Origin of the sequence: Kitasatospora sp. NPDC058063, from assembly GCF_042885395.1 — a bacterium.
Classification (GTDB): domain Bacteria; phylum Actinomycetota; class Actinomycetes; order Streptomycetales; family Streptomycetaceae; genus Kitasatospora; species Kitasatospora lactacystinica.
Genome location: NZ_JBHVSD010000043.1, coordinates 1 through 52821 on the forward strand (window position 1 = coordinate 1; position 52821 = coordinate 52821).

Sequence of the window (52821 nt, forward strand, 5' to 3'; positions counted from 1 at the left end):
GCCCGGAGGGGTGGCGCGCGGCGTTGCCGATCAGGGTGGTGCCGACCGCGGCGCCCACCAGCGGCGCCCCGGCCGGGCGCTCGCGGGGCTCGCGCACGGGCGCGGTGAAGGTGGTACCGGCCTCGGCGGCGAGGTCGGTGAGCGTACGGCGAACGGCCAGGCGTATCGCGGCGACAGCGGGGTGAGGGCCCACGGCGGAAGACTCCTCGTCGGAGGGGACAGGACTCGCGGCGGACGCGGCGGGGACCGCGCACCGCATGAGCGCCCTGTTACCGGGCGCTCACAGATGGTGGCAGAAAGGAGCGACCCGCTACGCCACCCGCGCCACCGGTACGACCACCGTCCCACGTACGGGTGAATGAAGAAACGCTTCTTCACCCGTCGTCTGGCCGATTGGACCACTCGTACGAGCGGGTTTGACCGACGCGCGCCGCTTGCCGCCCGGCTCACGGCGCGCCCGCGTCAGGAGCGCCCGCTCAGCGGGCCACCCGGGCCACCCAGGCGGCCGGATCGTGGATCTCGTCCTTGGTCGGCAGGGTGTTCGGGGAGGTCCACACCCGGTTGAACCCCTCCATGCCGACCTGCTCCACCACGCCGCGCACGAACACCGCGCCGTCCTGGTACTGGCGCAGCTTCGCGTCCATGCCGAGCAGCCGGCGCAGCAGCAGGTCGAGCCGGTTGGCGCCGCGGTCCCGGCGCTGCTGGAACTTCTCCCGGATCTCGGCGACCGTCGGCACCACGGCCGGGCCGACGCCGTCCATCACCACGTCCGCGTGGCCCTCCAGCAGCGACATCACGGCCGTCAGCCGGCCGAGGATCTCGCGCTGCGCGGGCGACTGGACGATCTCCAGCAGGTTCCCGGAGGAGGCGCTCTCCCGGTTGCCGCCGCCCGGCAGGCCGCCGAACGAACCGGCCGCGTCCCGCAGCCGCTCCAGCAGGGCGCCCGGGTCGACGTCCGTCTCGGAGAGGAAGGACTGCACCTCGGACTGGATGTGGTCGCGCAGCCACGGCACCGCGGTGAACTGCGTCCGGTGCGTCTCCTCGTGCAGACAGACCCAGAGCCGGAAGTCGGACGGGTCGACGTCCAGCTCCCGCTCGACGTGCACGATGTTCGGCGCCACCAGCAGCAGCCGGCCCGGCCCGGGGCCGTCCGGCCCCAACCGCGGCTTGTCGAACAGCGCCGCCGGGCTGTCCGGCGCCTCCAGCGGAGGCTCCGCCGGGGCGAAGGTCTCGTACTGGCCCAGCACCTTGGTGGACAGGAACGCCAGCAGCGCCCCGACCTCGATCCCGGTGGCCTTCTCGCCCACCGCGCCGAACACTCCGGCCGTCGCGCTGTTCGCCCGACGCGCCTGGAGCTTCTCCACCAGCGGCTGGACGACCGTGCGGAAACCCGCCACGTTGGCCCGGATCCAGCCGGGTCGGTCCACCACCAGCACCGGCGTCGCCGCGGCCCGGGACAGGCTGGACGAACGCATGCCGGTGAACGCCCGCACGTGCTCCTCCGCCTCCAGGGCGTGCCGGCGGAGCTCGGCGACCACCGCCGCCGCTTCCTCCCGGCTCACTTCCGGCCCCGGCCGCACCAACCTGGTCGCGGTTGCGACCGCGAGGTTCCAGTCGACCATGTCAGCACCGCCACTCGCGCTCGTCATGCCCTCACCGTACGTGCTCCCCACCATCGGCGGCAGCCACCCGCGGCCAAGACCTCTTCCCCGACGGCCGATCGGCACGGCCGGCGCGACGGGACGGGCGGGGCCGGGTCAGTGGCAGCCGCAGCCGCCGAGGCGGCCGGCGACCCGGTCCATGGCGGCGCGGGCGGTGTCGGCGGGGGCGGTGGTACGGGTCATGACGGCGAAGGCGAGGAGGCGGCCGTCGGCGTCGACGACGGTGCCCGCGAGGGTGTTGACGCCGTTGAGGGTGCCGGTCTTGGCGCGGATCAGGCCGGCCGCGTCGGCGGCGCCGGACCCGGAGCCGTAGCGCTTGTTGAGGGTGCCGGTGAAGCCGGCGACCGGGAGGCCGGTAAGCACCGGGCGCAGGGTGGGGTGCTGCTCGGAGGCGGCCAGCGCGAGGAGCCGGGTCAGGACCGCGGGCGGGATCGCGTTGCCCGGGTGCAGGCCGCTGCCGTCGTTGAGCACCACGCCGCCCATCGGCACCCCGAGCCGGGTGAGCTCCTGGGTGACGGCCGCCGCGGCGCCCTCGAAGCTCGCCGGCTGGTGGGCGGCGACGGCGACCTGACGGGCCATCGCCTCGGCGAGTTGGTTGTCCGAGGTGGTCAGCAGGCGCTCCACCAGCCGGGCGACCGTCGGCGAGAAGACGTCGCCGAGCGGGGCCTGACCGGAGGCGGTCGGGGCGGGGGCGGGCGCCGCGGCGGGGGCGGCCTTGCCCGTCACCGTGATGCCGCGGGCCCTGAGCAGGGCGGCGAAGGTCTCGGCGGCCGCGGCCGCCGGGTCGGCGACCCGGTCCGGCGCGTCCTCCCGGCTCTTCGGGTCCACCCTGCCCTCGTCCACCATCAACGGGACCACCAGGGCGATGTTCTGCCCGTCGTGGTTCCGGTGCTGCGGGCTGCCCGCGTACAGCGACAGGTCGTAGTCCAGCCGGACCGTCGTGGTGCCGAGGCTCTTGAGGGTGTCGGCGGTCTGCCGGGCGAGGAGGTCCAGCGAGGCGGGGGCGGTGTCGGCGTCGGCCGGCTGCCCGCCGATCTGCACCTGGTCGGCGGGCAGTGCGGTGAGCGTCGGATCGCCGCCGCCGACCAGGGTGATCGTGCCCGGGTCCGCGCCCCGGACCACCCGGGTGTGCAGCCGGGTGTCCGCCGGGATGAGGGACAGGGCCGCGATCGCGGTGGCCAGCTTGGTGGTGGAGGCGGGGGTGGCCGGGGTGTTCTCCCCGGAGCCGTACAGGAGTTGGCCGGTGCCGGCGTCCGCGACGGCGAAGGTGACCTCGCCGAGGCTCTTGTCTGCGAGGGCGGCGACGAGCGCCTGCTGGAGGCCCTGCGCGGTGGGGACGGCGGCGCCCGTGGCGCCGTCCACGGCGGCCAGGACGGCGCCCGGCGCGGGCGCCGGGCGCGCGCCGGGCGCGTCGCTGCCGCCGGCGGTGGGGGCGGCGGGCCCGGAGGCCACGGGCGGCACGGCCCGACGGGTGGGCTCGGCACCCGGACCGTCGTTCGACCGCGGTCCGGCGCCGCCCTTCCCGTGGTCGCCCTTCCCGCGGTCGCGGCCGCCCTGCCCGTCGTGGTCCTCGTCCTCGCCGTGCCCGGCACTGTGCCCACCCGGCGGCGGGGACGGCTGCGCGTACGCACCACCCGAGGTCAGGACCGTACCGACGACCAGCAGCGCCGCTCCGACCAGCCCCGCGGCCGTCCCCCCGCGACGGCGCGCCGCCCCTCCCCCTGCTCCCACCGACCGGCCCCTTTCCCGAGCACTCGCTCCCGTAGGAGACACTTGGATTCTGTCAGTCCCTACCTTGGAGGAACCGTTGGAGTTCGACGTCCTTATCGAAATCCCGAAGGGCTCTCGTAACAAGTACGAGGTCGACCACGAGACCGGCCGTCTGCGGCTCGACCGGATGCTCTTCACCTCGACCCGCTACCCGGCCGACTACGGCTACGTCGAGGGCACGCTCGGCGAGGACGGCGACCCGCTGGACGCCCTGGTCATCCTGGATGAGCCGACCTTCCCGGGCTGCCTGATCAAGTGCCGCGCCATCGGCATGTTCCACATGACCGACGAGGCCGGCGGCGACGACAAGCTGCTCTGCGTCCCGGCGACCGACCCGCGCTGGGAGCACCTGCGCGACATCCACCACGTGTCGGAGTTCGACCGCCTGGAGATCCAGCACTTCTTCGAGGTCTACAAGGACCTGGAGCCCGGCAAGTCCGTCGAGGGCGCCGACTGGGTCGGCCGCGCCGAGGCCGAGGCCGAGGTCACCGCTTCGATCAAGCGTCTGGCGGAGCAGGGCGGCCACTGAGCCGTCGTTCCGATCTCATTCGATCGAGAGCGGTTCGAGGCAGGTCGGGACAGCCCGGGGCCGGGGTTCGCGGATTTCTTCCGCGGGCCCCGGCCTCTGTCGTTCCCGGGGACGGGACGGTTTGCCGACACCCTGTCGGCATGATGCGAAGTTAGGTTAGGCTAACCAAAACATTCGGTCCGACTCCGAACGGCCGACCCCGAACGGCCAACTCCGAACGGCCGACCCCGAACCCTGGAGGCCGCATGCCCACGCCCGCGCCCGCCCCGTTCTCCACCGTGCTCCGCACCGCCAGCAGCGAGGAGCACGAGGCCGCCGAGCAGTCCACGTTCATGAGCCGGCTGCTGGGAGGCCGACTCGGGATCGAGGCGTACGCCGACCTCACCGGCCAGCTCTGGTTCGTCTACCGGGCCCTGGAGGAACGGGCGGAGCAGCTCGCGCGGCACCCGCTGGCGGGCCCCTTCATCGACCGGGCCCTGCTGCGCACCGCCGCCGTCGAGCGCGACCTGGCGCACCTGCGCGGGCCCGACTGGCGGGACGGCCTGGCACCGCTGCCGGCCACCGCCGCCTACGTCGCCCGGGTGGAGGAGCTGGCCGCCGCGTGGCCGGCCGGGTACCTCGCGCACCACTACACCCGCTACCTGGGCGACCTGTCGGGCGGCCAGATCATCCGGGGCGTGGCCGAGAAGACCTGGGGCTTCGAGCGCAAGGGCGACGGCGTGCGGTTCTACGTCTTCGAGGAGGTCGACAACCCGGCGGCCTTCAAGCGCGAGTACCGGGCCAAGCTGGACGCGGCCGGGGAGGCCATGGACGAGGTCGAGCGGCGCCGGGTGGTCGAGGAGTGCAAGCGGGCCTTCGTTCTCAACGGGGCGGTCTTCCGCGACCTGGATGCGCGTTACCCGCTGAGTGCATAAACGTTTCCCCCTGGTTTTCGAGGGACGGCCCCGACGAGCGGTTGCTCGCCGGGGCCGTCGCCGTCTCCGCCCGCCCGTCAGGCCCGGGCGGCACCGCGGCGGTTGCGCACCAGCGCGGTGGCGCCGCCGCCGAACAGCAGCAGCCCGGCCGCGGTGGCCAGCAGCGGGACCACCGGGGTGTCCGCACCGGTGGCGGCCAGCGAGCCGCCGCCCGTACCGGTCAGGCCGCTCGTGGTCAGCGAGGCGCCACCGGACGTACCGCTGCCGGCGCCCTGGCCGCCGCCGGCCACCGAGCCGCCGCCGGTGGAACCGGCGGGCGGGGCGGTCGGCAGCTCGGCGTCCTTGTCGAAGGCGAGCGTGGCGCTGACCGGGTCCAGGGCCGTACCGGCCGGGTAGTTGGAGAACGCCGGCACGCCCTCGGCCGTGAGGGCGGCCGGGACGTTCGCCAGCGTGACCACGCCGCCGACCGGCTTCAGGGCGGAGGCCGGAACGTCGAGCCTGGCGATCCTGGCACCGCGCAGCGAGGTCGACGCGCCGTTCGGGGACCTGCCGTTGACGTCGGCGGTCAGGAACGCCCCGTCCCGGCCGATCGTCAGGCCCAGCTTGGACAGCGTGGTGTCCAGCGCCCAGCCGTCCTTGCCGGGGTGGCCGAGGAAGCGGACCGAGCCGTCGAAGGCGGCGGTCAGCGAGTGGTCGGCGGTGTTGTACGCGCCGGTGGCGCCGCCGAAGCGGTAGTCGGCCGCGCCGCCGCCGAACTCGACCTTCCCGGCGGCCATCGGGGACGCCAGGTAGGCGCGGAAGCTCTCCTTGACCTTCCAGTCCAGCGCCCCCTTCAGCACCGGCAGGCCGGACGGGGCCGTGCCGGGGCTGCCGCCCGCGGACGGGGTGGCGCTCGGCGACCGGCCGGCCGAGGGCGAGGAGGTGGCCGAGGGCGTGCCGGACGGGGTCGGGGTCGGCACGGCGGTGGGCGTGGCGGTGGGGCTCGCGCTCGGGCCGCCGGTCGGGCTTCCGGTCGGGCTCGGGCTCGCGCTCGGGCTCGCGCTCGCGCTCGGTGAGGAGGTGGCGGACGGCGCCGTGGTGGCCGTCGCGGTCGGCGAGGGCGTGGCCGGGCCCTGCTTCAGCAGCAGCGACAGCGGGTCCATGTCCGCCCCCGCCGGGTAGAAGCCGGCGAAGGCCCGGGCACCCTGCTCGGTCAGCCTGGCCGCGGCGGGCACCCCGTTGGTGGTGTCCCGCGCGACGGTGAACGTCACCAGCGGCACATCGTCCCGGCGGGTGACCTCGGTGGCGCCCGTCGACTCCTTGGAGGCGGTGTCGGCGGTCAGCGTGCCGGTGGTGCCGGAGGTGGTGATCCGCAGATCGCTGAGCGCGACGTCCAGGGCGCCGTGGTGGGCGGTGAAGTGCACGCCGCCGGCGAAGGAGGAGCTGAGCGCGTGCGTGGTGAGGTCGTACGCCGCGTTCGCCAGGCCGAAGTGGAAGGTGCCGTCGGCGTTGCGGGTCGCACCGCCGGTCAGCTCGATCGCGCCTCCCTGGGAGGCCGGGCCCTCGATGTAGGAGCGGAAGCTCGCCTTCACGCCCCAGTCCAGCGCGCCGGTGTCGTACGTGACGCTGCTCGGGCCGCCCGCGCCGAAGGCCAGTGCGGGGGCACCGAGGGCGGTCAGGCCGAGACCGGCGGTGACGGCCGCGAGGGCGGCCGGCCGGGTGCGGTTGCGGGACATGCTGGGTACTCCGTTCGGATGGGGGAGGGAGCGGGGGGACGCTCCCGGGGGGGTCAGGCCGCTTCGTCGGCGTCGGGCCCGGCGGCCGGGGCCCCGGCTGCGGCGGCCGCCCGGCGGCGGCGGACGAGCAGGCCGCCGGTGGTGGCGAGGGCCGCCACCAGCACCGCGCCACCGGCCACGGCGGCCACCGGGGCGCCGTCCGAGGAGGCGGCGGCGACGGGCGCGGCGGCCGGGGGCACGGCGGGGCTCGCGGCGGCGCTCGGCGGGGTGGCCGGAGCGCTGCCGAGGTCGGGCAGCGGGGGAAGCGCGGCGGCCGGGTCGAGGGCGACGGCGAAGCTCAGCGGGTCCATCCCGGTGCCCGCCGGGTACAGCCCGCCGAAGGCCTCGGCGCCGCCCTCGGTGAGTTCCAGCGGCAGTTCGACGGCCCGCAGCAGGCCGCCCTCGACCGTGAGGCCGGCCGGGTCGAAGGTCGCCAGCTCGACACCGGGGAGCTGGCGGGTGCCGCCGTCCGGGGTCCGGCCGGAGACGTCGGCGAGCAGTCGGCCCCGGCCGCCGGAGACGGTGACGCCGGGGTTGGCGAGGGTGAGGTCCAGGCCGTAGCCGTCGCCGGCGCGCATTCCGGTGAAGCGGACGGTGCCGGTGAAGGCCGCGGTCAGCTCGCCGGTGGCCGGGTCGTACCCGCCCTTGGCCGGGGTCCAGCGGAAGAACGCGCCACCGTCCGCCGCCCCGCCGCCGAGCTCCCAACGGCCTTGGGCGACAGCGCCGGTGACGTAGTCCCGGAAGGTGCGGCGGACCCCCCAGTCGAGGGCGCCGTCGGCGAACCCGGTGCGGGCCGGGGCCTGGGCGGTCGGCTCGCCCGTCGGCCCGGACGCCGGCGCGGCGGTCGGACCCGGCGTCGGCGTGGTCGCGGGAGCGGCGGTGGGCGCGGGGGTGGCGGCCGGCGCGGGCGCCGCGGGCTTCTCCTGGGCGGCGGGCAGGTTGACCGACAGCGTGAGCGGGTCGAGGGCCGTACCGGCCTGGTAGAAGCCTCCGAAGGCCTTCGCCCCGGCGTCGGTGAGGGTCGCCGGGACGCCGCTCAGCGTCAGGGTGCCGGCCGCGCCGCGCAGGTCGACGCCGGCCAGCGAGAGGTCGGCCAGCCTGGCCTGGCTCGCGCTGCTCACCTGGCCGGTCTCCCTGGACTTGCTGCTGACGTCCGCGTACAGCCCGGCCGCGCCGCCCTGGACGGCCTTGAAGGTGAGCCGGCCGACGCTCAGGTCGAGCGCGTCGGCGCCATTCTCCCGGTGCCCGGTGAACCGGACGCCGCCGGAGAAGGCGGCGGTCAGCGCACCCGCCGCCGGGTCGTAGGTGCCGTTCGCGGAGTGGAACCGGAAGGTGCTGCCGCCGACCGTCGCCGCGCCGCCGGTCAGCGACCAACTCCCCTGGGCGATGGGCCCGGTGACGTAGGTCAGGAAGGACTGCTTGATCCCCCAGTCCAGTCGCCCGCCGGAGACCCTGCCCTCGGCGGCCGACGCCGGTCCCGGTGACAGGCCCACCGCCAGCAGGGCGGCGAGGGCGGCCACCAGGGTGGCGGCCAGACGGCGGAGCCGGCTGGACAGGGGCACGGCGGATCACTCCTCGGGGGGCGCGGGGGGATGGCGCAGGGGGGCAGGCGACTGCCACCCCCTTGCGGAACTGAGGTAAGGCTAACCTAATATATGAGTCAAGAGCCCCCGCCGCCCCGCTCCCCCACCCCGGGCAGCGCGGCGCCAACTCCCCGCGAAGGGAACCAGGTTGAGCAGCAGTACGATCCGATCCAGGGCGGCCCGCGGGCCCGCCCTCCTGCTGCTCGCCCTCGGCCTGCTGCTCGCCCTCACCGCCTGCGGCACCGCCGGCGGAACGGTCACGGCAACCGCCTCCCGGGCACCCGACACGGTCGAGCCGCCCGCCACCGAACCCGTCCCGCGCCTTCCGGCCACCACCGCCTCCGCCGACGGCCGCCAGGTCACCGTCACCAGCGCCGAACGGATCATCCCGCTCAACGGCAGCCTCGCCGAGCTGGTGTTCAGCCTCGGCCTCGGCCCCAAGGTGGTCGCCCGGGACGTCTCCACCACCTTCCAGCAGGCCGCCGCGCTCCCGGTGATCACCCAGGCCCACGACGTCTCCGCCGAGGGCGTGCTCTCGCTGCACCCCACCGTCGTCCTCGCCGACCGCTCCACCGGCCCGGCCGAGGCGATCGCGCAGATCCGGGCGGCCGGCGTCCCCCTGATCGTCCTGGACGACGCCAAGCGGCTGGCCGACGTCGGCCCGCGCATCGACACCGTCGCCGCCGCCCTCGGAGTCCCCGACGCCGGACAGCAGTTGAAGGAACGCACCGCACAGCGGATCGACGAGGCCGCGGCCGCCGTCCCGGCCGCCGGCCGCCACCCCAGGGTCGCCTTCCTCTACCTGCGCGGCAGCGCCTCCGTCTACCTGCTCGGCGGCCCCGCCTCCGGCGCCGGCTCGCTGATCGAGGCGGTCGGCGGCGAGGACGCCGGCACCGCCGCCGGCCTCACCGGCGACTTCACCCCGCTCACCAGCGAGGCCCTGGTCAAGGCCGCGCCCGACGCGATCCTGGTGATGAGCAAGGGGCTGGACTCCGTCGGCGGCGTGGACGGCCTGCTCAAGCTGCCCGGCGTCGCCCAGACCCCGGCCGGGCTCGACCGCCGGATCGTCTCGATCGAGGACGGCCGGCTGCTCAGCTACGGCCCGCGCACCCCGCAGGTGCTGCGGGACATCGCCGCCCAGCTCTACCCGGCGGACGCCAAGTGACCCTCGCCGCGAGCCGGAAGGCCCTCCCGACCGCCCGCCGCACCACCCTGCTCACCGCCGGGCTCGCCGCCGCCCTGCTCCTCTGCGCCCTGCTCGCGGCCGGGGTCGGCGCCTACCGCATCCCGCTCGGCGACATCCTCGCCTCCACCGCCCACCGCCTCGGCCTCGGCGGCCACGCCCTGGACCGGGTACCGGAGTCGGTGCTGTGGAACGTCCGGCTGCCGCGGGTGGTGCTCGCCCTGCTGGTCGGCGGTTCGCTGGGCTGCGCCGGCGCGCTGATGCAGGGCGTGTTCGGAAACCCGCTCGCCGAGCCCGCCGTGATCGGCGTCTCCTCGGGCGGCGCGGTCGGCGCGGTGGCCTGCATCGTGCTCGGCCTGGACGCCCTGGGCAGCTGGACGGTCACCGCCTTCGCGTTCGCGAGCGGCCTGCTGACGGTCTTCGCGGTGTACGCCATGGCCCGCTCCGGCGGGCGCACCGAGGTGGTCACGCTGATCCTCACCGGCGTCGCCGTGAACGCCTTCTGCGGCGCCCTGATCGGCATCCTGCTGTTCACCGCCGACTCCGCCGCGATCAGCCAGGTCACCTTCTGGCAGCTCGGCTCGCTCGCCCAGGCCACCTGGGGCAAGGTGCTGGCCGTCCTGCCGTTCGCGCTGGCCGGTCTCGCCGTCGCCCCGCTGTACGCCCGCAAGCTGGACCTGCTGGCCCTCGGCGAGCGCCCGGCCCACCACCTCGGGGTGGACGTCGAGCGGATGCGGCTGGTGCTGATCACCGTCGTCGCGCTGCTCACCGCCGCGGCCGTCGCGGTCAGCGGGATCATCGGCTTCGTCGGCCTGGTCGTCCCGCACCTGCTGCGGATGCTCGCCGGCCCCGGCCACCGCTTCCTGCTGCCCGCCTCCGCGCTCGGCGGCGCGCTGGTGCTGGTCGTCGCCGACCTCGCCGCCCGCACCCTCGCCGAGCCGGCCGAACTGCCGCTCGGGGTGCTCACCGCACTGATCGGCAGCCCGTTCTTCTTCTGGCTGCTGCGCCGGACCAGGACCAGGCAGGGAGGCTGGGCGTGAAGCTGCGCCGCCACCGGGAGATCCCCGAACGACCCGTACCCGGAACCGAGTTGCTCGCCGCCGAGGCCGTCCGGCTGAAGGTCGGCGGACGCCCGCTGCTGGCCGGCGCCGCCGTCCGGGTGGCGGCCGGCGAGGTGGTCGCCCTGCTCGGACCGAACGGCGCGGGCAAGTCCACCCTGCTGTCCGTACTGGCCGGCGACGTCCGGCCGGACAGCGGCGGGGTCACCCTGCGCGGCCGTCCGCCGAGCGACTACGACGCCGCCGAACTCGCCCTGCACCGAGCGCTGTTGCCGCAGTCCGCCGCACTGTCCTTCCCGTTCCCGGCCGACGAGGTGGTCCGGATGGGCCGCGCGCCGTGGGCGGGCACGGCAGCGGCCGCCGAGGACGCGGCGGCCGTGGCCGAGGCGATGGCCGCCACCGAGTCCACCGCCTTCGCCGGGCGCCCGTTCACCGCCCTGTCCGGCGGCGAGCGGGCCCGGGTGGCGCTGGCCCGGGTACTGGCCCAGCGCACCCCGCTGCTGCTGCTGGACGAACCGACCGCCGCCCTCGACCTGCGCCACCAGGAGCTGGTGCTGCGGGTCGCCCGGAACCGGGCCGCGGCCGGGGACGGGGTGGTCGTGGTGCTGCACGACCTGTCCCTGGCGGCGGCCTACGCGGACCGGGTGGTCCTGCTGACGGACGGGGCGACGGTCGCGGACGGTCCGGTCGCCGAGGTGCTGCGGGCCCCGCTGCTCAGCGAGGTGTACGGGCACCCCGTGGAGGTGCTGGCGCACCCGCGCACCGGGGTGCCGCTGGTGCTGCCGGAACGCGGCTGAACCGGGCCGGTCCTGCCGAGACCGGTCGGGCCCGGTCGGGCTTCCGGACCCGGTCAGTCCTCCAGCCGGAAGCCGACCTTGATGCACACCTGGTAGTGCTTGATCCGGCCCTCCTCCAGGTGCCCCCGGACCTGCGAGACCTCGAACCAGTCGAGGTTGCGCAGCGTCCGGGAGGCGCGCTCCACCCCGTTGCGGATCGCGGCGTCGACGCTCTCGGTCGAGGACCCGACGATCTCGGTCACCCGGTACACATGGTCGGTCATGGCGGACTCCTCAGCTGTGCGACGGCCCCCGGTCCACCGTGCACCGGCCCGGGTCCGCCCGCACCCGGACGGGCGGCCGCCGACCGCTCAAAAACGCCCTAGGGCCTGTCTTCAAACCCCCGTCGTCCGCCCGGAGGGCGGGCGGGGCGGCGTTGGGGTGCGTGCATCGCAAGGCGGAGGAGGGAGCCACTGCGGTGGGGGCACCTCCCGGCCGAAGGCTGGGGGCCATTGGCGACCGACGACAACGCGGCGAGGTGCGTGCCCCGGCGTCGCCCCGCAGGCGGGGGTTTGAAGACAGGCCCTAGAACGCCGCCCGCACCTCGCCGACCGGCACACCGCCGCCGAGCAGCGGGGCCGCGCCGATCCGCTCGACGGTCCCGTCCGCCCCCGTCACCCCGAGCCGGCGCAGCGCCGCCGCCAGCACCGGGCCGCGGGCCCGCTCGCCGCCGTCCTCGATCTTGAAGGCCAGCGCCCGCCCGTCCGGCAGCGCGACCACCTGGACGGCCTCGGCGCCCATCTTGGACAGCGCTCCCGGCACCGCCCGCATCAGCCGGGTGTCGGCCCGGCGGGTGCCGGCCACGTACTCGGGGTGGGCGCGCATCGCGTCGGCGACGCGACGCGGCTCGGTGCCTTCGGCGGCCAGCACCAGGCCGCGGTAGCCGCGGGCCAGCCCGGTCAGCGACACGGCCAGCAGCGGCGCACCGCAGCCGTCCACCCCGGCGTGGGCGGCGGTCTCGCCGGTGGCCTCCTCCAGGGCCTCGCGGGCCAGCCGCTGGATCGGGTGGGCCGGGTCGAGGTAGCTCCCGGTGTCCCAGCCGTTGGCCGTGCAGGCGGCCAGCCAGCCGGCGTGCTTGCCGGAGCAGTCCATCAGGATCGGGGCGCGGCCGCCGCCGCCGGCGAGCAGCAGCTCCGCCTCGGTCTCGTCCAGCGGCAGGTCGGCCGGGGTGCGCAGGGCCGACTCGTCGAGCCCGGCGGAGCCGAGGATGCTCCGCACACCATCGAGGTGAAACGATTCTGCGGAGTGGCTGGAGGCCGCCAGCGCCAGCAGCTCGCCCTCGATCGCCAGCCCGGCCCGCAGCGTGGCCACCGCCTGGAACGGCTTGGCGGTCGACCGCGGGAAGACCGGGGCGTCCGGGTCGCCGAGCGCGAACTCGACCGAGCCGTCGGCCGCGAGCAGCACCAGGGAGCCGCGGTGGCGGCCCTCGACGAAACCGGAGCGCACGACCTCGGCGAGAACGGGCGTGGTGGCGGGCAGGGACATGGCGGGTGAGCCTTCCGGGGCGAGGGTGGGCCGGGCGTGAGCCGGGCCCACCGCCCGCGGCGACTCACCCGGTCAGAGCGGCCCCCCTGCGAGCAGGTCGTCGACCCGTGCTTCCCCATCACGGTACCTGCGGGTGATCTCGGCATTGCAACCGTCGGCCGTGCGCAGCAGCCGCTGGCGCCGTCCGGACACCTCCCGCTCGTGCGCCCGCAGCCGCTCCAGCGCGGCCAGCAGTTCCTCGGCCGGGTGCGCGGCCAGGTCGGCGAGCTGGACGTCGCCCATCAGGGCGTCCGCCTCCAGCCCGGACTCCCGGGTGCGCGGCGGGCCGAGGGTGACGTGCCGGGCCGAGCGCCGCACGGTGGAGGGCGCGTCGGTCAGGATCGCGGGCAGCCGGTCCAGCAGGTCGCCGGGGGCCGGCTCGGGGCCGGACGGGCCGGCGGTACGGACCGGGCCCGCTCCGGGCCGCCGGTCGAGTTCGGCGCGCAGGATGTCCATCCGCCCGTGCAGCAGCCGCCGCAGGTACGACAGGTCGGCCTCCTGCTCCAGGGTCTCCCGGCGCAGCACCCGCAGCTGCTCCAGGCCCAGCCGCTCCAGGTCGGGTTCGTCCCCCGCGCCCGCCGCCGGGCCGTACGGGGCCCCGGGGGGTCGCCCCACCGGCCCGGACCGGTCCCGCGCCGCGCTGCTCGCGTCCATCACCCAACCACCTGACGTCGTCCGATCCCGCCCGCTCGCGGCACCCCGTGCCTGCCGCCGGTCCGGCCCGTCCCCCGACGGGCCGCACGTCCCGTCCACCGGCACGCCCGGGAACCCCCCGGAGGCTCCGGTCCCCGGCCGCGTCCGCCCACCGGGGCGGCACCGCCAGACGCCTGACCTACCGGCTCGACCGCCAGGCCGAACCCGGCCCGGCGCGGCGGACCTCCTGGCGCCCCGGACCCTTCGTACGGTCCACCAGCGTGCCACCCCGCCCGGCGCACGCGCACCGCCCGTGCACCCGAACGGCCCCCTGGCGAACAGGGGTGGCTGATATGACCGGTCCTTTCCGCAGGAAGAGCAGCGCCCGATTCGGCGCAGGCGCGCACCCATGGGCGCTCAGAGCCACTTCACGCGCCCCTGGTGTGCGCCCTGGGGAGGCAGCCGGGGCGCACGGGAAGGGTGCGGCGCGGGCCCGGAGGCACGACGGGGCGCGGGGCGCCAGGGCGGTGGGCGCACGGCGTCCGGCGCGGGCGGCAACGGGCGCACGGGCCGACGCGCGGGGAGGCCCCCCACGGCCGCCGGGGGCCCTCCGGGGGCCGTACGGCGCTCCGGCACAATGGCGGCATGCGAGCAGTGGTGCAGCGAGTGACCGAGGCCCGGGTGACCGTGGCCGGTGAGACCGTCGGCGCGATCGAGGGACCGGGGCTCTGCGCCCTGGTCGGCGTCACCCACGACGACACCCCCGCGAAGGCCGCCCAGCTGGCCCGCAAGCTCTGGACGCTGCGGCTGCTGCCCGCGAACGACGAGGGCGTCGAGCAGAGCTGCTCGGACCTCGGCGCCCCGCTGCTGGTGATCAGCCAGTTCACGCTCTACGGCGACGCCCGCAAGGGCCGCCGCCCCACCTGGAACGCCGCCGCCCCCGGCCCGGTCGCCGAGCCGCTGGTCGACGAAGTGGTGGCGCAGCTGCGGGCGCTGGGCGCCAAGGTGGAGACGGGCCGGTTCGGCGCCGACATGCAGGTGGCGCTGGTGAACGACGGCCCGTTCACCGTCCTCGTCGAGATCTGAGCGGCCCCTACTGCGGGACGATCACGTCCTGGGTGCCGGGCACCGTCCCGGCCAGCAGCACGGCGTCCACCGGGACGTTCCGCTTGACGATCGCCAGCGCGATCGGCCCCAGCTCGTGGTGCCGGGCCGAGGAGGTCACGAAGCCCAGCGCCCGCCCGTCCGGGTCGGTGGCCAGCCGCACCTCGGTGCCGTGCGGGGGCAGCGACTCCTCGGTGCCGTCCAGGTGCAGGAAGACCAGCCGGCGCGGCGGCCGGCCCAGGTTGTGCACCCGGGCGACGGTCTCCTGGCCGCGGTAGCAGCCCTTCTGCAGGTGGACGGCGGTGCGCAGCCAGTCCACCTCGTGTGGGATGGTCCGGTGGTCGGTCTCGAAACCCAGCCGCGGCCGGTGGCCCTCGATCCGCAGCGCCTCGTACGCCCAGACCCCGGCCGCCGGGCCGTACCCGGCGGTGAGCCGCCCCAGCTCGCCGCGCGGCACGAACAGGTCACGCCCGTACGGGAGTTCGCGGACGGCGGCGGCGCCCTCCACGGAGGCGGTGGAGCCGGCCGGCAGGTGGACCACGGCGTACTCGGCGGTCGCGTCGGCGACCTCCACCCGGTAGAAGAACCGCATGCCGTCCAGGTAGGCGACCAGCGCCTCCTGGGTGCCCGGCTCGACGTGCGCCCAGGTGGTGGTGCCGTCGTCCACCAGGTAGAGCGCGTGCTCGACGTGCCCGTTCGGGGAGAGCACCAGCGCCTCGGCGGCCTGCTGCGGCGGCAGCTCGCTGACGTGCTGGGTGAGCAGCAGGTGCAGCCAGGAGAGCCGGTCCGGGCCGGTCACGGTGACCACGCCGCGGTGCGAGAGGTCGACGAAGCCGGCGCCCTGCGACAGGTTGCGTTGCTCGCGGAAGATGTCGCCGTAGTGGGCGGCGACACCCTCGTCGGCCCCCTCGGCGGGGACGGCTCCGGGCAGGGAAAGCAGCGGGCTCTTCACACCGGTCATACCGGCCAGCTTACGGCTGCTCCCCGGCGGCCTTGGCGGTGCAGTCGGCGCAGCGGCCGAAGATGGCGAAATGCTTGAGGTCGGTGTCGAAGCCGTGCCGCTCGCGCAGGCTGTCGATCAGCGGCTGGGCGATCTCGGTACTGGTCTCGGTGACCTGCTCGCAGTCCCGGCAGACCAGGTGCAGGTGGTGGTGGCGGCCGGCCAGGTGGTAGGTCGGGGCGCCGTGGCCGAGGTGGGCGTGCGACACCAGCCCCAGCTCCTCCAGCAGCTCCAGGGTCCGGTAGACGGTGGAGATGTTGACGCCGCTGGCGGTCCGGCGGACGTGGCAGAGGATGTCGTCGGGGGTGGCGTGGTCGAGTTCGTCGACGGCCTCCAGCACGAGCTGGCGCTGCGGGGTGAGCCGGTACCCGCGTTCGCGCAGGTCGGCCTTCCAGTCGCCGGAGAGCTGCCAGTCGGTGGTGCCGGTGTCCGCCACGGTACTCGTCCCTGCCAATGGTCGGGGGTCCTGGGGCAAGTGTAGGGACCGGCCGCGGGCCGGTCCCTACCTCGTGCACGGAAGTGCCGGTCGTGCGACCGGCCTGCGCCATCGGCCTACTTGAAGAACGCGATGCCGTCGTCCGGCAGGTCGTTGATGTCCTTGATCAGCTGGGCCGGGCTGAGCACCTTCTTCAGCTGCGCGGACATGTACGGGCGCAGCGGCACGTTCGGGGCGGCCTTCTCGCCGACCCAGAGCAGCTCGCCGTTGACGAAGCCGTACAGCCGCTTGCCGCCCGAGTACTCCGGGGAGCCCTCGATCCGGGCGACCGCGTCGGTGGAGACGTCGACCTGCGGCTTGCCGTCGGCCAGCTCGCCGTACCAGATCTCGACCGTGCCGTCGTCGCGCACGGAGGAGATCTCGATCCCCCGGGCGCCACTGGTGCCGTCGTGGTTGCTGGTGATGCGCCAGAACGCGTGCTCGTTCTCCAGCGGACGGACCTTCTCGCCCTCCTCGTTCAGCACCCAGGTGCGGGAGCGGAACTCCAGGAAGGGGCGGCCGTCGTGGCGGATCACGATCTCCTGGCCGAAGTTGCACTTCTCCGCGCCCGGGCCCCCGTCACCCGGCAGAGGGGCGTAGACGCCCGCGCCCTCCCAGGTGCCGAGGAGGAAGGCGAGCGGGACGACGTCCTTGTGGAGGTCGGAAGGGATCTCGATCATGTTCCTGGTCGCTGTTCTCGTCGGTGTGGGCCTGCCTCAACCGTACGGCAGGCTCAGCGCTGGCCCTGGTACAGCTTCATCACCGAGAAGATGGCGAACCAGGTGATCAGCACGGCCATGAGGGCCAGCAGACCGTCGAAGAAGATTTCCAGACCGGACACGGGTGGCTCCCAGGCGGCGACAGTGTGGTGGATTGTGCTCGGCTCACTCTATCCGCCGGGTTCCGGCCGGTCGCGGTGAGCCCCACCACGTCGCGGTTCGCGCCGCCCCACCGCGGCTGCCCAAGCTTTGCCCAAGGGTTCCGGGGATGCCGGACGGCGGGGGCGGCCCGACCTCTATGGTGGCGCCATGCCGAAGAAACTGGTCATCAAGGTCACCGCAGGGGCGGACGCGCCGGAGCGGTGCTCGCAGGCGTTCACGGTGGCGGCGGTGGCCGTCGCCAGCGGGATCGACGTCTCGCTCTGGCTGACCGGGGAGTCCTCCTGGTTCGCGCTGCCGGACCGGGCGGCGGAGTTCGAACTGCCGCACGCGGCACCGCTGCCGGACCTGCTGGAGTCGATCCTGGCGGCCGGCTCGGTGACGCTGTGCACCCAGTGCGCGGCCCGGCGCGGGATCGAGCAGAAGGACACCGTCGAGGGTGTCCGCATCGCGGGCGCCCAGGTCTTCGTCAGCGAGATCATGGCGGACGGCGTCCAGGCGCTCGTGTACTGACGCCTCCCCGGGCCCTACGGGTGCTCCTCGTGGTCGGGGCGGTCCCGGTCGTGGCCGGGCTCGTCCCACTTCGGGTCGTCCCAGCGCGGGTCGTCCCACCAGTCGTCGTCCGGGTCCCGCTTGTTGGCGAACACCGCGGCGGCGGGCGGGATGACCATCGCGACCACGCACATGCCGATCGCCGCGCCCACCGAGAAGAACCGCACCACGCCCCAGGCCATGACGAACAGGCCCAGGCACACGCCCATCATGGCGAAGTAGTAGCGACGCCGCCGCCTTGCCTGCACCCCTCCACGGTACGACCGAGGGCCCCTGCACGGCAGGGGCCCTCGGGATGATCCGGGAACGTCGCGGCTCCGGTCAGACCGCGATCGCGACCTCGACGGCGGTGCCCTGGGAGGCCACCACCTGGCGGTCCACGGTCTGGCCCGGCACCAGCGCGCGCAGGGTCCACTTGCCCGGGCGGGCGAAGAACCGGAACTGGCCGGTCGCCGAGGTGGGCACCTCGGCCGTGAACTCACCGCCCTCGTCCAGCAGCCGGACGTAGCCGTTGACCGGCTCACCGTCGCGGGTCACCGAACCCTGGATGATCGTCTCGTTCGCCACGTCAACTCCTGCCAGGTCCGGGCCGCCGGCCTTCGCACCGCACATGTCTGCCTACCTTCTGACTTACTGGCCTTCTGACTTACGGGTCGGGCCTGGGCTCAGTTGCCGAGCTCGATCGGCACGCCGACCAGGCTGCCGTACTCGGTCCACGAGCCGTCGTAGTTCTTGACGTTCTCCTGGCCGAGCAGCTCGTGCAGCACGAACCAGGTGAGCGCGGAGCGCTCGCCGATGCGGCAGTAGGCGATGGTGTCCTTGGCCAGGTCGATGCCCTCGGCCTCGTACAGCGCCTTGAGCTCGTCGTCGCTCTTGAAGGTGCCGTCGTCGTTGGCGTTCTTGGCCCACGGGATGTTGCGGGCGCTCGGCACGTGGCCGGGGCGCTGCGACTGCTCCTGCGGGAGGTGGGCCGGGGCCAGCAGCTTGCCGGAGAACTCGTCGGGCGAGCGGACGTCGACCAGGTTCAGGGTGCCGATGGCGGCGAGCACGTCGTCGCGGAAGGCGCGGATCGAGGAGTCGACGGCCTGCGCCGTGTACTCGGTGGCGGGGCGGGCCGGCACCTCGGCGACCAGGTCGCGGGAGTCCAGCTCCCACTTCTTGCGGCCGCCGTCCAGCAGGCGGACGTCGCCGTGGCCGTACAGCTTGAAGTACCAGTAGGCGTACGAGGCGAACCAGTTGTTGTTGCCGCCGTACAGGACGACGGTGTCGTCGTTGGCGATGCCCTTGGCGCTGAGCAGCGCCTCGAAGCCGGCCTGGTCGATGAAGTCGCGGCGGACCGGGTCCTGGAGGTCCTGCTTCCAGTCGATCCGGACGGCGTTGCGGATGTGGTTCTTGTCGTACGCGGAGGTGTCCTCGTCGACCTCGACGATCACGACCTTCGGGTCGTCCAGGCGGGCCTGGACCCAGTCGGCGTCGACCAGGACGTCGCTGCGGCTCATGGTGGGGTTCTCCATCCGAGGGCGGTTGTACGGAAGGTGCTGCTCAGGAGGGTGCTGCAGGGTGCCCGAGTGGGCGCGGTCCGAAATCCTGTCCGAATACCGGGACGAGGGGGCGGACCGGCGCGGCCGGGCAGTGAACTGCGGAGTACCTCGGCGACCGCCCGCTCACAGAGCCGGACGCGGTCACCGGAAAGATCGGCGGCGGGCTTCAACTGCCCAGCCGGAGCGCCGAATCAGCGCATTCGACACAGACAGGCGGACACGCGGCACAGGTCTACCGCCCGCCGCTTCGTGAGGTCCGTCTGTCGCTTCATGCCGACGATGCTAGGGACACCGGAGGCCCGCTGTCATCAGCGTATCGAATGGTGGGATCGAAACGACCGCATGATGGGATTTAGCCCCGGACCGGCCCGCGGGAGCCCGCGCCGAAGCCGTCCGAACGCATGCGCGGGGCGGAAACGGCACCGCTCCGCGGTCCGCGCTGGACAGCGCGTCTCGCGGAGCGGAACGATTCGGCGGCCCGGGCACGGTACCGGGAACGGCCCGAGAACGGCCCGAGAACGGGACCGGGGACAGGGACTGGAACCAGGACCGGCCGGGGATCAGCCCAGCAGCTTGACGCCCTTGCCGTCGAAGGCCAGCTGGAGGCCCTCCGGCAGCGGCGTCACCCCGCTGCCGCCGTCCTTGTCGGCCAGCTTCAGCCCGGCCGGCAGCGAGTCCAGGGTGAAGCTCATCGGCTCCAGCTGCTGGTTGGTGGCACCGGCCACCAACCCCGCCAGCGAGCTCAGCCGGAAACCGTCCACCGTGACGGTGTTCCCCTTGTTGTGCACCGTGCCCTCGCCGATCGCGATCGGCCCCAGCGAGGCCTTGACCTTCCCCGGACCGGCGTAGGACAGCGTCAGCCGCGAGTTGCCGCCCACCGGCAGCTTGGCCCCGTGCAGCAGCTGGGAGGCCGGCGGCAGCAGCTGCGCGAGGTCCGGGTACGAGATCACCCCGCTGCCGGTGCCGCTGTCCACCGTGGCACTGCTCATGCTGTCGCTGACCTTGACGCCGGAGAGCTGCGCCTTGAACGAGTGCAGCGCCACCTGGTGACTGCCGTCCCCGACGGTCAGGCCGTCGGAGGAGATCCGGACGTCGTCCAGCTTCATCGACACCACCTGGGTGAGGAACGGGAAGCCCTCGATCGAGACGTCCGGGCGCTGGCTCATCCGGCCGCTCTTCACGATCCGGTCGGCGGCCTCGTCCTCGGCCACGCCCACCGCGATCCGGTCGGCCCCCAGCAGCAGGCCCGAGAGCACCGCCAGGCCGATCGTGGCCTTCAGCCATCCGCGCATCGTGTCCCCCGTCGTCGCCGCTCGCTGTGGTCGTTCGTCGCTGAAATCGTTCGCAGTCGGTCGTTCGCAGTGGGTCGCTCGTCGTTCCGCGGCGGACGCGGGACACGTCCGCCCTCGCACGACCGTACGACGTCCGGCCCCGGAACATGGTTCCGGAGCCGGAATCCGACCCTGCGAGCAGCGGACGGGAGGATCAGGCCAGCAGCTCGGTGGCGATCCAGATCAGCGGCGCGGCCACCGCCAGCGGCAGCGCCACCCCCGCCGTCATGTGCACGAAGCGGGACGGGAAGTCGTACGCCGCGACCCGGCGGCCGACCAGCGCACCCAGCCCGGCCAGCGCACCCAGCGCCACCGGCGCACCGACCAGCAGGCCCAGCACCACCGCCGCGGCCAGACCCAGCACCGGGCCCAGCTGCTTCGGTCCGGGCAGCGGCGCCGCGGCCAGCAGGGTGGCCAGCGCCACCGCGCCCACCGCGGCCGGCACCCAGTCGGCCAGCAGCAGCATGGTGCACAGCGCGGTCACCACGGTGGCCGAGCCGAGCACGGTCAGCGCGTAGAACCGCTCCTTCGGATCCGACGGACGGAACGTCTGCAGCACCAGGACGAGCAGGAAGAACCCGCCCAGGGTGCCCACCACCGCCGCCACGCCGCCGTCGGAGTCCGCCAGCAGCACCGCCACGTCCGCCGTGAAACCGGCCAGCGCGGCGAGCAGGATCCCCTGCCGGGCCGGCCACATGCCGTTCAGCCGGAACCAGCCGGCCGCCGTCAGCAGCTGGAGCAGCGCGACCACCAGGGCCAGCGCGACCTGCCCGAGCGCGGCACCGCCGGCCAGCAGCGCGGCCGCACCGGCGGTGATCAGGGCCGGCTGCAGGCCCGGATCGATGATCGGCGAGCCGGTCCGGCCGCGCGGGCCCGCGGACGGCGCGGACGGCGGCGGGACGACCGGGAACGGCGCCGCGGCGGGGACGCCCAGCGGGCCGGGGGCCCCGGCCGGACCCGGCACGCCGGGGGCGGTCGGGCGCTTGAGCGTCATGGTCGGCGGATCGAAGGCCTCCGCCGGCTGCGGCGCGGGAGCCGGCTGCGCCGCGGGGGCCGCGTGCCGGGCCCGCGGCCTCGACGGCTGCTGGAGCTGGAGCTGGATCGTCGGGTCCGGCTGGGGCTGCACCGGCTGCTCCGGCTGCCCCGACTGCCGACGCCGCTGCTGCCTCGACTGCGGCGGCTGCGGCGGCTGGGGTTGCTGCGGCTGCTGCGGCTGAGGCTGCTGGAACTGTTGGGGCTGCTGCTGGTAAGGCTGGGGCTGTTGCGGCTGGTGGAGCCGGGGCTGCGGCTGGAACTGCTGCTGGTGGGGCTGGTGCGACCGGGGCGGCGCGACCGGCACCGAACCGGACACCACCACCGGCGGAAGCAGCGCCGTCACCTCGGCGTCGTCCACGGCCCGCACCGGCGGCATCACCGTGGTCGCGGCCCCGTCGTCGAACGCGGGCACCGGCGGCATCACCGTGGTCGCCGCAGCGTCGTCCACCGGGAAACCGTACGGCGACGGGTGGCCCGGCTGCTGCTGCGGGACGTGCGACTGCTGCGGGTGCGGGTGCTGCTGCGGGTGCTGCTGCTGTGCCCGGGGTGGGTACGGCTGCTGCGGCTGGTGGGGCTGCTGCGGCCATCCGCCGTAGCCGCCGCGGTTCGGGTCGTTCGGGTCGTTCGGGTTGTTCATGTCCGTCACGCCGCTCAGCCTCCCGCGAACGGGGGGAGGACCTCCACCGTCCCGCCCTCGGACAGGGCGACGGTCGCGTGGTCGCGGCCGCCCACCTGGGCCCCGTCGACCAGGTACGAGCAGTGCCCGAGCAGCCGGACGAGCTTCGGCCGGCCGGCGTGCCGCTCCCTGGCCGCCGTCAGCGCCTCCGCCAGGGTCGCCGCCTCGTACGGCTCCTCGGCCAGCCCGGCCTCGGACTTCGCCGCCGCCCAGTAGCGGATCGTCCCGCGCGCCCGGGCGCCGCTCGCGGGCTCGGTGGTCACGCCCATCGGGCCACCCCTTCTCGTCGTCCTCGCCCGGTGCCGGTGTCCCGGTCCGGCTCGACACCTCAGCGGCCGCCCGACCACCCGAACGATGGACCCGAACAGCGCCTTCGATGTGCGTCCCATGATGGCGTGTCCACCGCCACGAGCGGCAATCGCCCTGGCCGGGCCGGCCCGGAGAAAGGCACCGGAGCGCCACCGAGGCGCGCCGGACCGGCGCTCGAAGCTGTGTCCAGCCTCACCCGGCGCACGCCCGAATTGGGCGAACCGCCGGATTCCCGCACTCCCGGTGGAGGGGGCGGTCGGCTATCCTCGACCACCAAGAGGGATCCGGGCAGAGTCGCCCCCGGGTCCTTTTGTGCTTTCAGGACGCCAGTACGGACGTTCTTGCGATTCGTCGGCCCACCCCCGGCGCGCAGCAGGAACCGCCCCACCTGACGCGGCACAACGACGTGCCCCGGCCGGCCGGGGCACCGCCACCGGCACCGGGCCGCCACCCGGCACCGGACCAGACCGGAGGGTTCGCGGTGATGAACAGGGCAGAAACGGTGCGCCAGGGGTTGCGGGACCCCCGGCCGACCCGCCGTCGCGCCCTGCTCGCCGTCCGCTCCCCCGGTCCGCCGCGGCCGACCGTCGTCCTCCCCTCCCCCTCAGCACGTGCGCCATCCGGCTGTGGCGGCAGCCGTAACGCGACCGCGACGACCCGGAAAGGGGACCACCGGGCATGAGTTCTCTCCTCCTCCTCACCAATGCGCTGCAACCCTCCGCCGAGGTGCTGCCCGCCCTCGGACTGCTGCTCCACAACGTCCGGGTGGCGCCCGCCGAGGGCGCGGCCCTGGTGGACACCCCCAGCGCGGACGTCATCCTGGTCGACGGCCGGCGTGACCTGCCGCAGATCCGCAGCCTCTGCCAGCTGCTGCGCTCCACCGGCATCGGCTGCCCGCTGATCCTGGTGGTGACCGAGGGCGGCCTGGCCGCCGTCACCGCCGAGTGGGGCATCGACGACGTCCTGCTGGACACCGCCGGCCCGGCCGAGGTCGAGGCCCGGCTGCGGCTCGCCCTCGGCCGCCTCCAGGTCGTCACCGACGACAGCCCGATGGAGATCCGCAACGGCGACCTCTCGGTCGACGAGGCCACCTACTCCGCCAAGCTCAAGGGCCGGGCGCTCGACCTCACCTTCAAGGAGTTCGAGCTGATCAAGTACCTCGCGCAGCACCCCGGCCGGGTCTTCACCCGGGCGCAGCTGCTCCAGGAGGTCTGGGGCTACGACTACTTCGGCGGCACCCGGACCGTGGACGTGCACGTCCGGCGGCTGCGCGCCAAGCTCGGCGTGGAGCACGAGCAGCTGATCGGCACCGTGCGCAACGTCGGCTACCGCTTCGTCGTCCCGGAGAAACCCGAGAAGGGCGAGCGGCCGGAGCTCGCCCAGCGCCCCGCCACCCACCTGGACGCCTGAGCCCGGGCCCGCCCGGACACCGCTCCGGAGCCGGGCGGGCCGCGGCCCGCCCGGCTTGTCCGGTTCCTCCCGGAGGGGCCCGTCGGCCTGCCGAACAGGGCCCCGGACCCCACTGCCGCCCCGGAGGCCACACGCGTAGACTCCCCCCGTGGCCAAAGTGACGCGCGACGATGTAGCCCGGCTGGCTGGTACCTCGACCGCGGTCGTCAGCTACGTCATCAACAACGGGCCGCGCCCGGTCGCGCCCGCGACCCGGGAGAAGGTCCTCGCGGCGATCGAGCAGCTCGGCTACCGGCCGAACAGCGTCGCCCAGGCGATGGCCTCCCGCCGCACCAACCTGATCGGCATGGTCGTCCCGGACGCCCGCCAGCCCTTCTTCGCCGAGATGGCGCACGCCGTGGAACGGGCCGCCTCCGACCGCGGCAAGCTCGTGCTGATCGGCAACTCCGACTACGTGGACGACCGCGAGGTGCACTACGTCCGCGCGTTCCTCGGGATGCGCGTCTCCGGCCTGATCCTGGTCAGCCAGGGCCCCTCGCAGCGCGCCGCCGAGGAGTTCGCCGCGATGGAGGGCGCCAAGGTGGTGCTGCTGCACCGCCGGCCCGAGGCGATCGACGACGTCGCGGTGGTCACCGACGACGTGGCGGGCGCCGAGGCCGTGGTGCGCCACCTGCTGGAGGTGCACGGGCACCCGTACGTGGCCTGCTTCGGCGGCCCGGTCGAGTCCCCCGCCCCCGGCGACCCGGTCATCGACCACGTCGAGGGCTGGCAGCGCGCCATGGACGCGCACGGCATCCCCACCGAGCCGCACCTGATCGACGCGCCCTTCCACCGCTACGGCGCCTACGACGTCGCGCTCGGCCTGCTCCGCTCGCCGGACCGGCCGCGGGCGATCTTCTGCTCCACCGACGACCAGGCGATCGGCGTGCTGCGGGCCGCCCGCGAGGTCGGCCTGCGGGTCCCGGAGGACCTCGCCGTGGCCGGCTTCGACGACGTGCCGGAGGCCGCGCTCGCCGACCCGCCGCTGACCACCGTCGCGTCCGACCGCGACGCGATGGCCCGGGCCGCCGTGGACCTGGTGCTGGACGACTCGCTGATGGTGCCCGGCTCGGACACCGAGCGGGTCCGCACCTTCCCGTCCCGGCTGGTCATCCGCCGCTCCTGCGGCTGCGGCGGCTCCGCCCCGGACCGATCCGTACCGGAGTAGCCGATTCCGCTCGGCAGGCCGCCTGACCAGGCTTTATGAGAATCCAACGGGCTTCTCTCCCCGTTCTGAGCCGGTTCTCATGCACTCCTCATGCAGCGGGACGAGCTTGGTCGGCATGAGCGAACAGCAGCGGTACCCCGGCGAGCAGTACGGCCCGTACGAGCCCCACGCGTCCCACCCGCGGCACAACCCGTACGGCCAGTACGGCCCGTACGGCCAGTACGAGCAGCAGGGCCCGGACCGGGCCCCGGAGCCCCGGGTGATCGAGGGCACCGTGCTCGGCGGCGGCCCGACCCCCGACGCCCACGGCACCACCGGCCCGGCCGGGTACGGCTACCGCGAGGACCACTCCGGCGGCGTCTTCGACGGCCCGCCGCCGCCCCCGCCCACCCCGCCCGAGCCGCCCACGATCCTCGGGCCGGGCTCCCCCGAGGGCCCCGGCGACCACGGCAACCGGGCCCGGCGCGGACTGCTGCGCGGACGGCTCGCCCTGGTCACCGCCGTCGCCGCGATCGCCGCCGTCCTCGGCGGGGTCACCGGCGGCCTGGTCGCCACCGACCGGCAGGGCACCGACAACCGCGTCGGCACCATCGCCAGCCCGGTCTCCGCCCGCTCCGACGGCAGCGCCGACGTGGCCGCCATCGCCGCCGCCGTCTCGCCCAGCACCGTCCAGATCACCGTCAAGAACGGCAACGGCACCGCCACCGGCACCGGCGTCGTCCTCGACACCGACGGCCGGATCCTCACCAACTACCACGTGATCGACACCGCGACCGCCGGCGGCCGGATCACCGTCACCTTCAAGGACGGCTCCACCGCCCAGGCCACCGTCACCGGCACCGACAAGGCCCTCGACGTCGCCGTGATCACCGCGACCGGCGCCAAGAACCTCACCCCCGCCGTCCTCGGCGACTCCTCCGCCGTGGCCGTCGGCGACCCGGTCGTCGCCATCGGCAACCCCGACGGACTCACCGGCACCGTCACCTCCGGCATCATCAGCGCCGAGAACCGCGACGTCACCGTCCAGCTCGACGAGGGCAGCACCAGCAACAACGGCGGCTTCGGCCTCCCCTTCCTGCCCGGCGTCCCCGGCCTGCGCGGCACCACCCCGCAGCCCACCGGCGGCAGCAGCACCACCTACAAGGCCTTCCAGACCGACGCCGCGCTCAACCCCGGAAACTCCGGCGGCCCGCTGATCAACGCCGGCGGCCAGGTCATCGCCGTCAACTCGGCGATGTACGCGCCCGGCGGCTCCGGCTCCTCCGGCGGCGGCTCGGCCGGCAGCGTCGGCCTCGGCTTCGCCATCCCGATCAACGACATCAAGCAGGTCCTGCCGAAACTCGAAGCCGGCCAGAACCTGTGAGCCACACTCGCTGAGACGGACAATTGCTCCCAGCAGGCCCTCCACCCGACGAGAAAGGGCACCCGCCCATGACCCCGTCCGCCGACGACCGCACCACCGCCGAGGCCGGCCACCCCTCCGCCCGGCTCCTCGTGGTCGACGACGAACCCGCCCTCCGGGACGCCCTGGAGAGCAGCCTCGCCTTCGAGGGGTACGAGGTCGCCACCGCCACCGACGGCTACGAGGCCCTGGAATCCGTCGAACGCGACCGGCCCGACCTCGTCCTGCTGGACATCATGATGCCCCGGATGGACGGCCTCACCGCCGTCCGCCGGATGCGCTCGCGCGGCGACACCGTCCCGGTCCTGATGCTGACCGCCCGCGACGCCGTCGGCGACCGCGTCACCGGCCTCGACGTCGGCGCCGACGACTACCTCGCCAAGCCCTTCGAGCTCGACGAACTGCTCGCCCGCGTCCGCGCCCTGCTGCGCCGCAACGCCCTCGCCGCCGAGGCCGCCGCCCGCGCCGCCGTCGAGGACGAGAGCGAGATGCTCTCCTTCGCCGACCTGCGGATGAACACCGCCACCCGCGAGGTCACCCGGGCCGGCAAGCCGATCGAGCTCACCCGCACCGAGTTCATGCTGCTGGAGATGTTCCTCGCCCACCCCCGCCAGGTCCTCACCCGCGAACAGATCCTCAAGGCGGTCTGGGGCTTCGACTTCGAGCCCTCCTCCAACTCTCTGGACGTGTACGTGATGTACCTGCGCCGCAAGACCGAGCAGGGCGGCATGCCCCGCCTGATCCAGACCGTACGCGGCGTCGGCTACGCCCTGCGCCAGGCCGCCGGCACGAGCGCGTGAACAACGTTCCGCCCCCTCCGCTGACCCCTCCGCAGGCCCGGCCCCGCACGCCCGACCGCCGACAGCGCCTCCTCCACTGGTTCCGCTCCCGCTCCCTGCGCAGCCGCCTCATCTTCCTGAGCGCCGCGGCGGTGGCGGTGGCGATCGCGCTGTCGGCACTGGCGTGCTGGTTCATCGTGGAGAAGCAGCTGTACGGGCAGGTGCGGGCCGACCTGGCCGGCGCGACGCTGCCGCCGCCGCCCCGCGGAGTGCTCAGCCTCCCGTGCTACGCGACGCCGGATCTCGCCCTGCAGAACCAGCCGAGCAGCACAGCTACGGAGAACAGCGCAGCAGTCGTCAGGGACACCCAGTACGTCGTGGCCAATCCGGCGGGTGTCTGCCTGCCCCCGTACGCGACCAAGGCGATCGTAGTCATGCCCGGTGACTCGGCGGGGTTCAGCCTCAGGAACGGCCAATCGATCATCCGTGACGGCCAATTCACCGACGGTACTCCTGCGGTCGTCCGTATTTCACTGACCCACTTCTCGTCACGCCCCGCTCTGCTGATGGTGGCCACCTCCACCCAACCCGTCGAGGACTCCCTCCAGGGCCTCGCCATCCTCCTCGCCTCGGTCTCCGTCGGCGGCATCCTGCTCGCCGCCGTCGCCGGCCGCCTGGTCGCCCGCTCCGCCCTGAAGCCCGTCGACCAGCTCACCGACGCCGTCGAGCACATCGCCCGGACCGAGGAGGTCGGCAGCACCATCCCGGTCCACGGGGACGACGAGATCGCCCGGCTCTCCACCTCCTTCAACTCGATGAGCACCGCCCTCGCCAACTCCCGCGAGCGGCAGACCCGGCTGATAGCCGACGCCGGGCACGAGCTCCGCACCCCGCTGACCTCCCTGCGCACCAACGTCGACCTGCTGATCCGCAGCAACGACACCGGCCGCCCGCTGCCCGCCGCGACCAAGACCAAGCTGCTCGGCAACATGAAGTCGCAGATGCAGGAGCTCACCCTGCTGATCGGCGACCTGCTCCAGCTCTCCCGCCCGGACACCCCGAAGAGCGGCCCGGCCCTCACCGTGGTCGCCCTGCACGAGATCGCCGGACGGGCCGTCGAGCGGGCCGAGCTGCGCGGCCCGGGCCTGGTGTTCGAGACCGACACCGAGCCCTGGTACGTGCACGGCGACGCGGCCGGGCTGGAACGCGCGGTGATCAACCTGCTGGACAACGCGGTCAAGTACAGCCCGCCCGGCGGCACCATCGAGGTCCGGCTGCACCAGGGCGTGCTGACCGTCCGCGACCACGGCCCCGGGATCCCTCCGGACGAGCTCCAGTACGTCTTCGACCGGTTCTGGCGCTCGCCCTCCTCGCGCCAGCTGCCCGGCTCCGGCCTCGGGCTGTCGATCGTCGCGCAGAGCGTCCGGGAGGCGGGCGGCGAGGTCACGCTCGGTCCGGCGGGCGACGGCGGCCCGGGCGCGCTGGCCATCGTCCGGCTGCCCGGCGGCCCCGCCCCTCCCGGGCCGGCTCACGGTCAGTCGATGTCGCTGCCCGGGCCGATGATCTTGATCCGGTCCTGCGCCGGGGCCTGGAGCGGCGAGGCCGCCGAGCTGTGGGCGCTCAGGTAGGTCGCGAAGACGTCCAGGTCCGAGGCGCCGACCAGCTTGTCGGTGCCGGCCGCGAAGGCCGGGAAGCCGTCGCCGCCGCCGGCCAGGAACTCGTTGGCCGCGACCCGGTAGGTGGCGGCCGGGTCGACCGGGGCACCGTTCAGCCGGACCGAGTCCAGGACCACCCGGTCCGCGCCGGTCTTGCGCATGTCCAGGGTGTAGTGCAGGTTCGAGGACACCTGGAGGACCTTCGGCGCGGCGGTGTTGGAGCCGCTCACCTGCTGCTGGAGCAGCTGGATCAGCTGGGCGCCGGTCAGCGTCTTGACCTGCATCATGTTGGTGAACGGCTGGACGGTGAACGCCTCGCCGTAGGTCACCACGCCGTCGCCCTCGGCGCCGGAGGCCTTGTAGACCAGGTCGGAGCGGATGCCGCCGGGGTTCATGAAGGCGACCTGCGCGCCGCCCTTGTCGGCCGGGGCGAGCCCGGCGAGCTGCGCGTCGGCGATCACGTCACCGAGCGGCTTCTCCAGGTCGCTGTTGCCGCGGCCGTTGATGTCCGAGGCGATGTAGCCGATCGGACGGTTGGCGATCGGGGCGGCCAGCTTGGAGTAGCGGTCGACCAGCGCCGTCATGTCGGGCGCCTTCTCGACCGTGCGGCGCACCACGTGGTTCTCGGCCTTGACCGTGGGACGCACGATCTCGCCGGTGGTCTTGTCCAGCTTCATGTCGATCTCGGTGAAGAGCCGGCCGAAGGAGGCGGCACTGGTCACCGAGCGCGGGACGCCGTTGGGGTCGGGGATGCTGCAGGCGTACGCGTTGTGGGTGTGGCCGGTGACGATGGCGCCGACCGCCGGGTCGATCTTCTTGGCGATGTCGACGATCGGGCCGGAGATGCCCTGGCCGGCCGCGCCGCAGTCGTAGTTGTAGACGCTGCTGGCCGGGTACCCGCCCTCGTGGATCAGCGCGACGATCGAGTTGACGCCCTTGGCCTTGAGCTCGGCGGCGTACTTGTTGATCGTGGTGACCTCGTTGGCGAACTTCAGGCCCTTGACGCCCTCGGCGGTCACGATGTTCGGCGTGCCCTCCAGGGTGACGCCGATGAAGCCGACCTTCACGCCCTGGGACTTGGTGATCCAGTACGGGGCCAGCAGCGGCTTGCCGGTCTTCTCGTCGGTGACGTTGGCCGACAGGTAGTTGAAGTTGGCGCCCTTGAAGGTGCGGCCGGGCTCGTAGCAGCCGTCGGTCGGGTGGCAGCCGCCGTCCTGCATGCGGCGCAGCTCCTGCGCGCCCTCGTCGAACTCGTGGTTGCCCACGGAGGTGACGTCCAGGCCGAGCTTGTCCATCGCCTCGATGGTCGGCTCGTCGTGGAAGAGCGCCGAGGTGAGCGGGCTGGCGCCGATGATGTCGCCGGCCGCGACGGTGATCGAGTCGTCGGCCGGGATGCGCGCCTTGCGCAGCTCGGTGGCCAGGTACTCGATGCCGCCGGCCGGGGTGGCGACCTCCTTGCCGGTGGCCGGATCGATCTCCTTGATCGTGCCGGACGAACCGGCCGGGGGCTCCAGGTTGCCGTGGAAGTCGTTGATCGCCAGCAGCTGGAGGTTGACGGTCTTGTGGCGCTTGGCGTCGGCGTCGGCGGCCTGGGCGGCCGTCGGCACGACCACCGTGCCGAACAGACCTGCGGCGGCGACGACGGCGAGCGCCGTCCGTCGGGATCTGACGGTGAGCATGAAGGGTTCCCCTGCACCTTGGAAGGAGCACCGGCTGTGGACAGCATCGGCGTTCGAACATGTGTTGCGACTGCGAAGCCTAGGGTCAACGCGCGTAGCTGTCAGGACGTCGAACGTAACGAGAGGATTACCTACTGACGAACCGTCGCCGTCCGCCGGATGCGGAGACCGCGCGGAAGCACCCCGACAACCCCGCTCAGACGCCCGGCTCGGCAGCCAACTGCCGTTCCGCACGCACCCGTTCGGCCACCGCGTCCTCGGTCATCGCGCGGTCGGTGTAGACCAGCGGGCGCTCGGCCTCGGTGATGATGTGCTTGACCACCTGGACATTGCCGTTGACGTCCCAGACCGCGATGCCCGGCGACAGGGTGGGGATGATCTCCACCGCCCAGCGCGGCAGGCCCAGCACCCGGCCGGTGGCCCGCGCCTCCTCGGCCTTCTGCATGTAGATCGTCCGGGTGGAGGCCATCTTCAGGATCGCCGAGGCCTCCTTCGCGGCCGCGCCGTCCACCACGTCGGACAGGTGGTGCACCACCGCCACGAAGGACAGGCCGAGCCGGCGGCCGAACTTCAGCAGCCGCTGGAACAGCTGGGCCACGAACGGGCTGTTGATGATGTGCCAGGCCTCCTCGACCAGGAAGATGCGCTTCTTCCGGTCCGGCCGGATCCAGGTGTGCTCCAGCCACACCCCGACGATCGCCATCAGGATCGGCATCGCGATCGAGTTGCGGTCGATGTGCGAGAGGTCGAAGACGATCAGCGGCGCGTCCAGGTCGATGCCGTCGGTGGTCGACCCGTCGAACATGCCGCGCAGGTCACCGTCGACCAGCCGGTCCAGCACCAGCGCCACGTCCAGGCCCCAGGACTGCACCTCGTCCACCGCCACGCCCAGCGACTCCACCGAGGACAGCTCGGGGCTGCGCAGGGTGTCGATGATGTCGTTCAGCACCGGCTGGCGGTCCTGCACCGAGGCCACCACATGGGCGTGCGCGGCCTTCAGCGCGAAGCCGGCCCGTTCCTCCAGCCCGCGCCCCATCGCCACCTCGACGATGGTGCGCAGCAGCGACAGCTGGCCGGTCTGGGTGATCGCCGGGTCCAGCGGGTTGAGCTTCACCCCGCCGTCCCGGGCCGCCATCGGGTCCAGCCGGACCGGCTTTATGCCCAGCGCGTTGGCGATCAGGTTCCACTCGCCCACACCGTCCTCGCCCTGCGCGTCCAGCACCACGACCTGGCGGTCACGGAACCTCAGCTGCCGCAGCACGTACGTCTTCTCCAGCGCCGACTTGCCGTTGCCGGACTCCCCGAGCACCAGCCAGTGCGGGGCGGGCAGCTGCTGCCCGTACAGCTGGAACGGGTCGTACACGTACCCCTTGCCGCTGTACACCTCGCGGCCGATGATCACACCCGAGTCCCCCAGCCCCGGGGCGGCGGTGGGCAGGTAGACGGCCTGCGCCTGGCCGGTGGAGGTGCGCACCGGCAGGCGGGTGGTCTCCACCTTGCCGAACATCAGGCTGGTGAACGCATCGGTGAGGTTGCCGAGCGCCATGGGCGGTCTCCTGACGGGTCAGCGGTGGACGGACGTGCGGGTATGCGGGTGCGCGGGTCGGCCGGTGCGCTCAGCGGCGGATGCCGGTGGCGAACGGGAGGGTGTTGACGAAGGCCCGGTGGTGCTCGCGGTCGCACCACTCCAGCTTGAGGTAGCTCTTGCCGGCCGAGGCCCGGATGGTCCGCTTGTCGCGGGCCAGCGCGTCGGGGTTGCGCGAGGAGACCGTGATGTAGCCGACCAGGTTCACCCCGGCCGCGCCGGAGGCCAGGTCGTCGCCGCGCTGGTCCACCCGGCCGGTGTGGGCCAGGTCGCGCGGGTCCACCGTGCGGTTCATCTTGGCCGCACGGCTGGCCTCGGCCTCGTCATTGGTCTTCTCGGTCAGCATCCGCTCGATCGCGACGTCGGTGGGCTCCAGGTCCATCGTCACCGCCACCGTCCGGATCACGTCCGGGGTGTGCACCAGCAGCGGCGCCAGGAAGTTGACGCCCACCGGGGTGAGCGGCCACTCCTTGACCCACGCGGTGGCGTGGCACCACGGCTCCCGGGTCGCCGACTCGCGGGTCTTCGCCTGCAGGTACTGCGGCTGCGTCGCGTCCAGCTCGGCCGGCCAGGCGTTGCGCCGGGACATCGCCTGGATGTGGTCGATCGGGTGGTCCGGGTCGTACATCGAGTGCAGCAGCGAGGACAGCCGGGCCTGGCCCAGCGGCTGGCGCACCCGGATGTCCGCCTCGGCCAGCCGGGCGCAGATGTCCGTCAGCTCGCGCGCCATCACGGCCGCCAGCCCCTCGTCGTCCCGCGCCCGCCGCCCGGTGGCCGTCCGGCCCATCGCGTGCGCCTCGGCCGCCAGGTCACGGGTGTAGTGCATGCAGGCCACCAAGTACGCCCGGTGCTGCTCCGAGGAGGTCGACACCATCGACTGGAGCTGGTCGTACGAGTCCTGCAGCCAGCGCGGCGAGGACGGGTCACCGCGCCGCTCGACGTCCTTGGCGTGCGCGTCCGGGTCCGCCGGCAGGGTCCGGGCCAGGATCTGCAACCGGGTCACGAAACCGTCCCCGTTGGCGACGTGCTTCAGCAGCGTCCCGAACCGGTCGACCAGGGCCTCCTGGTCCTCCGAGTCGCGCAGACCGACACCCGGACCCTCGATCTCGATCGCGGCCGTCACCGTACGCCGCTCCAGGTGCATCAGCACCCCGACCTCGTCCGGCCCGAACGGCGCCGCCAGCCAGCGCAGCCGCCCCACACCGGGCGGCGGGCCCACCTCCACCTCCCGGCCGTCCAGCCGGGTGCCGGCGTCCATCACGTCCGAACGCCACACCGCCCGCCCGCTGCGGACCGTCCGGCGGTAGGTGCGGTTGATCTCCACCCACTTGTAGAACGTCCGCCTGCGGTACGGCACGTACACCGCCGCGATGGCGAGCGCCGGCAGACCGACCAGACCGCCGATCCGCAGCGGCAGGACCGGCATCAGCAGGCCCCAGAGCATGCCGAGGAAGGCCCCGAAGATGATCAGCACGATCTCGCCGGACTCCCGGTTCCGGCCGATCGGCGCGTTCGGGCGGGCCTTGCCGATCAGGTAGGTGCGGCGCTGGTGCACGTACGGCTGGGCGTACTGGGCACCGTACTGGCCGAGCGGTTCACTGCTCACTTACCCGTCACCCTCCCTTCGCTGGATTGCTGTCGCGGATCGGAACCGGGGCCTGCGGCGGCCCGCCCTGCGGCGGCGGGGCCGGCGTCCGGCCCGCGTGGGCGGCGATGCCCGGCGCGACCGAACCGCCGCCGGCACCCCCGCCACCCGTGCCGGCCCCCTGCGGACCGCGGTCGCCATGGGTGGTGATGCCCTGCTTCATCAGGTTCGCGGTGCCGTTGATCATCGCCGAACCGGCCTGCACGGCGTTGGCCCGGGCCCCCCGCATGTTCAGCAGCTCGTCGCCGAAGCCCGGCACGAAGCGGTACACCGAGGCACTCGCGAAGATCGACAGGAACAGGATCGCCAACCCGGACAGCACCCGGGCGAAGTCGTCGTCGGCACCGGACCCCGTCGCCACCGCCCCCGCCAGGCCCAGGATGACCACGATGATCGGCTTCGCCAGATCCACCGCCAGCATCACGCCCGCCCAGCGCCGCACGTGCTTCCACAGCTGCCGGTCCACCAGCCCCGCGTACACCGCCGTCCCCAGCAGCGCGCCGACGTACAGCATCGCCGCCCGGATCAGCAGCTCGATCCAGAGCACCGCCGCCGCCAGCACCGCGACCAGCGACACGATCACCAGGATCAGCGGACCGCCGCCCACGTCACCCTTCTCCAGCGTGTCGGCGAACCCGCCCAGGTACGACCCGGTGTCCGTCTTCGTCCCGACCGCTATCGCCTTGGTCAGCCCGTCCGTCACGCTCACCACGGTGAACAGGATCAACGGCGTGAACGCGGACGCCACCACCGTCAGCCACAGAAAGCCGATCGCCTCCGAGAACGCCGTCGTCAACGGCGCCCCCCGCACCGCCCGCTTCGCCACCGCCAGCAGCCACAGCACCAGCGTGATCACCGTCGACACGGCGAACACCACGGCGTACTGCTGCAGGAACGACGCATTGGTGAAGTCCACCTGCGTCGTCCCGTCGATCGCCCCCGACAACTTCCGCACCACCCACGCCGCGGCCTGCGCACAGCTCTTGGCCAACGACCCGAGCGGGTCGGTCACGGCCCCGACGGTGCCGCTCCCAGGGAGGGAACTCCCCCCGGGCTTGTCCACGCAGAGAATGCCGTTCCCTGAGATCGGCAGGTCAGGGCAATTGGCGTTGGCGCTGGGCGTCGGAGTGGCCGTCGGCGAAGGCTCGGCGAACACCCGCTGGGCCGCCGACAGCGCCGCCACCTGCAAGGTGGCCAGCACACCGGCGAGGGTGCCCACACGGCGCCGTGTGCCGGAACGGCGTGAGGTCTGGTCAACGTGCAAAACGGAACCCCCCGAACTGCTGGACGGCGCCGGTGATCTCATCGGCGGTGGCGGCCTGCTGGTCTGCGGGCACCGGCGCGGGGCCCTGCCTGCTGGTGTAGTCGGTGAGCTTCCAGTCGCTGCCCGTCCAGTGCAGCGAGAGCGCGAGGGTGAACCAGTTGGTGGTCACCGGCTGGACGGAGCGTTCGCCGGCGAGGCCGGTGAGGCCGGTGCACCACACCTCGACCTTGGCGTCGCCCTCGCTGTAGCCCGTCGATTTGGTGCCGACCGGGACGGTGCGGCTGACGAAGGTGAGGCCCTTGGGCGCGTGGCCCTGGGTGTCGAGGCCGTAGCGGGTGGCGGTGTCGCCGCCGAAGCCCTGGTCCAGCCGGCTCTGGAGTCCGGCCAGGGCGCCCGGGTCGGTGATGGTGGCGACGATGCCGTGCCGGCTGTCGGTGCGGAACATGTCCGCGGAGCCGATCACCACCGCGTAGTTGGTGGCGGCGGACTGGGCGCCCGGTTCGGTGTGCGGGTAGCCGGTCGGGATGCCGTTGACGGTGGTGCCGACGGGCTGGTCGCCGCTGGGGGCGGGGCCGGCGCCGGATCCGGCGCGGTCGGCGGAGGAGCCGTCGCTGCCGGTACTGGTGCTCGGTGTGACGCGGTTGGCGACGGCGATGGCCACCACGAGCAGGGTGACGACGGCCAGGACGGCCAGCAGGGCGCGCAGCGGGCGGGTCTGACGGTGGTTCGACGGGGGGGAGGACTGTTCGCCGACCGGCAGGCGCGTACGGGTGCGCGGCTGGTCGTCGGACAACGGCACGGCGGCCCTCCTGGTGCGGGGAGCCGGGGCGGCTCCGGGGGCCCTCCGTCCGGGGGCGGGCGCGGACGGGGGGTGGGAACGGGGTGGATTCCTGGCGGGTCGGCTGTCGGAGGGGGTCCGGGCGGGGACCCGGTCCCAGGCAGGTCGGACTACTGCTGTCCGATCGTCAGATCGCCATGCCGTAGACAATGGTGAACAGGGTGCCCAGTGATCCGATGATGAACACGCCGGTCAGTCCGGCGACGATCAGTCCCTTGCCCTGTTCGGCGCCGAAGCTGTCGCGCATCGCGGTCGCACCGATCCGCTGCTTGGCCGCGCCCCAGACCGCGATGCCGAGGCAGAGGAGGATGGCGACGGCCATGATGACCTCGACCATCACCCGTGCCTCCGACCCGAGGGTCGCGAACGGCCCCCAGTCCGGGGCGATTCCGCCGATGATGGTGTCGATGTTCGGCTTCTTGGGGGGGTCCTCGGCCAGGTGGCCGACCGCATTGGTGTGCACGCTGCTCAGGTTCATTTCCATCTCACCGCCCGATCAGGCAAATTCAAGGGCCCGGACCCGGCCCGCGCGAAGGGTCGGTACCTATTCTTGGCCAGATCTGATGTCGACTTGGCTACTTCTCGCGAATCGGTCGTGAGGCATCGGACACGTACGCGAGGATGTACACCGTACGAAGGATAGCGCTCACTGTTCGTATCTCTGATGATTGCGGTGAGCAACGCCTTCCGGGACACTTCGACTGACGATTCGTCGGGATGGTGCTGATGGTACTCCGGAAGGCCGGTACGGCCGCCGCCGCTGCGGGAGTTGTTGCGTTCGGGTTCATCGGGCTGGTGACGATGGGGACTTATGCGGCAAGTGGGACGCCGCAACAGGCGGCGAATCGTTCCGCCCTCTCCCCCGGAACGGTCCCCGCGGCCTACCAGGACCCGATCCAGAAGTGGGGCGCGCTCTGCGCGGAGATCTCCCCGCCAATGCTCGCGGCGCAGCTGTACCAGGAGAGCGGTTTCGACCCCAGGGCGCGCTCCGGGGTCGGGGCGCAGGGCATGGCGCAGTTCATGCCGGGCACCTGGAGCTCGTACGCCACCGACGGCAACGGGGACGGCAGGGCGGACGTCTGGGACCCGCTGGACGCGATCGCCTCGGCGGCGACCTACGACTGCGCGATCGCCAAGCGGGTCGCGAAGGTCCCGGGCGACCCCCAGGCCAACCTGCTGGCGGCCTACAACGCCGGCGAGGGCGCGGTGGAGAAGTACAACGGGGTGCCGCCGTACAAGGAGACCCAGGGCTACGTGCGGAACATCCAGGCGATGGCCCGCAGCTTCACCGCGCCCACCTCGCCGACCGCGCCGCTGGAGGTGTCCCCGCAGTCGTCGGCCGCGATCTACTTCGCGCAGACCAAGCTTGGCACCCCGTACCTGTGGGGCGGTGAGGGCCTGCCCTCGCAGAGCGGGCGGTTCGACTGTTCGGGCCTGACCCAGGCCGCGTTCGCCAGTGTGGGCATCACCCTGCCCCGCGTGGCCAACGACCAGTGGTACGCCGGGCCGCACCCGTCGCGCGATCAGCTGCGGCCGGGCGACCTGGTGTTCTGGGCGACGGACCTGAGCGATCCGCGGAGCATCCACCACGTCGGGATCTACGTGGGCGGCGGGTACATGATCAACGCCCCGCACACCGGCGCGGTGATCCGCTACGACAAGATCGACACCCGGGAGTACATCGGCGCGACCCGGGTCACCTCGGACGGGGCCCAGGCGCTGCCGACCCGCAACAACGACGGCGCGGTCAACGCTCCGTCCCGCCCGGGCGGGACGGAGCCCACCGCCCCCGCGGGGAACCAGGGCGGCACCCAGGGCCTCCCCCAGGGCGGCGCGCCGGGAAGCGCCCCGGCGACCCCCGCCCGGTCGGCCGTCGCCGCCCCGCCCGCACCGGCCGGGCCGGCTCCCGCCGGGGCGGGTCGGTAGGTGCGGTGGGGCCGGGACGGCGGGGAGCTGTGTGCGCGCTGTGGACGCTGAGTCAAGTTTCCATAACCGCGCGTTTCCGTGGAACGCTGTGTCCCGGCGATGACGTTGGGTCCGGTGGTCCCTCGTCAGCTTTCGGCGCCGGGCGGACCCCGGCGGGAACGTACAGGTGCAGCGGACCAGAAGGAGGTGCGGCGTGTCGACGCCGCTTGCCGACACGACCAACCCCGACCTCGACCTGCTCTACGCCGTCAACGGTCTGGCCAAGCGCTCCCCGCAGTGGCTGGACCACCTGGTCTCGTGGATCGGCGAGTACGGCATCCTGATCGGCCTGGCGATGCTCGGCCTGGTGGCCTGGCTCCAGGCCAGACGCCGGCCGGACGCGCCGGTGGCGGTGGCCGGGCTGCTCTGGGTGCCGCTCTCGGTGGCCGTCGCCGAGCTGGCCAACCTGCCGATCGCCGCGATCGTGAACCGCCCGCGTCCCTTCGTCGACCATCCCGGGCTGCTGGTGCTGGTGGACGGCAAGGCCGGCACCCACTCCTTCGTCAGCGACCACTCGACCATGACCATGGGTGTCGCGGTGGCGCTGTTCCTGGTGAACCGCAGGCTGGGCTGGATCGCCGGCGGGCTGGCGCTCCTCCAGGGCTTCTGCCGGATGTTCATGGGCGTCCACTACCCGACCGACGTGATCGGCGGCTTCGCGCTCGCCGTCGCCGTGGTGCTGCTGCTGGCGCCGATCGCGATGGCGGTGCTGGTGCCGTTCTGCCACGCGCTGAGCCGCACGGTGGTCGCCCCGCTGATCCGGGCGCCCGAGCGCGGCGGTGCGGCCCGCGTCGGGGCCGGTCCGCGCGGCCGTCGCCGCGGGCGCGGGGCGGTGCGGGCCGGGGAGCAGCCGCCGGAGTCCGACCTCGCGGCCTGACGCCGTCCCCCGGGCCCGGCGCCGCGCAGGTGTCCAGGGCCCGGCGCCGACGAGGTGTCCTGGGCCCGGTGGGGTCAGTCCGGTCCGGCGCCGTTCTCGGCGAGGTGGTCGGCCCCCTCGCGGCGGACCAGATCGCGCGAGCGGCGGGCCGGGGAGTACCAGCCGCAGCTGCAGGTCGCGAAGGCGAAGGATCCGCGCTCGCCGACCACGAGGCGGTGTTCGGGCATCCGGGCGGTGCCGGGTGCCGTCGGCAGCTCACTGTGCACGTGGTTCACGGTAGCGCCCGCACCGGCCCCCGTAACCCTTGGCGCCCCAACTCGTTTGCCCGGAAAGAGCTCTGCCCGCCCGGTGGTGGCCGGCGGGGCAGTCGGGCCCGAGGGGGTTGTCGCGAGGATGAAGATGACCGACCAGCAGCGCACCGGACGGTCGGCACGCCGGCCGGGTCCGCACCTGCGCTCGGCGGCGGGGGCCGCCCTGCTCACCGCCGTCCTGGCGGCGGGGGCCGCCAGCTGCTCCGCCGGCCCCGTCGACGGCTCCTCCGACCAGCAGTCGGGCGCCCCCGACCAGCTCGCCGCGGACGCGCTGACGGCGGTGCGCAACGCCCCCGACATCACCGGCCGCACCGGCTCCGCGCACGCCGCGACCGAGCTGGTCACCGAGTCGACCGAGAAGAAGGCCTCGTTCAGCGGCACCGGCGGCTACGACTACGTCAAGCGGATCGGCCGGCTGGAGGTCCAGGTGCCGCCGGGTGCGGCGACCACCGGGAAGATCGTCGAGGTGGTCCTGCCGGGCACCGTCTACCTCCAGAACAGCGGCGCCAAGGTCCCCGCGGGCAAGTGGGTCAAGCTGGACGTACGCCAGCTGCCGGACGGCAACCTGGTAAGCAGCGGCGCCACCGACCCGGCCTCGGCGGCGGGGGCGCTGCGCGGGGCGCAGAAGGCGGAGGCGATGGGCACCGAGACCGTCGACGGGGTGGCGCTGCACCACTTCCGGGGCACCCTGGACCTGGTGAAGGCGGCCGACGCGACGGGCGGCAGGGGCGGGGACGGCCTGCGGACGGGCGCGCAGACCTTCACCGTCAAGGACGTCCCGTACGACGCCTGGCTGGACGACCAGGGCCGGCTGCGCAAGGTGGTCGAGGTGTTCACCTTCGCCGGGGTGGCCGGGTCGAAGGAGCCCAAGGACCAGGTGAAGGTGACGTCGACGACCTCGCTGTCGGACTTCGGCAAGCCGGTGGAGGCGGCCGAGCCCTCGGCCTCGGACATCTACCGGATGAAGCCCACGGAGAGCCCGAAGTAGGGCTGGTCCGACGCGCCCCGGGCCGCCGGGGCAGCGCTCCGGCGCCGGGGCGAGACGGGGTGCCGCCGGGGCGGGTGGCCGTCCGGGGAGCGGCTGCCACCCGTTTCGGCGGCGCCGAGATGGCCCGTCCGTGCCATGTGGACGGGCCCCGAAGTGCCTAGGCTGGACTCCGGGTGGCTGCCGCCCGGGCTGGCGAGGCACTGAAGGGGTGGTGCAGGTGGTGTCGTCCACGGGCGGCCGCAGCGGCGGCCACGACGACGCGGCCCTCGACGAGATCGATCTGGCCGGCGAGCTGATGATCGCCGCGACGGCCAGCTCCGGCGACCGGCTGCCGACCGAGCGGATCGACGAGGTGCTGCTGGACCGGTCCGAACCCGGGCAGTGCGACCGGGAGGCCGACGGCTAGCGGGCTCCGGGCGCGAGGCGGACTCCGGACGCGACACGGGCTCCGGGAGCGACGCGGCCCCGGTGCGACGCGGCCCCGCACGCGCCACGGGTGGGCCCGCTCCGGGAGCGACGCGCCCCCGGAGCGAAGCGGCCGGCCCGGCGGCTCAGCTGCGCAGCAGGCGGCTGATCGCGGCGGTGGCCTCCGCCACCTTGGCATCCAGTTCGGCGCCGCCCTCCTCGGCGGCCGCGGCGACGCAGTGCCGCAGGTGCTCCTCCAGCAGGGAGAGCGCGAAGGACTGCAGCGCCTTGGTGCCCGCCGAGACCTGGGTGAGCACGTCGATGCAGTAGACGTCCTCGTCGACCATGCGCTGGAGGCCGCGGATCTGGCCCTCGATCCGGCGCAGCCGCTTGAGGTGGGCGTCCTTCTGCGCGCTGTAGCCGTGCGGGCCGTGGTGCCCGGCCGGGGCCTGGCCGGCGGGCGGCTCGGTCCCCTGCGCGTGCTCCGGCTCGCTGCGCGCTTGCGTCGTGGTCATCGGCCCCGCCTTCGTCTCAGTGCCTGGTGGCTGCGTCGGCCACAAGTGTCCAACACCGGGGCCCTCCGTGGTGTTCCGACGGCCGTCCCGGCATGTGCCGCGGGGGTCCTGGAGGGGGCTCCCGGCGGTTCACCCGTCTGAGCGGCGCCCCGTTCTCCGGTGCGCACGACGGGGACAATCCGGGCGAGGTTCCGTCAGACTGGGGCTCGCGTCCACGTGTGGTGGTGCGCCTGGATCAGCCGGTGCGGCGGCCGAACGGAAGGGGAGGTTCCGGCTCCTTTCCCGACACCCCGTTTGCGTGATTGCGTTCGGTTGCACCTAGCATCGTTCAGTCCCTACCCCGCACATCGGAGATTTCCGTGCGTTTTAGCCTGACCCCGAAGGAGACGAGCTTCTACGACATGTTCGCCGCCGCGGCGGAGAACCTCGTCGTCGGATCGAAGCTCCTTTTGGAGCTGCTGGGATCAGACGTGTCGGCCCGTGCGGAGATCGTCGAGCGCATGCGCGCCGCCGAGCACGCCGGGGACGACACCACCCATGCCGTCTTCCACCAGCTGAACTCGTCCTTCATCACGCCCTTCGACCGCGAGGACATCTACAGCCTCGCCTCGTCGCTGGACGACATCATGGACTTCATGGAGGAAGCCGTCGACCTGGTCGTCCTCTACGACATCCAGACCCTGCCGAAGGGCGTCGAGCAGCAGATCGAGGTACTGGCGCGCGCCGCGGAGCTCACCGCCGAGGCGATGCCGAACCTGCGCAGCATGTCCAACCTCACCGAGTACTGGATCGAGGTCAACCGTCTGGAGAACCAGGCCGACCAGATCCACCGCAAGCTGCTCGCCCACCTGTTCTCCGGTCAGTACGACGCCATCGAGGTCCTCAAGCTCAAGCAGGTCGTGGACGTCCTTGAGGAGGCGGCGGACGCGTTCGAGCACGTCGCCAACACGGTGGAGACCATCGCCGTCAAGGAGTCCTGACCCCCGTGGACATGGCAGCACTCATCGCCGTCATCGGCGTTGCGTTCTTCTTCACGTACACCAACGGCTTCCACGACTCGGCGAACGCGATCGCCACGTCGGTCTCCACCCGGGCGCTCACCCCCCGGGCGGCGCTGGCGATGGCCGCGGTGATGAACCTGGCGGGCGCGTTCCTCGGCAGCGGCGTGGCGCACACCGTCTCCCAGGGGATCATCGAGACCCCCACCGGCAACCAGGGGATGGCGATCCTGTTCGCGGCCCTGGTCGGGGCGATCGCCTGGAACCTGGTCACGTGGTACTTCGGCCTCCCGTCCTCCTCCTCGCACGCGCTGTTCGGCGGCATGGTGGGCGCGGCGCTGGCCGGCGGCACCGAGGTGATCTGGAGCGGGGTCCTCGACAAGATCGTCATCCCGATGTTCGTCTCGCCGGTGGTCGGCCTGGTCGGCGGCTTCCTGGTGATGCTGGCGATCCTGTGGATCTTCCGCCGGGCCAACCCGCACCGGGCCAAGCGCAACTTCCGGGTCGCCCAGACCGCCTCGGCCGCCGCGATGGCCCTGGCGCACGGCCTCCAGGACGCCCAGAAGACGATGGGCATCGTGGTCATGGCACTGACCATCTCCGGCCACCAGTCCGGCAACGGCATTCCGGTCTGGGTGAAGATCTCCTGCGCGACGATGCTCTCGCTGGGCACCTACGCGGGCGGCTGGCGGATCATGCGGACGCTCGGCCGGAAGATCATCGAGCTGGACCCGCCGCAGGGCTTCGCCGCCGAGGCCACCTCCGCGACGGTCATGTACATCTCGTCGTTCGTCTTCAAGGCGCCGATCTCCACCACCCACGTGATCACCGCGGCGATCATGGGCGCGGGGGCCACCAAGCGGATCCGCGCGGTGCGCTGGGGCGTCGCGAAGAACATCGTGCTCGGCTGGTTCATCACGATGCCGGCGGCCGCCGTCGTCGCAGCGCTGATGTACTGGTTCGTCCACCTGTTCTGGGGCTGACGGCCCCGCAGGACGCACGAACGGACAGGGCCCGCCCCCACATCTCGGGGGCGGGCCCTTTTCCATGTCCCGCGGCGGCACCGCCATGCAGCACCGCGGGACAGCTCGCGGTCCGTCACGCGTCCCGGCGCCTCGGCGCCGCCCGTGACGGGCTCCGGTCTAGCCGAAGCGGCCGGAGATGTAGTCCTCGGTGGCCTGGACCTGCGGGTTGGAGAAGATCCGCTGGGTGTCGTCCAGTTCGACCAGCTTGCCCGGCTGGCCGACGCCGGCCAGGTTGAAGAAGGCGGTGCGGTCGCTGACGCGGGCCGCCTGCTGCATGTTGTGGGTCACGATGACGATGGTGAACTGCTCCTTGAGCTCGCCGATCAGGTCCTCGATGGCGAGGGTGGAGATCGGGTCGAGCGCGGAGCAGGGCTCGTCCATCAGCAGGACCTGGGGCTCGACTGCGATGGCGCGGGCGATGCACAGGCGCTGCTGCTGACCGCCGGAGAGGCCGGCCCCCGGCTTGTTCAGCCGGTTGTGGACCTCCTTCCAGAGGTTGGCGCCCTTCAGCGAACGCTCCACCACCTCGTCCAGCACGGACTTCTTCTTCACGCCGGAGAGCCGCAGACCCGCGATCACGTTGTCGTAGATCGACATGGTCGGGAAGGGGTTGGGGCGCTGGAAGACCATGCCGACCGAGCGGCGCACGGCGACCGGGTCGACGTTGGAGGCGTAGAGGTTCTCGTCGTCCAGGAGGACCTTGCCCTCGACCCGGGCGCCCGGGATCACCTCGTGCATCCGGTTCAGGGTCCGGAGGAAGGTGGACTTGCCGCAGCCGGACGGGCCGATGAAGGCGGTCACCGAGCGGGGCTCGATGCTCATCGAGATGTCCTCGATGGCCTTGGTGGTGCCGTAGTAGGCCGACAGTCCGCTGACGTCGATGCGCTTGGCCATGATCGTTGCTTCTCTCGTCTGTCTCGTACGTCAGTCGGTCGCTCAGTGCCCGCCCTTGGGCGAGCGCCAGCGTGCGATGCCCCGGGCGACGAGGTTGAGCCCCATCACGAAGGCGATCAGCACCAGCGCCGCGCCCCAGGCACGGGCGTAGCCGAAGTCGTTGTTGACCTGCGAGTACTGGGTCCAGATGTACATCGGCAGGGACTGCTGCGGTCCGTCGAACGGGTTGTTGTTGATGTAGTCGGCGCCGAACACCAGCATCATCACCGGGGCGGTCTCGCCCGTGATGCGGGCGACCGCGAGCATCACACCGGTGGTGATGCCGCCGATCGCGGTGGGGATGACGATCCGCAGGATGGTCTTCCACTTCGGCACGCCGAGCGCGTACGAGGCTTCGCGCAGCTCGTTCGGGACGAGCTTCAGCATCTCCTCGGTGGACCGGACCACGACCGGCATCATCAGGATCGCCAGCGCGAGGCTGCCCGAGAAGCCGGAGTAGCTGAAGCCCAGGGCGAGGTTCCAGAGCGAGAGGATGAACAGACCGGCGACGATCGACGGGATGCCCGTCATGACGTCGACGAAGAAGGTGACCGCCTTGGCGAGCGTGCCGCGGCCGTACTCGACCAGGTAGACGGCGGTCAGCAGCCCGATCGGGGCCGCGATCGCGGTGGCCAGGGCGACCTGCTCCAGGGTGCCGATCAGCGCGTGGTAGATGCCACCGCCGGGACCGGACTGGATCACGCCCTTCATGGAGTGGCTCAGGAAGTTCCCGTCGACCACCCCGATGCCCTGCTGGACGGTGTAGAAGGTCAGGGCGACCAGGGGGACGACGGCCAGGATGAAGGCGACCCAGACCACCGAGGTGGCGAAGCGGTCCTTGGCCTGCCGGCGGCCCTCGACCCGGGCCGAGAGGACGTAGCTGATCAGGACGAAGAGCAGGGCCGAGATCAGGCCCCACTGGAGGTGGCTGGCCAGCCCGCCGGCCACGCCGATCCCGCAGCCGAGGGCGATCGAGCCGACGGCCACGGCGGCCGGGGCCCACTTGGGCAGTCGGTTGGCGGTCAGCGGACGGCCGACCGGCCGGGCGTCCTCGATGACGGCGGTGACGGTCATGCGTTGGCCCCCGAGTACTCCTTGCGGCGGGCGATGATCAGTCGCGCGGCACCGTTCACCAGCAGGGTGATGACGAACAGGACGAGGCCGGAGGCCATCAGCGCGTTGCGGCCGTTGTCACCGGCCTCGGCGAACTTCAGCGCGATGTTCTGCGCGAAGGTGCCGCCGCCCGCGTCGAGGATGTGCAGCGACAGAACGTTGCTGGCGGAGAGCACCACCGCGACCGCGATGGTCTCGCCGAGCGCGCGGCCGAGGCCGAGCATCGAGGCCGAGATGATGCCGGGGCGGCCGAACGGCAGCACCGCGGTGCGGATCATCTCCCAGCGGGTCGCGCCGAGCGCGAGCGCCGCCTCCTCGTGCATCCGCGGCACCTGGCGGAACACCTCGCGGGAGACCGCGGTGATGATCGGCAGGACCATGATCGCCAGCAGGATGCCGACGGTGAACAGGTTGCGCGGGGTGCCGGTCCTGGTCTGGTCGAAGATGTACGTCCAGCCCAGGTACTCGTTGAGCCAGCTGGTCAGGCCGTCCATGTGCGGGACCAGGAAAAGCGCGCCCCAGAGGCCGTAGACGATGCTGGGGACGGCGGCGAGCAGGTCGACCAGGTAGGCGAACGGCTGGGCGATCCTGCGCGGCGCGTAGTGCGAGATGAACAGCGCGATCCCGATGGCCACCGGGACGGCAATCGCCATCGCGATCACGGCACTGACGATGGTGCCGAAGGCCAGGACGGCGATGCCGAAGACGGGCTTCGGGGCGTCCGGCGTCCACTCGAAGCTGGTGAGGAAGTTGCCCTCGTTGGTGGTCAGGGCCAGGACCGACCGCCAGGTCAGGAACGCGGCGATGGCGGCCATGACGACCAGCAGGAGGATGCCCGAGCCCCGGGCGAGGTTCATGAAGATCTTGTCGCCGACCCGGCTGTCGCGCGGCCGGCGTTCCCTGCCTCGCGGGGCGGCAGGGGAGGATGAAGTCATTGGTCTACTCCGGTCTGGTGGTGCCGCCCCGGAAGGGGGACGGCACCATGGCGGCGGTGCCCCGGACGTGGTGCTGGGTGTGGTCCGTTCCGGTGGGGCGGCCCCGGCCCCCCTCGCTCACGGGGCCGCTCCACCGGGGGTCCTGTCGGGTCAGGCCAGGGTGGCGATGACGCCGTTGACCTTGTCGGTCACGGCCTTCGGCAGCGGGACGTAGCCCTTCTCGCCGATGGCCTTCTGACCCGCGTCGCTGGCGGTGTAGGTCAGGAAGGACTTCAGGGTGTCGAGGGTCTCGGCCTTGTTGCCCTTGTCGCAGACGATCTCGTAGGTGACCAGGACCAGCGGGTAGGAACCCTCTTCCTTGGTCGCGTAGTCGAGCTTCAGCGCGAGGTCGCTGCCGGTGCCGGCGGCCTGCGCCTTGGCGATCGTGGAGGCGGCGTTCTCGGCGGTGGCCTCGACCGGCTTGGCGGCGCCCGTGTTGATCGCGGCGCTCTTCAGGCTGTTGGTCTGGGCGTAGGCCAGCTCGACGTAGCTGATCGAGTTCTTGACCTGCTTCACCTGGGCCGAGACACCGGCGCTGCCGTTGGCCGACTGGCCGCCCTTGCCCGCCCAGGCCTTGCCGGCCGGGTAGGACCAGGCGCCGCCGCCGGCGGCGGCGAAGTACTTGGTCAGGTTCTCAGTGGTGCCGGCGTCGTCCGAGCGGTGGAAGGTCTGGATCTCGGTGTCCGGCAGCTTGGCGCCCGGGTTCAGGGCCGCGATCGCCGGGTCGTTCCACTTGGTGATCTGCGAGTCGAAGATCTTGGCGGAGGTCGGGCCGTCCAGGACCAGGTTGTCGACACCGTCGACGTTGTAGACCAGCGAGATCAGACCGCCGACCATCGGCAGGTCGATGCCCTGGCCGCCGGTGCAGACCGCCTTGGAGGCGTCGACCTCGGCCGGCTTCAGGGCCGAGTCGGAGCCGGCGAACTGGATCTTGCCCTGGTTGAACTGCTGGATGCCGGCACCGGAGCCGCCACCCTGGTAGTTGATGGTGCTGCCCGAGCAGGCGGCGGCGAAGCTGGTCTTCCAGACGTCCATCGCCGCGCCCTGCGCGGTCGAACCGGCGGCGATCAGCGAACCGGCCTTGCCACAGTTGATCGCGGCGGCGGGCGCGGCGGAACCGCCGGAGCCGCCGGACGCGGTCGTGTTGTTGTTGTTGTCCGACCCGCAGGCGGCGAGCGACAGCGAGCTGACGAGCGCCATGGCACCGATCGCGAGGGCCTTGGAGCGGCCGTTCCGCTGGAGCTTCACAGGGGTGTCCCTTTCTGTGGCATTGCCCTTGCGCGGGCCGTACGGCTACGGCGGCCCAGCACGGGTTTTGCTGTGGTCCGGGGCCCGTTCGGCCCTCCGGTTGTCCCGAAGTTAGGCCGGGTAAGTGACACGACAGCCGGTCGCAAGTGAACGGGGAGTGAACCTCGAACGGATGACAGGAAACTACGTCAGGTAGTAACGGTTGCGTCACGGCAAGGGCGCGGGAAGATCACTTCCACCGTTCCTTCACCGGTGCCGCCCCGGCCGCCCGCACCGGCTTCGCCCCCAGGAGCGCCAGTAGCGCGTCGATCAGCGACCGGTCGTGGTCGTGGGTGAGCCGGGCCCGTGCCTTCCCGGCCGGCAGCCACTCCAGCCGGTCCACCTCCCGGTTGGGCCGGAAGGAGCCGCTGGAGGGCACCGCCGCCCAGTAGCGGACCTCCTTGGGACGGCCCTGCACCCGGTAGTGCTGGGTGGGCAGCTCCGGGCCCAGCAGGCAGCGGAACCCGGTCTCCTCCCGGACCTCGCGCAGCGCCGCGTCGACCACGCCCTCACCGGCCTCGAGCTTGCCCTTCGGCAGGCTCCAGTCGTCGTACTTGGGCCGGTGGATCACCGCGATCCGCGGCCGCCCCAGCCGGCCGCTCTTCTTCGGCCGGCCCGGCAGCCACAGCACCGCGCCCGCCGCCAGCACCACCGGGGCATGCCGCGCCCCGGTCACGGCCCCCGCCGCCCGGCCGGCGGGCGGGCGCTCGCCCACCTCAGACCGTCCCGGCCGCGGCGGAGTGCCCCCAGGCGTCGGTCGGGACGAGCTCCAGCCAGCCGTCCGGGCCGGGCGGCAGGTCGGGCCAGCGGAGGCCGACGGCGTACCGCGCGGACTCCACCTCCAGCCGCTGGTCGGCGTGCACCACCCCCAGCACGTACGCGGTCGCCGGGGTGATCCGCGGGGTGCGCGCCGCGGTGGCGGCGGTGACGGCGGCGTCCGCCGCCTCCTGCTGCCGGGCCAGCACCAGGTCCAGCCCGTCCAGCTCGGAGGAGGCGCGGCCGCACACCTCCAGCGCGTACCGGGCCCGCTTCACCAGGATCCGCATCCGGGCCCAGGGCGCGTCGTCGGCCGCCAGCGCGGTGTCCGCGTCCGTCGCCCCGCGGGACGCCGGCACCGTGCCCAGCCGGCGCAGCCCGTCCCCGCCGTACGGCGTCGCGGCCCGCCTCAGCGGCAGCTGCTGGGCGCCCGCGGTCAGCGCGGCGAAGGCGGCGGCGGCCTGCGGCAGCAGCACCGCGGGGGCCCGGCCGCCCGCCGACTCCAGCAGCGGGGCGTCGCCGACCAGCAGGGTCATCCGGTCCGCCAGCGCGTGCAGCCGGGCGGAGCGGAGCTCCTGGAGCACCGTGGAGTGCGCCCTGGTCCGGGCCAGGGTCAGCTGCCGGTCCAGCAGCGCCCGCGCCTTGGGGGCGCCCACGTGGCCGGCCAGCATGCCCGTCCCCTCCGGGTCGGTGCCGCTCAGCGAGTCCAGCGCGCCCAGCAGCCGGGCCGAGCGGCGGACGTAGCCGGGCTCCAGCGCCAGCAGGTTGAGCAGCCAGCGCAGCTCGGTGCGCGACTCCTGCGCCCAGGTCTGCTCGAAAACCGAGCCGAAGGTATGCAGCAGCCCGCCGACCCGCCGGACGGCCCGCAGCAGGTCCGAGGTGCCGGCCGACGGGACGACCGAGGCCGTCCCGGGTCTGGCGCCGACCTCGCCCACCGCCAGCGGCAGCGCGCGCAGGAAGGCGCCGGCCTGGGCGGTGAGGTGGTGGGAAAGGATGTCCCCGGCGGTCGCTGTGGAGGCCGCCTGGGCCGTCATCGGCGCTTCGGTCATGGCGTGGTAGATCCCCGTTCCTCCGAGGTGCTCCCCCGGAGCTGGTGGCCGACCGCCGGGACAGGTCCCCTTGCCGTCCCGGCGGCTTCGCATCAGTGGACGCGTCAGCGCGAGGTCGCGGCCCGGCGGCGCTGGCGCGAGTCGATCAGCAGGTCCTGGACATGTCGCAGCGGACGGCCCTCGGCGTCCTGCGAGTGGCGGGTCCACGCGCCGTCCGGCCCCAGGTGCCAGGACTCGGTCTCGTCCGACACCCCGAGGTCGATCAGCCCGGACAGCTCGGCGCGGTGTGCCGGATCGGTGATCCGCATCAGCGCCTCGATCCGGCGGTCCAGGTTGCGGTGCATCATGTCGGCGCTGCCGATCCAGACCTCCGGATCGCCGTTGTTGCCGAACACGAAGACCCGGGAGTGCTCCAGGAAGCGGCCCAGGATGCTGCGGACCCGGATGTTGTCGCTCAGCCCCGGCACGCCCGGGCGGATCGCGCAGATCCCGCGCACCCAGACGTCCACCGGCACACCGGCCTGGGAGGCCCGGTACAGCGCGTCGATCACGGCCTCGTCGACGATCGAGTTGACCTTGAGCTTCACGTAGGCCGGGCGGCCCGCCCGGTGGTGGGCGATCTCGTTGTGGATCCGGGAGACCAGCCCGTCGCGCAGGCCGCGCGGGGCGGTCAGCAGACGGCGGTAGGACTCGCGGCGCGAGTAGCCGGAGAGCCGGTTGAACAGGTCCGAGAGGTCCGCGCCGACCTGCGGGTCGGAGGTGAGCAGGCCGAGGTCCTCGTACAGCCGGGCCGTCTTCGGGTGGTAGTTGCCGGTGCCGACGTGCGAGTAGCGGCGCAGGGTGTCGCCCTCCTGCCGGACCACCAGCGAGAGCTTGCAGTGCGTCTTCAGCCCGACCAGGCCGTACACCACGTGACAGCCGGCCTCCTCCAGCTTGCGGGCCCACTTGATGTTGGCCTGCTCGTCGAAGCGCGCCTTGATCTCCACCAGCACCAGCACCTGCTTGCCGGACTCGGCCGCGTCGATCAGCGCGTCGACGATCGGCGAGTCGCCGGAGGTTCGGTACAGGGTCTGCTTGATCGCCAGCACGTCCGGGTCCCCGGCGGCCTGCTCCAGGAAGGCCTGCACCGAGGTGGAGAAGCTGTCGTAGGGGTGGTGCAGCAGGACGTCGCGCTCGCGCATCGCGGCGAAGATGTCCGGCTGGGAGGCCGACTCGACGTCGGTCAGCCCCCGGGCCGTGCCGGCCACGAACTTCGGGTACTTGAGCTCCGGGCGGTCCAGCTCGGCGATCCCGAACAGCCCGGTCAGGTCCAGCGGCCCGGGCAGCGGGAAGACCTCCGCCTCGGTGATGTTCAGCTCCCGCACCAGCAGGTCCAGGATGTACGGGTCGATCGACTCCTCGACCTCCAGCCGGACCGGCGGGCCGAAGCGCCGCCGCATCAGCTCCTTCTCCAGGGCCTTGAGGATGTTCTCGGTGTCGTCCTCCTCCACCTCCAGGTCCTCGTTGCGGGTGACGCGGAAGGCGTGGTGGGCCAGCACCTCCATCCCCGGGAAGAGCTCCTCCAGGTGGGCGCCCATGACGTCCTCCAGCGGGACGTACCGCTGGGGCGAGGCCTCCAGGAAGCGGGCCAGCGACTGCGGCACCTTGACGCGCGCGAAGTGCTTGTGGCCGGACACCGGGTTGCGCACTACGACGGCCAGGTTGAGCGAGAGTCCCGATATGTACGGGAAGGGGTGCGCCGGGTCGACGGCCAGCGGGGTCAGGACGGGAAAGATCTTCTGCCGGAACAGCGTGTGCAGCCGGGCCTGCTCCTTCTCCGCCAGCTCCGACCAGCGGACCACCTCGATGCCCTCGCCGGCGAGGTCCGGCAGCACCTCCTGCTGGAAGGCGGCGGCGTGGCGCGCCATCAGCTCGCGCGAGCGGGTCCAGATCAGGTCCAGCACCTCGCGCGGCTGGAGGCCGGACGCGCTGCGCTGGGCGACTCCGGTGGCGATCCGGCGCTTGAGGCCGGCCACCCGGACCATGAAGAACTCGTCCAGGTTGCTCGCGAAGATCGCCAGGAACTTCGCCCGCTCCAGCAACGGGATGCCCGGGTCCTCGGCCAGTTCCAGGACCCGTTCGTTGAACGCCAGCCAACTGCGCTCGCGGTCCAGGAAGCGGCCCTGCGGCAGTGCTTCGAACTCCTCCTCGTCCGTGGCCGGCAGCTCCGGCGGAATACCCAGCGCGCCGGACATCCGGGCCGTAGGTGACAGCGGGGCAGAGACGGGGCGGGGGATGCTCATGGGCTCCAGCTCCTCCAGCAGCAGGACGGCGTCCGGACGCGAATGGCTCTGCGGGCCGTCGCCCTCGCCCCGGGCCGGACCCGGGGACAGCACCCACCCTCCCGGTGCGGTCCGTACAGGACCGGCCGGTGCGTGGCGGTCGACTCTGCACGAGCGAGACACTACGGACTTCATCCTGTGATCTTCGCGGCAGCAATTGAATCCACGGTAAACACCGCATGGCCAGGAGGAAAGCTGAGTCGGTCGGAGCAAGGGGCGTCGCCGTCCCGTCCCTCGCCCGCGACCGCCCGCGGGGCCGTCCCGGCCGCGTTCGACGCCGCCGGAGGACCGGGGAGTCCGGTGCGCGGACACCCCGGGGACCCGGCTAGGCCGACCGGTTCGTCCGGTACTGGGCTCGGTACATGAGGTCCACCTCGTGAACGGCGAATCCCAATCGTTCATATACCCGCACGGCGGCCGGATTGTCGGCGTCGACGTAGAGAAGCACGGTGTCCAGTCCGCGCTCCCCGGTACCGGTGCCGGTCAGGTGGCGCAGGCCCGCCGCGGTCAGCGCACGGCCGAGACCGCTGCCCTGCTCGGCCGGGTCCACCCCGACCACGTACACCTCGCCGAGCTCGGGCTCGGTGGCGGTGGCCGGGTGCACCTTGGTCCAGTGGAAGCCGACCACCCTGCCGTCGCGGGTCGCGAGGAAGAAACCGGCCGGGTCGAACCACGGCTCGGCGATCCGCTCGGCCAGGTCCTGCCCGGTCCAGGCGCCCTGCTCGGGGTGGTGGGCGAAGGCCAGGGCGTTCAGCCGCAGCCACTCGGCGTCGTCCTCGCCCGGGCGGAAGGTCCGGAGCTCGATGCCCTCGGGAACGGCCACCTCCTCGGTCTGCCGGCCGGTGCGGCGCATCTGCCGCAGCTCGCGGACCAGCTCGGCGCCGTAGGCCCAGGCCAGGTGCCGGGCCGCCGGGTGGCCGCCGTGCACCCAGAAGTCCACCGCGTCGCGCCCCGCCCGGTGGGCCTGCTCCAGGACGGCGTCCACCAGCGGGCGGGCCAGGCCGCGACCGCGGGCGGCCGGGTCGACCACCAGCTCGGCGGCGGGGTTGGCCGCCCGGTTCTCCGGCACCTCGAGCTGGCCGTAGCCGAGGACGGCGTCGCTCCCGGTCCCGGATTCGGTCTTGGTGTCGGTGTCGGTGTCGGTCCCGGTCTCGACGAGGTGGATCACACCCGGCCGCGGGACGTCCGCGTTCCGCAACCGAAGCCGGCCCTGCTCGGACACGGCGGCCCGGCCGTCCACCACCTGGGCCGCCGCCAGAACACGCAGGGAACCGTCGCGCTGCTCGGGCCGGAGCACATCGTCCGCAATGACCGCTGTCTGATCGTCCATGCCCAGACGATACGTCACCGGAAATGCGAAAAACCCCCATCCGGATCCCGGATGGGGGTTCTTCTGAACAATTGTTCGGCGGCGTCCTACTCTCCCACAGGGTCCCCCCTGCAGTACCATCGGCGCTGTAAGGCTTAGCTTCCGGGTTCGGAATGTAACCGGGC

At 73.0% G+C, this 52821-nt stretch carries 51 protein-coding genes, 1 rRNA gene and 1 pseudogene; 18 read left to right on the top strand and 35 right to left on the bottom strand.

Annotation, left to right across the window (positions count from 1 at the left end):
* From ACFVUY_RS40860 to dacB, 3 genes and pseudogenes are all read right to left on the bottom strand, one after another.
* Positions 1-193, bottom strand: a pseudogene (locus tag ACFVUY_RS40860) (tRNA lysidine(34) synthetase TilS); the annotation flags it as partial.
* Between the two features lie 283 nt (positions 194-476).
* A complete protein-coding gene (locus ACFVUY_RS40865) occupies positions 477-1649 on the bottom strand; it encodes a zinc-dependent metalloprotease (protein WP_359909377.1) in 1173 nt (390 codons plus the stop codon).
* A 108-nt stretch (positions 1650-1757) separates the two neighbouring features.
* Positions 1758-3392, bottom strand: coding sequence for a D-alanyl-D-alanine carboxypeptidase/D-alanyl-D-alanine-endopeptidase (gene dacB / locus ACFVUY_RS40870; protein WP_387737078.1), 1635 nt, complete (start codon positions 3390-3392; stop codon positions 1758-1760).
* Positions 3393-3468: 76 nt separating this feature from the next.
* Here dacB and ACFVUY_RS40875 point away from each other — a divergent pair, with 76 nt between their 5' ends.
* Positions 3469-3960: an inorganic diphosphatase gene (locus ACFVUY_RS40875; protein WP_188300447.1), complete on the top strand. Its 492-nt coding sequence runs from the start codon at positions 3469-3471 to the stop codon at positions 3958-3960.
* A gap of 245 nt (positions 3961-4205) precedes the next feature.
* The gene (locus ACFVUY_RS40880; protein WP_359909383.1) at positions 4206-4874 is read left to right on the top strand and encodes a biliverdin-producing heme oxygenase; all 669 of its coding nucleotides are present in this window, start codon (positions 4206-4208) and stop codon (positions 4872-4874) included.
* Positions 4875-4951: 77 nt separating this feature from the next.
* Here the strand turns inward: ACFVUY_RS40880 and ACFVUY_RS40885 are convergent, their stop codons facing one another.
* Together ACFVUY_RS40885 and ACFVUY_RS40890 are read right to left on the bottom strand one after the other, a co-directional pair.
* Positions 4952-6589: an HtaA domain-containing protein gene (locus ACFVUY_RS40885; RefSeq protein ID WP_387737079.1), complete on the bottom strand. Its 1638-nt coding sequence runs from the start codon at positions 6587-6589 to the stop codon at positions 4952-4954.
* Between the two features lie 53 nt (positions 6590-6642).
* Entirely contained in the window at positions 6643-8190 is a 1548-nt protein-coding gene (locus ACFVUY_RS40890) for an HtaA domain-containing protein (RefSeq protein WP_387737080.1), read from the bottom strand.
* 169 nt (positions 8191-8359) lie between these two features.
* Between ACFVUY_RS40890 and ACFVUY_RS40895 the strand changes: the two genes are divergently transcribed.
* The 3 genes from ACFVUY_RS40895 to ACFVUY_RS40905 are packed head-to-tail and all read left to right on the top strand — an operon-like array spanning position 8360 to position 11249.
* A complete protein-coding gene (locus tag ACFVUY_RS40895; RefSeq protein WP_387737081.1) occupies positions 8360-9376 on the top strand; it encodes a hemin ABC transporter substrate-binding protein in 1017 nt (338 codons plus the stop codon).
* Positions 9373-10434 (top strand): FecCD family ABC transporter permease, encoded by a 1062-nt coding sequence (locus tag ACFVUY_RS40900; protein WP_387695575.1) that lies wholly within the window; start codon positions 9373-9375, stop codon positions 10432-10434. Before ACFVUY_RS40895 ends, ACFVUY_RS40900 begins: the two co-directional genes overlap by 4 nt.
* Positions 10425-11249 carry a heme ABC transporter ATP-binding protein gene (locus ACFVUY_RS40905; protein ID WP_387737097.1) on the top strand — a complete coding sequence of 275 codons (825 nt, stop codon included), beginning with the start codon at positions 10425-10427 and terminating at the stop codon, positions 11247-11249. The genes ACFVUY_RS40900 and ACFVUY_RS40905 overlap by 10 nt, the downstream gene beginning before the upstream one ends.
* Before the next feature lie 53 nt (positions 11250-11302).
* Here ACFVUY_RS40905 and ACFVUY_RS40910 read toward each other — a convergent pair whose 3' ends face one another.
* The 3 genes from ACFVUY_RS40910 to ACFVUY_RS40920 all read right to left on the bottom strand — a co-directional run bounded on the left by ACFVUY_RS40910 (position 11303) and on the right by ACFVUY_RS40920 (position 13466).
* Positions 11303-11512 carry a dodecin gene (locus ACFVUY_RS40910; RefSeq protein WP_359909395.1) on the bottom strand — a complete coding sequence of 70 codons (210 nt, stop codon included), beginning with the start codon at positions 11510-11512 and terminating at the stop codon, positions 11303-11305.
* A 301-nt stretch (positions 11513-11813) separates the two neighbouring features.
* On the bottom strand, positions 11814-12773 hold the full coding sequence (locus ACFVUY_RS40915) for an asparaginase (RefSeq protein ID WP_387737082.1): 960 nt from the start codon (positions 12771-12773) through the stop codon (positions 11814-11816).
* Between the two features lie 72 nt (positions 12774-12845).
* Positions 12846-13466 carry an ABC transporter substrate-binding protein gene (locus ACFVUY_RS40920; RefSeq protein ID WP_387737083.1) on the bottom strand — a complete coding sequence of 207 codons (621 nt, stop codon included), beginning with the start codon at positions 13464-13466 and terminating at the stop codon, positions 12846-12848.
* Between the two features lie 624 nt (positions 13467-14090).
* On the opposite strand from ACFVUY_RS40920, the gene dtd reads away from it, so the two are divergent.
* Positions 14091-14531 carry a D-aminoacyl-tRNA deacylase gene (gene dtd, locus ACFVUY_RS40925; RefSeq protein WP_387737084.1) on the top strand — a complete coding sequence of 147 codons (441 nt, stop codon included), beginning with the start codon at positions 14091-14093 and terminating at the stop codon, positions 14529-14531.
* 7 nt (positions 14532-14538) lie between these two features.
* Here the strand turns inward: dtd and ACFVUY_RS40930 are convergent, their stop codons facing one another.
* The 3 genes from ACFVUY_RS40930 to ACFVUY_RS40940 form a co-directional block, all read right to left on the bottom strand.
* On the bottom strand, positions 14539-15501 hold the full coding sequence (locus ACFVUY_RS40930; RefSeq protein WP_359909431.1) for a folate-binding protein: 963 nt from the start codon (positions 15499-15501) through the stop codon (positions 14539-14541).
* Positions 15502-15520: 19 nt separating this feature from the next.
* Positions 15521-15985, bottom strand: coding sequence for a Fur family transcriptional regulator (locus tag ACFVUY_RS40935; RefSeq protein ID WP_387695520.1), 465 nt, complete (start codon positions 15983-15985; stop codon positions 15521-15523).
* 116 nt (positions 15986-16101) lie between these two features.
* The gene (locus ACFVUY_RS40940; RefSeq protein WP_359909407.1) at positions 16102-16704 is read right to left on the bottom strand and encodes an FABP family protein; all 603 of its coding nucleotides are present in this window, start codon (positions 16702-16704) and stop codon (positions 16102-16104) included.
* 348 nt (positions 16705-17052) lie between these two features.
* On the opposite strand from ACFVUY_RS40940, the gene ACFVUY_RS40945 reads away from it, so the two are divergent.
* A complete protein-coding gene (locus tag ACFVUY_RS40945) occupies positions 17053-17415 on the top strand; it encodes a DsrE family protein (RefSeq protein ID WP_387737085.1) in 363 nt (120 codons plus the stop codon).
* Positions 17416-17429: 14 nt separating this feature from the next.
* Here the strand turns inward: ACFVUY_RS40945 and ACFVUY_RS40950 are convergent, their stop codons facing one another.
* From ACFVUY_RS40950 to ACFVUY_RS40980, 7 genes are all read right to left on the bottom strand, one after another.
* Entirely contained in the window at positions 17430-17702 is a 273-nt protein-coding gene (locus ACFVUY_RS40950) for a DUF3099 domain-containing protein (RefSeq protein ID WP_359909413.1), read from the bottom strand.
* A gap of 73 nt (positions 17703-17775) precedes the next feature.
* A complete protein-coding gene (locus tag ACFVUY_RS40955) occupies positions 17776-18066 on the bottom strand; it encodes a DUF1416 domain-containing protein (RefSeq protein WP_030059605.1) in 291 nt (96 codons plus the stop codon).
* 53 nt (positions 18067-18119) lie between these two features.
* On the bottom strand, positions 18120-18953 hold the full coding sequence (locus ACFVUY_RS40960) for a sulfurtransferase (protein WP_380354414.1): 834 nt from the start codon (positions 18951-18953) through the stop codon (positions 18120-18122).
* A 233-nt stretch (positions 18954-19186) separates the two neighbouring features.
* On the bottom strand, positions 19187-19267 hold the full coding sequence (locus ACFVUY_RS40965; protein WP_353652343.1) for an Ms5788A family Cys-rich leader peptide: 81 nt from the start codon (positions 19265-19267) through the stop codon (positions 19187-19189).
* Between the two features lie 288 nt (positions 19268-19555).
* Positions 19556-20287, bottom strand: coding sequence for a DUF2993 domain-containing protein (locus ACFVUY_RS40970; RefSeq protein WP_387737086.1), 732 nt, complete (start codon positions 20285-20287; stop codon positions 19556-19558).
* Positions 20288-20480: 193 nt separating this feature from the next.
* A complete protein-coding gene (locus ACFVUY_RS40975; RefSeq protein ID WP_387737087.1) occupies positions 20481-22007 on the bottom strand; it encodes a hypothetical protein in 1527 nt (508 codons plus the stop codon).
* A gap of 5 nt (positions 22008-22012) precedes the next feature.
* The gene (locus ACFVUY_RS40980) at positions 22013-22306 is read right to left on the bottom strand and encodes a MoaD/ThiS family protein (RefSeq protein ID WP_387737088.1); all 294 of its coding nucleotides are present in this window, start codon (positions 22304-22306) and stop codon (positions 22013-22015) included.
* Positions 22307-23024: 718 nt separating this feature from the next.
* On the opposite strand from ACFVUY_RS40980, the gene ACFVUY_RS40985 reads away from it, so the two are divergent.
* From ACFVUY_RS40985 to ACFVUY_RS41005, 5 genes are all read left to right on the top strand, one after another.
* On the top strand, positions 23025-23756 hold the full coding sequence (locus tag ACFVUY_RS40985; RefSeq protein ID WP_387695515.1) for a response regulator transcription factor: 732 nt from the start codon (positions 23025-23027) through the stop codon (positions 23754-23756).
* Between the two features lie 148 nt (positions 23757-23904).
* Positions 23905-24963 carry a LacI family DNA-binding transcriptional regulator gene (locus ACFVUY_RS40990; RefSeq protein WP_387695514.1) on the top strand — a complete coding sequence of 353 codons (1059 nt, stop codon included), beginning with the start codon at positions 23905-23907 and terminating at the stop codon, positions 24961-24963.
* Positions 24964-25078: 115 nt separating this feature from the next.
* On the top strand, positions 25079-26326 hold the full coding sequence (locus ACFVUY_RS40995) for a S1C family serine protease (protein ID WP_387737089.1): 1248 nt from the start codon (positions 25079-25081) through the stop codon (positions 26324-26326).
* 68 nt (positions 26327-26394) lie between these two features.
* Positions 26395-27165: a response regulator transcription factor gene (locus ACFVUY_RS41000; RefSeq protein ID WP_387737090.1), complete on the top strand. Its 771-nt coding sequence runs from the start codon at positions 26395-26397 to the stop codon at positions 27163-27165.
* Positions 27162-28772 carry a sensor histidine kinase gene (locus ACFVUY_RS41005; protein WP_387737091.1) on the top strand — a complete coding sequence of 537 codons (1611 nt, stop codon included), beginning with the start codon at positions 27162-27164 and terminating at the stop codon, positions 28770-28772. Before ACFVUY_RS41000 ends, ACFVUY_RS41005 begins: the two co-directional genes overlap by 4 nt.
* Here the strand turns inward: ACFVUY_RS41005 and ACFVUY_RS41010 are convergent.
* The 6 genes from ACFVUY_RS41010 to ACFVUY_RS41035 form a co-directional block, all read right to left on the bottom strand.
* On the bottom strand, positions 28679-30478 hold the full coding sequence (locus ACFVUY_RS41010; RefSeq protein WP_387737092.1) for a bifunctional metallophosphatase/5'-nucleotidase: 1800 nt from the start codon (positions 30476-30478) through the stop codon (positions 28679-28681). The two genes, ACFVUY_RS41005 and ACFVUY_RS41010, sit on opposite strands and share 94 nt — an antisense overlap.
* Positions 30479-30674: 196 nt before the next feature.
* Positions 30675-32024 (bottom strand): ATP-binding protein, encoded by a 1350-nt coding sequence (locus ACFVUY_RS41015; RefSeq protein WP_387695510.1) that lies wholly within the window; start codon positions 32022-32024, stop codon positions 30675-30677.
* Positions 32025-32094: 70 nt separating this feature from the next.
* On the bottom strand, positions 32095-33669 hold the full coding sequence (locus tag ACFVUY_RS41020) for an SCO6880 family protein (protein WP_387695509.1): 1575 nt from the start codon (positions 33667-33669) through the stop codon (positions 32095-32097).
* 7 nt (positions 33670-33676) lie between these two features.
* Positions 33677-34909, bottom strand: coding sequence for a hypothetical protein (locus ACFVUY_RS41025; RefSeq protein WP_387695508.1), 1233 nt, complete (start codon positions 34907-34909; stop codon positions 33677-33679).
* Positions 34910-34961: 52 nt separating this feature from the next.
* On the bottom strand, positions 34962-35771 hold the full coding sequence (locus ACFVUY_RS41030) for a hypothetical protein (protein WP_387737093.1): 810 nt from the start codon (positions 35769-35771) through the stop codon (positions 34962-34964).
* A 166-nt stretch (positions 35772-35937) separates the two neighbouring features.
* The gene (locus tag ACFVUY_RS41035; RefSeq protein WP_359914191.1) at positions 35938-36288 is read right to left on the bottom strand and encodes a hypothetical protein; all 351 of its coding nucleotides are present in this window, start codon (positions 36286-36288) and stop codon (positions 35938-35940) included.
* A 239-nt stretch (positions 36289-36527) separates the two neighbouring features.
* Between ACFVUY_RS41035 and ACFVUY_RS41040 the strand changes: the two genes are divergently transcribed.
* Entirely contained in the window at positions 36528-37736 is a 1209-nt protein-coding gene (locus ACFVUY_RS41040) for an NlpC/P60 family protein (protein WP_387737094.1), read from the top strand.
* Positions 37737-37929: 193 nt separating this feature from the next.
* Positions 37930-38652, top strand: a complete 723-nt coding sequence (locus ACFVUY_RS41045; RefSeq protein WP_387695505.1) for a phosphatase PAP2 family protein — start codon at positions 37930-37932, stop codon at positions 38650-38652.
* Positions 38653-38726: 74 nt separating this feature from the next.
* Here ACFVUY_RS41045 and ACFVUY_RS41050 read toward each other — a convergent pair whose 3' ends face one another.
* Positions 38727-38918 carry a hypothetical protein gene (locus tag ACFVUY_RS41050; protein ID WP_387695504.1) on the bottom strand — a complete coding sequence of 64 codons (192 nt, stop codon included), beginning with the start codon at positions 38916-38918 and terminating at the stop codon, positions 38727-38729.
* Between the two features lie 133 nt (positions 38919-39051).
* Here ACFVUY_RS41050 and ACFVUY_RS41055 point away from each other — a divergent pair, with 133 nt between their 5' ends.
* Together ACFVUY_RS41055 and ACFVUY_RS41060 are read left to right on the top strand one after the other, a co-directional pair.
* Positions 39052-39951, top strand: a complete 900-nt coding sequence (locus tag ACFVUY_RS41055) for a hypothetical protein (protein ID WP_387737095.1) — start codon at positions 39052-39054, stop codon at positions 39949-39951.
* Between the two features lie 217 nt (positions 39952-40168).
* Positions 40169-40357 (top strand): hypothetical protein, encoded by a 189-nt coding sequence (locus ACFVUY_RS41060; protein ID WP_359914178.1) that lies wholly within the window; start codon positions 40169-40171, stop codon positions 40355-40357.
* A 145-nt stretch (positions 40358-40502) separates the two neighbouring features.
* Here ACFVUY_RS41060 and ACFVUY_RS41065 read toward each other — a convergent pair whose 3' ends face one another.
* Positions 40503-40871, bottom strand: coding sequence for a metal-sensitive transcriptional regulator (locus tag ACFVUY_RS41065; protein WP_359914176.1), 369 nt, complete (start codon positions 40869-40871; stop codon positions 40503-40505).
* A 359-nt stretch (positions 40872-41230) separates the two neighbouring features.
* Here ACFVUY_RS41065 and ACFVUY_RS41070 point away from each other — a divergent pair, with 359 nt between their 5' ends.
* Positions 41231-41851, top strand: coding sequence for a DUF47 family protein (locus ACFVUY_RS41070; protein ID WP_359914173.1), 621 nt, complete (start codon positions 41231-41233; stop codon positions 41849-41851).
* 5 nt (positions 41852-41856) lie between these two features.
* A complete protein-coding gene (locus ACFVUY_RS41075; protein WP_359914171.1) occupies positions 41857-42852 on the top strand; it encodes an inorganic phosphate transporter in 996 nt (331 codons plus the stop codon).
* A 159-nt stretch (positions 42853-43011) separates the two neighbouring features.
* Here ACFVUY_RS41075 and pstB read toward each other — a convergent pair whose 3' ends face one another.
* The 9 genes from pstB to rrf form a co-directional block, all read right to left on the bottom strand.
* Positions 43012-43788, bottom strand: a complete 777-nt coding sequence (gene pstB, locus ACFVUY_RS41080) for a phosphate ABC transporter ATP-binding protein PstB (protein WP_359914169.1) — start codon at positions 43786-43788, stop codon at positions 43012-43014.
* A 42-nt stretch (positions 43789-43830) separates the two neighbouring features.
* Positions 43831-44901: a phosphate ABC transporter permease PstA gene (gene pstA / locus ACFVUY_RS41085; protein WP_387695501.1), complete on the bottom strand. Its 1071-nt coding sequence runs from the start codon at positions 44899-44901 to the stop codon at positions 43831-43833.
* Positions 44898-45875 (bottom strand): phosphate ABC transporter permease subunit PstC, encoded by a 978-nt coding sequence (gene pstC, locus ACFVUY_RS41090; protein ID WP_360355288.1) that lies wholly within the window; start codon positions 45873-45875, stop codon positions 44898-44900. The genes pstA and pstC overlap by 4 nt, the downstream gene beginning before the upstream one ends.
* A gap of 150 nt (positions 45876-46025) precedes the next feature.
* Positions 46026-47162, bottom strand: coding sequence for a phosphate ABC transporter substrate-binding protein PstS (gene pstS / locus ACFVUY_RS41095; RefSeq protein ID WP_359914160.1), 1137 nt, complete (start codon positions 47160-47162; stop codon positions 46026-46028).
* Positions 47163-47391: 229 nt separating this feature from the next.
* Positions 47392-47877 carry an NUDIX hydrolase gene (locus tag ACFVUY_RS41100; protein WP_387695524.1) on the bottom strand — a complete coding sequence of 162 codons (486 nt, stop codon included), beginning with the start codon at positions 47875-47877 and terminating at the stop codon, positions 47392-47394.
* A 40-nt stretch (positions 47878-47917) separates the two neighbouring features.
* Entirely contained in the window at positions 47918-49006 is a 1089-nt protein-coding gene (locus ACFVUY_RS41105) for a CHAD domain-containing protein (RefSeq protein ID WP_387695500.1), read from the bottom strand.
* Positions 49007-49110: 104 nt separating this feature from the next.
* Positions 49111-51381 (bottom strand): RNA degradosome polyphosphate kinase, encoded by a 2271-nt coding sequence (locus ACFVUY_RS41110; protein ID WP_387695499.1) that lies wholly within the window; start codon positions 51379-51381, stop codon positions 49111-49113.
* 271 nt (positions 51382-51652) lie between these two features.
* Entirely contained in the window at positions 51653-52657 is a 1005-nt protein-coding gene (gene mshD, locus ACFVUY_RS41115) for a mycothiol synthase (protein ID WP_387737096.1), read from the bottom strand.
* A 73-nt stretch (positions 52658-52730) separates the two neighbouring features.
* Positions 52731-52821 (bottom strand): 5S ribosomal RNA (gene rrf, locus ACFVUY_RS41120); the annotation flags it as partial.

Bases quoted from the DNA above. Each gene is read 5' to 3' on its own strand.
- ACFVUY_RS40865 (WP_359909377.1), bottom strand. From the start codon at position 1,649: ATGACGAGCGCGAGTGGCGGTGCTGACATGGTCGACTGGAACCTCGCG.
- ACFVUY_RS40880 (WP_359909383.1), top strand. From the start codon at position 4,206: ATGCCCACGCCCGCGCCCGCCCCGTTCTCCACCGTGCTCCGCACCGCC.
- ACFVUY_RS40885 (WP_387737079.1), bottom strand. From the start codon at position 6,589: ATGTCCCGCAACCGCACCCGGCCGGCCGCCCTCGCGGCCGTCACCGCC.
- ACFVUY_RS40910 (WP_359909395.1), bottom strand. From the start codon at position 11,512: ATGACCGACCATGTGTACCGGGTGACCGAGATCGTCGGGTCCTCGACC.
- ACFVUY_RS40915 (WP_387737082.1), bottom strand. From the start codon at position 12,773: ATGTCCCTGCCCGCCACCACGCCCGTTCTCGCCGAGGTCGTGCGCTCC.
- ACFVUY_RS40920 (WP_387737083.1), bottom strand. From the start codon at position 13,466: ATGGACGCGAGCAGCGCGGCGCGGGACCGGTCCGGGCCGGTGGGGCGA.
- dtd (WP_387737084.1), top strand. From the start codon at position 14,091: ATGCGAGCAGTGGTGCAGCGAGTGACCGAGGCCCGGGTGACCGTGGCC.
- ACFVUY_RS40940 (WP_359909407.1), bottom strand. From the start codon at position 16,704: ATGATCGAGATCCCTTCCGACCTCCACAAGGACGTCGTCCCGCTCGCC.
- ACFVUY_RS40945 (WP_387737085.1), top strand. From the start codon at position 17,053: ATGCCGAAGAAACTGGTCATCAAGGTCACCGCAGGGGCGGACGCGCCG.
- ACFVUY_RS40955 (WP_030059605.1), bottom strand. From the start codon at position 18,066: ATGTGCGGTGCGAAGGCCGGCGGCCCGGACCTGGCAGGAGTTGACGTG.
- ACFVUY_RS40960 (WP_380354414.1), bottom strand. From the start codon at position 18,953: ATGAGCCGCAGCGACGTCCTGGTCGACGCCGACTGGGTCCAGGCCCGC.
- ACFVUY_RS40965 (WP_353652343.1), bottom strand. From the start codon at position 19,267: ATGAAGCGACAGACGGACCTCACGAAGCGGCGGGCGGTAGACCTGTGC.
- ACFVUY_RS40970 (WP_387737086.1), bottom strand. From the start codon at position 20,287: ATGCGCGGATGGCTGAAGGCCACGATCGGCCTGGCGGTGCTCTCGGGC.
- ACFVUY_RS40980 (WP_387737088.1), bottom strand. From the start codon at position 22,306: ATGGGCGTGACCACCGAGCCCGCGAGCGGCGCCCGGGCGCGCGGGACG.
- ACFVUY_RS40985 (WP_387695515.1), top strand. From the start codon at position 23,025: ATGAGTTCTCTCCTCCTCCTCACCAATGCGCTGCAACCCTCCGCCGAG.
- ACFVUY_RS40995 (WP_387737089.1), top strand. From the start codon at position 25,079: ATGAGCGAACAGCAGCGGTACCCCGGCGAGCAGTACGGCCCGTACGAG.
- ACFVUY_RS41000 (WP_387737090.1), top strand. From the start codon at position 26,395: ATGACCCCGTCCGCCGACGACCGCACCACCGCCGAGGCCGGCCACCCC.
- ACFVUY_RS41010 (WP_387737092.1), bottom strand. From the start codon at position 30,478: ATGCTCACCGTCAGATCCCGACGGACGGCGCTCGCCGTCGTCGCCGCC.
- ACFVUY_RS41015 (WP_387695510.1), bottom strand. From the start codon at position 32,024: ATGGCGCTCGGCAACCTCACCGATGCGTTCACCAGCCTGATGTTCGGC.
- ACFVUY_RS41035 (WP_359914191.1), bottom strand. From the start codon at position 36,288: ATGAACCTGAGCAGCGTGCACACCAATGCGGTCGGCCACCTGGCCGAG.
- ACFVUY_RS41040 (WP_387737094.1), top strand. From the start codon at position 36,528: ATGGTGCTGATGGTACTCCGGAAGGCCGGTACGGCCGCCGCCGCTGCG.
- ACFVUY_RS41055 (WP_387737095.1), top strand. From the start codon at position 39,052: ATGACCGACCAGCAGCGCACCGGACGGTCGGCACGCCGGCCGGGTCCG.
- ACFVUY_RS41065 (WP_359914176.1), bottom strand. From the start codon at position 40,871: ATGACCACGACGCAAGCGCGCAGCGAGCCGGAGCACGCGCAGGGGACC.
- pstB (WP_359914169.1), bottom strand. From the start codon at position 43,788: ATGGCCAAGCGCATCGACGTCAGCGGACTGTCGGCCTACTACGGCACC.
- pstA (WP_387695501.1), bottom strand. From the start codon at position 44,901: ATGACCGTCACCGCCGTCATCGAGGACGCCCGGCCGGTCGGCCGTCCG.
- pstC (WP_360355288.1), bottom strand. From the start codon at position 45,875: ATGACTTCATCCTCCCCTGCCGCCCCGCGAGGCAGGGAACGCCGGCCG.
- ACFVUY_RS41105 (WP_387695500.1), bottom strand. From the start codon at position 49,006: ATGACCGAAGCGCCGATGACGGCCCAGGCGGCCTCCACAGCGACCGCC.
- mshD (WP_387737096.1), bottom strand. From the start codon at position 52,657: ATGGACGATCAGACAGCGGTCATTGCGGACGATGTGCTCCGGCCCGAG.